We start from the raw sequence: 57671 nt of genomic DNA on the forward strand, positions 1-57671 counted from the left end.
TCATTGGCATCCTTTTATTCTCCGGAAGCTTATACATTTATGCAACGTCTGGAGTCAAAACGTTTGCCATGATCACACCATTCGGCGGATTATCCTTCCTCATTGGCTGGATTTTGCTCGGGTATGCTGTCGTTAAGCACTTTTAAAAAAAGAGAACCGTCGAGAATAGAAGAATAATAACAGCACGCAGCAACTGGCTTATACAAGAAGCGAGCTGCTGCTTTTTATATTCTACTAAGCTTTCAACCAGCAGACTTATCGATAATATATAGAACATAAACAAGACGAGCCAGCGGTTATCCAAGTGAAAAAGGGCAAAAACAGCGAGTATCACTGCTATGCAAAGAGAAGCGAGCTGCAGTCTTACTAAGGGTTCATAGGGATGTCTCAACCGATCACCCCTTTCAGGGAAATAAACGAGTCTTACCGGGAATGATTATTCAGTTGCATTGTACGGATAGCTGTAATTGATTTCTTCATCAAAAGTAATGTAATCAAGGTAAACCATAAGCAGGAGGTAGCGTTTTCCTGTTCGAGGGTCGCTTAAAATGATATGGTCCCGACCCGCAGCCTCAATGATGCCTTTAAATACTTCCGCATTCCATTCCTCATTATTCTCAAACGTCATGTATACGGTGGCTTCTTTGCCTCGATTTAAGCGTAAAATATTTTCAATGTACGATTCTTCTTCTGGCAGCATGCCCTGCATGGTACCATTGCCGTTGCCATTTCCATTATTATTGTTATTGTTGTTGTTTCCGTTTGACATGTACGGTACCTGCATGCCGTTCATTCCGTTATTGTTATTGCCGTTGTTATTTGCGGTGTTATAGTAACCGTTATTGCCAGCAGCACTTGCCATTGCATATTGGTACATGTAAGGGTTTCCCGGATAATACGGCATACCGCCAGGAGGCATTCCTTGCATTCCACCTTGATACTTCTTAGCCAAAACAACCACTCCTTTTTATTTTTATAAAAATAGGACCCACAATTTGTACAGGAGCCATAAACTGCCTCCAGCCAGCTGTCCAACTTATGGGGACAGACCTTTGGGATTAAAATTGTGCCGTCCGGACCGCTAATGGAAAAACACTCCTTGCTTCAATGGGGCAGGGGCTTTTTATCAACCATGTGAACGTATACCTTTATAGTTCAAGCAGTCGGCTCGCACGCGGATAACGCCCGTCTTTCCTGATGTCAGTATTTTCTGCTTACCATCCCCTTTGGCTTCCGCTCTTACTAAATGAGCTGGCTGCTTAATCTTTTTCTCGCTTAATGGAACGACAGCCATGCCGTCACCTCACTTCACTAAACAGACTCTCTAAAACTATATGAAAGAGCCTGCCTAAGATATGTATAAAAAATAAAGAGAGAGGGACGGCCTGTTTTCATAAAAAAATCCCTGCGGCTCTGAAGCCGGCAGGGATTTAAAGGAATTATACGTATAAAAATTGTGGGACTTCTTCTGTTTTCAACAGGTTGCCGACGTAGAATGAACCGAAGTCGCCATAGCGGGAGGTGACTTCATCAAAACGCATTTCATAAACAAGTTTTTTAAACTGGAGGACATCGTGAGCAAATAGAGTTACGCCCCATTCCCAGTCGTCAAACCCGATAGATCCTGTAATGATTTGACGGATCTTTCCTGCATATTGACGCCCGGTCATTCCGTGGGCGTACATAAGTTTAGCGCGTTCGTCTTTCTCCAGCACATACCAGTTATCATTGCCTTGACGGCGCTTGTCCATCGGGTAAAAGCAAATGTGGTTCCATTTAGGCAGAATCGGTTTTAAACGTCCTTGAATTTCAGGGTCGTTTTCGTCTGCATTTCCCATGTAGTTGGAAAGCTCTACAACAGAAACGTAGGAATAGGATTTGGTTGTAAATTCGGCAAGCTTGGATTTATTAAATGTGGTCTCTATTTCATTCAGTTCTTCCATCGTTGGACGGAGAATCATCATCATGAAATCGGCCTTCTGTCCGACAATAGTATATAAGGCGTGGCTTCCTTGTTTACTTTTTTCCGTCGTTTCCCAATTTTCAACGAGTGATTGAAATTCGTGAATAGCCTGTTCCCGTTCTTCTTCAGCTGCCTGTTTCCACGCAGTCCAGTTGATTGTACGAAAATCGTGAAGACAATACCAGCCGTCCATGGTGACTACTGCTTCTGGCATGATAGGATCGCTCCTTTTATGTGAATTGTTATAGTAATTTCATCCTTTATCAATATAACACAATTCCGTATCAATAATCATTTCAGCGAAATTGAAAGTATTGTGAACAATAAAATAGGGTAAAGATAATATGTAATCGCTTAACGTGAAATTTTCTATTCGAAATGCTTTTAATTAAACACAAAAGGTCTTATCATATAGTACAGAAAAGAAAATGGAGGGTTAAAACATGAGTAACCTATTTGATACACTGAAAGCGAAAATGGAAGGTGAAACCAAGAGGGTCGTCTTTCCTGAAGCTTTGGATGAGAGAATTTTAACAGCAGTAAGTAAGCTCGGTGCAGAAGGATATGTAAAACCTGTACTAGTTGGAAATAAAGAAGAAGTAACACAGAAAGCCGAAGAGTTAGGTGTAGACATTTCTGCTTCTGAAATTCTAGACCCAGCTGATTATGAAGCTTTTGACGAAATGGTAGCCGGCTTTGTGGAGCGTCGAAAAGGAAAAGCAACTGAAGAGCAGGCTCGTGAAATTCTACAGGGCGGCAATTATTTCGGAACGATGCTTGTCTATATGAACAAAGCAGACGGTCTCGTAAGCGGAGCGGCTCACTCCACGGCTGATACGGTTCGACCGGCGCTTCAAATTATTAAAACGAAGCCAGGAATCAAAAAGACCTCAGGTGTCTTCATCATGGTTCGTGACGAAGAAAAGTATGTATTTGCGGATTGCGCGATCAACATTTCTCCGGACAGCCAGGACCTGGCTGAAATTGCTTTAGCAAGTGCGGATACAGCAGCTCTGTTTGATATCGACCCTAAAGTTGCGATGCTCAGCTTTTCTACTAAAGGATCAGCGAAGTCTCCGGAAACTGAAAAAGTGAACGAAGCGGTAGAATTGGCAAAACAACAAAATGCCGATCTGCTGATTGACGGCGAATTCCAGTTTGACGCAGCCTTCGTACCTTCTGTTGCTCAGAAAAAAGCTCCTGATTCTCCATTGAAAGGCGAAGCGAATACATTCATCTTTCCGAGTCTTGAAGCAGGGAACATTGGATATAAAATTGCGCAGCGTTTAGGTAACTTCGACGCTGTAGGGCCGATCCTGCAGGGGCTGAACCAGCCGGTGAACGACCTCTCCCGCGGCTGTAACTCAGATGACGTGTACAAGCTCGCGATTATTACAGCGGCACAATCTCTTTAATAGGAATAAGCAGGCTCAGAGATGTTAGATCTCTGAGCTTTTTTTGGGCTCTAGAGGTATAGCGGCCGCCCCAGACACCAGCAATATAAGGACTACATACCAAAGTATCCTATGATTTCAATCAATAAAAACGACCGCTTATTGGAAGTAAAGTACCGCTGAAAGAAATGAACTTAAAAGAAGGAAAATCCTGTTTACAATGGAATTAGAGTAAAGTAAGCGAGGTGAATTCGATGAATGTCAAAATTGATTTGAATGAAGAGTATGATCAAACCTCGATCACAATTCATGCAAAAGAGTGGAGTACTGAGCTGGATCAACTCGTTAAAATGATCAACAGCACCAACCGGAAACGGCTGATTGGTGTGGAGGGGGATCAGTCTGTGCTTATTCCCTGTGAAGATATTGAATTTGTCTATTCTGAAAAGGGAAAGGTTTTTGCGGTAAGCGGCTCCAGTAAAGCAGAGCTTAAGATGAAACTTTATGAAGTTGAAGAGGCTGTTGGAGAGGACAGCTTTAGCAGGTTTTCTAAATCTGTGATCGGAAACATTAATCAAATTCAGCGTTTTGAATTATCCTTTAACGGAAACCTTTGCGTTTACTTTACTTCAGGGAATAAGGAATATGTTTCTCGCAGGTATGTACGTCGTTTGAAGGAGAAATTAACTGGAGGTGGATAATAAATGAAACGTCATATTATACCGAGAATTTTCACTGGATTAGCTTTCGCGGGGATCGTTACGTTCATTGCAATAACCATACTTGTCGTTAACAATGTAGAGACCGAAGTATCCGAAATTTGGTTAAACATGTTAGGAAGTATGATCCTGGGAGTTTATTTTAGTGTCGCTTCTTTGCTTTTTGAGAAAGATTCATGGAGTTTATTAAAACAAACAATCACTCACCTGACTTTATCACTTGCTGTTTTTTATACGATTGCAGGGTTTATAGGATGGGTGCCATTTACAGGGCAGGCACTGCTGATCAGCACCTTGATTTTCCTGAGTATCTACTTTGTATTTTGGTTTTTTACCGGACTTTATTTAAAGAGAATGACAGCTGATCTAAACAAAACTGTAAATTAATCGTATGAAAAAGCACTGGAGCTTAGTCATGAATCTGCTCCAGTGCTTTATTATTACGGATGATCATTTGTTCAAAGCGCTTCGTGAATGTTTCAATCTCTTCGCCTTCCAATGAATGGGTTACAATACGGTCTGACCATTCATTTAACTGATACAAAATGCGATTACGCACATCCTCGACCGTCAAATCCGCGCCAAGCAGTTCGTTGAGCGAAGCCATCACCGAAGGGTCGATATCCGGGTATTTAAAACGAGCGGGCTCCTTATTAAGGCCGACCTTGTAAAAGTTCTTCAGCAGTTCAGCACGTTCGGCTCCGCTTCCGGTTACGTCTAAATAAATCTGAACCGCAGACCCGCGTTTGACCCGGCGCTGGGATATACCTGCAAACTTTTTTCCCTCAATACTTAAATCATAGGTGCCGGGGCAGTAAGACTGAGTAATTTCGTAAGCTTCGATCTGATTGGTAAGGTCAGCAAACAGGTGCTGAATAAACTCTACCATCGCATCATACCCATCGTGTATGTTGACGTTTTTGGCATCCGGGAAAATAAGCGACAGGTTCAGAACGCCTTCATCAAGTACAACAGCTAAACCGCCGGAGTTACGAACGACGACCTGGTAGCCTTCTTCTTTTAAGTAATCAACAGCTTCAGAGATATAGGGGAGACGGGCGTCCGGGATGCCGAGTACAATTGTATCGTGATGTACCCACAGTCGGGCAGTGGTCGGAGATTGATGATCGCCGACTGAAGCAGCAAGGGAGTCGTCAATCGCGAACGACTGCAATGCCGAGAATGTCGGCCCCATATTGCTTTGATCAATAAATCGATATATTGGTGGATGTAATAATTGCTTTGACATACAAATCTTTCTCCTTTTTTATAGCAAAACTATTATAACAGAAAAAGTAGATAGCGGTAATGGTACAGAAAATAGAATGAGGAGAGAGCAAAACGGGTACCAGGTACACAAATACACATTGCCATCAGTGAACCATATATAGCTATTGTGTACCTGGTACCCCTCTACGCAATCGCTCTCAACGTAATCAGTGATTAAAACAGAGGTTTTGTTATGTTGAAATAAGGTATATAATAGGAGAAAATGTCGTGAGGGAAGGATCGTCTGATGGCTTATCGTGATGAGCAGTTAAGTGAAGAGAAGGTGTTTAAAGATCCCGTTCACCGGTACATTCATGTGCGGGATCAGGTCATATGGGATTTAATCGGGACTCCTGAGTTTCAGCGTCTCCGCCGTGTCCGGCAGCTGGGAACCAGTTATTTGACGTTTCATGGAGCGGAACACAGCCGCTTTAATCATTCACTCGGGGTCTATGAAATTGTGCGGCGGATTATTACGAACTTTAAGGATCGTCCAAACTGGGACCCTAAGGAGCGGCTGCTTTGTTTAGCGGCCGCGCTTTTACATGATTTAGGACATGGTCCGTTTTCGCACTCGTTTGAAAAAGTTTTTAAGCTCGATCATGAGGACTTTACCCAGGCGATTTTACTTGGGGACACGAATGTAAATAAAGTACTGGCTAAAGTAGATGAAAATTTTCCGAAGCAGGTAGCGGATGTGATTAATAAAACGTATCACAACAAGCTGGTCGTCAGTCTGATCTCAAGTCAGATTGACGCAGACCGGATGGATTATCTGCAGCGTGATGCCTATTTTACAGGGGTGAGCTACGGTCACTTTGACATGGAGCGGATTCTTAGAGTCATGCGTCCGATGGAAGACCAGGTAGTAATCAAAGAAAGCGGCATGCATGCAGTTGAGGATTACATAATGAGTCGTTATCAAATGTATTGGCAAGTGTATTTTCATCCTGTTACCCGAAGTGCAGAAGTGATTTTATCCAAAATTCTTCATCGTGCAAAAGAGTTATATGAAGAGGGCTATCGTTTTAAGCTGGAGCCTACTCATTTCTTGTCGTTCTTTAAAGGGGAGCCGACGCTTAGCGAGTATTTAGGGTTGGATGAGTCGATTACATTGTATTATTTTCAAATGTGGATGCAGGAAGACGATGAAATATTGGCCGATTTATGCGAACGGTTTGTGAACCGTCGGTTATTTAAATACATTGAGTTTAATCCGAATCTGCAGATGGCGGAATGGATGGAACTTTACAAGCTGTTTCAAAAGGCGGGCATCAACCCGGATTATTATTTAGTAGTTGATTCGAGCTCGGATCTGCCGTATGACTTTTACCGGCCGGGAGAAGAAGGGGAACGGCTTCCGATTCACCTGCTGAAGCCGAATCAGGAACTGAAGGAGCTGTCGCGCTTGTCAGAAATCGTAGAGTCGATCTCCGGAAAGAAACGGACGGATCATAAATTGTACGTTCCTCATGATGTGCTCGAAGCGATGTCCAATCGCAGTAAGACGAAGAAACGGATTATGGAAATTTTGTATGGATAAGGAGTGGGGACGCTATGTTGGAGAACCATGCCAAGCTGATGCAGTTCTTCTCAAGCTCTGACGCAATTGTTGGACGAAAAAGATTGCAGAAAATGATCTATATCTTAAAAAAGTGTGACGTACCATTTGAAGAACGCTACCAATTTCACTTTTATGGACCGTATTCAGAGGAACTGACACTGCGTATTGAAGAGATGTGTAATCTCGGGTTTGTCTGCGAAACAAAAGAAGAAAAGAAAAACTATTATCAATACAGGTATGAAGTAACGGAGGCGGGAAGAGATTTCATGGAGCATTACAAACCAGAACTGCCGCCGCTTACCAGCCGCATCGAAGCGATGAACGAGAAAAGCTCTCGATTCTTAGAACTCGTCTCCACGATGCTTTTCTTCGAGCATCTGCCTAAAGAGGAAATGACTGAAAAGATTTTTTCAGTAAAAAGTAAACAAAACTACACAGAGGACGACATTGAAGAGGGATGGGAATTTATTGAAAACATCCGCAGGCTTCATTAAGATATAGAAAAGGTATGCTGTTTGACAGTATATCTTTTTTTATAACTGATTGTCAGAATAATAAGAATGTAAAAAAAGTGCAGCAGCAGGGGATTTGGAGAGGGAGTCTGAAGAATATCAGCCTTTAAACAAACGTTTGATTAAGGAGTGGAGTCATGAAAACGAGACTGGAGCACGTGCGTATCAATGTAGGAGACCTGGAGGCTGCGGTAAAATGGTATGAGGATGTGCTAGGGTTCAAAGTAGAAGCACGCTGGCCCCAAGAGAACCCGAATTATGTACATTTCGAAAGGGAGGGCGGGGCTGTCTTCGGCTTGATGGAAGGGTTCTCATCCACTCCGGGACGTTTTAATTTCTACGTCGATGATGTCGATGCGCTTTGGAGTAAGCTGCAGGCACGCGACGTGAATGCAGTGGAAGAGTTGTTTGATACAGCGTATGGCAGCCGCAAATTTACGATTACTGATCCGGACGGGAACGAATTAGGCTTCGTCCAGGGATGAGGAAATGAAGAAGCTCTCAAGCTGTTCAGCTTGAGAGCTCTTACCTTAGTCACTGAGGCGTTTTCCGCCGACCCCATAGTGTTGTTTTTTCATTTCTTCAATCACTACCGTCACTGCTTCTCTACGAGCGCCCGTCGTTTCTATAACGGAATCAGTCACACTTTCAACTAACGCCTTTTTCTGTTCATCGGTACGCCCCTCAAGCATTTGAACTGTTACGATCGGCATCACGTTCTCCCCTTTAATCCTATAAATAAATCTCTTCTCTTACCCTTTTCGTCATAATATCTCGAATTCCTTCTTTTTTTTCTTAAAAAATTTCAGGTTATACAGAAGGCTGTCTCTGAAATCGAAGGCGGCCATATGTTAAAATAAGACCAACAGCCAGCTAAAAAGGAGGATCATGGACCTATGAAGGAATTTGATCAATTTAAGAATAAGAAGCAAGAAGGCAGCGATAAAAAGAAGAACCAATTTACTATATTAAAAGACGATTCTACAGACGGGCACGGCGGTTATGGTGTTGGTTCCATCAGTCTTGAAAATATGACGCCTGTGATCGTGGATCCTAATGAAGGAGAAGCTTTCGTAGATATGGGAGCTCTTCACGCGAGAAGTGCGGTTGAGAAACGTATTCGCTTTTTGACGGATCGTTCTGAAGTTCCGAATGGAAAACTTTACTGGATCGTCTGGGTGACAGTAGATTACCGTGAAGGCAACCCTTGCTATTACGGAGTGGCCGGCAGTGAAATCGTAGTGGACCGTGAGATCAGACGCGGCTACAAGCTGCTTCCTGAGCACGTTAACCATATGGATAAATCCCTGAAAGGGCGATTTGTCGTCGATCACATGGATGAAAAGTCTAAGCGGATCTTAGGTGAGTACTTGCGTGAATTCAAACCAGAGCTTTGGGAAAATACAGATCAGCAGCTAAAAGACAGTCTGAATGTATAATTGGCAGTCAATACTTTTCTCTCCTCTTTAGAGGGGAGATTTTTTTAGGAGGGTGGAGAAGCTTCCGTAAAATACCAGTGTAAAAAGAGAACGTATGTGCTATGATAAGAACAAACGTTCGCGGAAAAGGGGAGTCAACGATGGAGAACCGAGATCGAGGCACGATCAAATGGACCTCGCTTATGCTGCCGGAGCACGTAGAAATGATTAAGAAAGTGTGGAAGGAGGACGAACGGGTTGAAAAAGGGCTCCTGGATGAACAAAAAGCAGCAGAGATTGACTTTATTTTGCAGCGGGCCCTGCACGATGGTTTAACAGTGGAGCTTAAAGTGCATGATGGATTTGATTTTGAGAATAGGTGTTTAAAGATTGAAAATGTAGATAAGCGGACAAGAAAAATCAAGGGGCTGGATGTACAGGAGAAAGAGAAGGTGTCAATTTCTCTCGATGATATTGCCGATATCGTGATTGTGTAAAGGCTGAGCGCGTGTTCACAAAATGTTCAATAACTTTTGGGCCAGCGAATCTTGACGAATACTCAAAGAGAGTAATATATTTATACACACATGGATTATACATGTATGCTAGGACAAAGAAAGCGACCGGTCAATGCCGGTCGCTTTCTTTGTCTTTTTACTTTTTTTCTTTTTTTTCTGGGTACCGGGTACAGAGTACAGCTCTACTGAAACCAGTCAACGATGTTTTTGTACCATGGGTCGTTCTCCAGGTCTTCTTCTATTTCGTTGATATCAGCGTCTTCATCCTCACATGTTTCTTTCGGAATATCCTCTTTCTCTAGGTAAACGAGCCGCTCCTCGGGACATGAGGGGCCGGACAGTTTGCCGGACTCAGGGTTGATGTAGACCCCTCGCAATCCTTTGGGCGGAGAGAATGCAGATACGGGTTCATCTTCGTGAATTCGCTCCATCGTGTTGGCCCATAATTCTTTTGAGTATTGCTGGTCTCTTGGCTGTGTGATTTTTCGATTATCGTCATAGCCGCTCCAGACCCCCATCACATACTGGGGGCTAAAGCCAATCATCCAGCTGTCGGAGTCGGTTGTACCTGATTTCCCACCGTAGGTCCGTGAAAGCTCACCGGCAATACTTGAACCTGTGACGTTCATATAGCCGTTTAACGCAGAGTCAAATATGCCTGTCATCATGTGAGTAACGGAAAACGCGTCCTTCTTATCAACCTTAAAATCGTCTTGTGAAACGGGTTCATACTCATATAAAACATTCTCGCGGTGATCGGTGATTTTTGTAATTGTATGCTTTTCTACACTGGAAGAAGCACCGGTTAATTTGGAATAGCCGTTTACCATGTCATAAAGAGAAAGGGAAGGAGTTCCCAGAGCTATGGATGGTACAGCAGGTAAATTCTCTTTAAACCCAAAATTGTTCATCGTCTTCGCCAGTTTCTTTGGACCCAGCTCAAGATTCGTTTTCACAGCGTAAATGTTATCCGACAACGCAAGGGCCTGAGCCATCGTAATTTCGTCTTCGGCATAATAATTGTTATAGTTGCTCGGCGAATAAACGTCGCCATCTTCCAATTCAAAACTGGTCGGCTTGCTTTCCTGCATGGTCAATGGCGAGTAGCCCTCCTGTAGAGCGGCATAGTACAGAAACGGCTTAATGGTACTTCCGACCATCCGTTCAGCCTGAGTGGCACGGTTGAATGAACTTGCGCTATAATCGCGCCCTCCGGCCATCGCAGTGACGGCACCAGTGTCATTGTCCATTATGACAGCGGCCGTTTCAATTTCGGAAGCACTGCCAAACTCCTCTTCCAGCGCCTCCTCAAGTTTACTCTGGTGCTCGGGGTTTAATGTCGTATAGATATGAAAACCTCCTGACTCCACAGCTTCGACTTCCACATCCAGAAGACGGGCAGCTTCCTTCACCACTTCATCCTGGAAATAAGGTCCGACGGCTTTGGCTTCCTCGCTCGAGTGATCATAATAATTCAGTGAAGCAGTAACCGCTTCATCTTTTTCAGAGTTCGTAATAAATTCAAGATCATTCATACGGGATAAAATCTGTGCCTGCCGGGATTCGGCATTTTCCTCATCAGCTAAAGGAGAATAATAACTAGGCCCCTTAGGCACACCTGCAAGCATCGTAGATTCAGCGAGCGTCAAGTCTGAAGCGTTTTTATTAAAAAAGTAGCGGCTGGCAGATTCGATTCCATACGCCCCGTGACCGTAGTAAATCGTATTCATGTAACCCTCGAGAATCTCATCCTTCTCATAAAAAATCTCAAGCCGAATCGCATAAAAAGCTTCCTTCAGTTTACGTAACCAGGTTTTTTCGTGCGATAAATAGAGGTTACGAGCATACTGCTGAGTAATGGTGCTTGCCCCTTCAGACAATTCCATTGTTTTTAAATCGGTTAACGCAGCAGATGCAATTCGTTTAAAGTCAAAGCCAAAATGATCGTAAAAACGGTGATCCTCAATCGCGAGGGTTGCATCAATGACTTCTTCGGGCATTTCGTCCAGACTGATCCATTTCCGGCTCGCTCCAACATCATATCCTTCCATTACTTCGCCATCCGCCAAGTAATAAGTAGTGTTTTGAGGAGTGGATAACGAAGGAGGACCAAGCACAATCGCGTAGGCCAGCAATCCGAGCACACCAATAATCCCCAGTAAACTTAATGTGAAAAAAGTTTTAAAGCCGCGCCGCACCCACTTCCAAGATAAACGTATAAATAATAGCATTCTCGCAGTCTCCCAACTGTTATAATTGCTATTATTATGGGAAAAACATATGTAAATTAAACATTTTCTTGCTTTTTCCGTAGATTCCTCTATAATTTGATTGTTTACAGGAAAGGAGAATCAAGTAATGAGTACATGGTTCACAGAAAAACAAACCGACAACTTTGGCATAACCGCAAAAGTTAACCGGTCTTTGCATAAAGAAAAAACGGAATTTCAAGATTTAGAAATGTTACAAACAGAAGAGTGGGGCAATATGCTCGTCCTTGACGACATGGTTATGACGACGGAAAAAGATGAGTTCGTCTATCACGAAATGCTCGCACACATCCCGTTGTTTACACATCCAAGTCCGAAAAAGGTTCTCGTTGTAGGCGGGGGAGACGGCGGGGTGATTCGTGAAGTGTTAAAGCACGACAGCGTGGAAAAAGCGGTCCTCGTTGAAATTGACGGCAAAGTCATTGAATACTCTAAGCAGTACCTGCCTTCCATAGCAGGCACATTAGAGGATCCGCGCGTAGATGTGCAAGTCGGTGACGGCTTCATGCACATCGCGAACAGTGAACGCGAATACGATGTCATTATGGTTGATTCCACGGAACCTGTAGGGCCGGCTGTAAACCTTTTTACAAAGGGCTTTTACGAAGGGATTGCCAAGGCTCTTAAAGAAGACGGGATCCTCGTCGCGCAGACGGACAACCCGTGGTTTAAAGCAGATCTCATCCGCCAAGTGTGCGCCGATGTAAAAGAAACGTTTCCGATTACCAAAGTATATACGGCGAATATCCCAACCTACCCAAGCGGCTTGTGGACCTTCACTATGGGGAGTAAAATTTACGATCCGACACAAGTTCCGGCTGAACGTTTTACCGATATTGATACCAAGTATTACACAGACGAGCTGCATGCCGCTTCATTTGTGCTGCCGAAATTTGTAAAAGATCTGACTGAATAGCAGAAGCTGTAGACAGAGTCATTGGGTATCAGGTACCGATTAGACTAAAAAGCGTTCTGTAGCCATAACAGATTAATCGGTACCTGGTACCCCGAGCACAGCACCCATTAACAGCACTACCCAGCACCGCACATTGCATAAACTGATACACCAAAAAGGAGGCCGACCCAATGCCCTGTTATTTCGATGAATCTTACTCCGGAAAGGTATTCATTATGAGCCGCGCCACAGAAGAAGAAGCCCGGGCCGTTATTTATGGCATGCCGATGGATTATACCGTCAGCTTCCGCCCGGGCTCACGCTTCGGCCCGAACCGTATCCGCGAAGCGTCGATCGGACTTGAAGAATACAGTCCCTATCTCGACCGCCACCTCGAGGAAGTCGCCTATCACGATGCCGGCGATCTTATGTTTCCATTCGGTAACGCGCAGAAAAGCCTGGACATTATAGAAGACTATGCGAAAGAGCTTTTTAAAAAAGGAAAGTTTCCGATCGGGCTCGGCGGAGAGCACCTTGTCAGCTGGCCGGTCATCAGGGCGTGTCATGAAGCGCTATCGAACCTGAAGATTATCCATATTGATGCCCATGCCGACCTGAGGGAGGAGTACGAGGGAGAGGTTCTTTCCCATTCGACACCGATCAGAAAAGCATGCGAGCTGCTTGGTCCGGAGAATGTGTACTCTTTCGGCATTCGTTCCGGCATGAGGGAGGAATTTCAGTACGCGGATGAAAGCGGCATGCATATGTACCGCTATGACGTGCTTGAGCCGCTCAAAAGTGTTTTACCGAAGCTGGCCGGTGAGAACGTGTACGTTACCATCGACATTGACGTGCTTGATCCGGCTTATGCACCTGGAACAGGCACTGCAGAAGCGGGAGGGATTTCCTCAAAAGAATTACTCGCTTCCATTCATGCCATTGCTGATTCTGACATCAACGTAGTCGGCTGTGATCTCGTGGAAGTCGCTCCGGCGTATGACCCGACCGAGCAGACGGCGATCGCTGCCAGTAAATTCATTAGGGAAATGCTTTTAGGTTTCGTGAAATAGATGGTAAAATAAGAGTGATCCGTTACGATTGTGTAGCGGGTTTTTCTTTTTGTAGAAAGGAGAATAGAGCTGTAATGAATAAAAAAATCATTGCTTTTACGTTTGTCTATGCCGTTATTATGGCAGGACTGCTATTTATAACGATGAATCATAATTGGAATCCATCCGGGTATTCATATGACAGCGACGGCTCGACCGTTGTTATTAAGGAAGGGCTCGGTCAAAATGAAACAGCAGAGCTTGAGGCAGCTGAGAACATGTCGGAGATCTTACTGCTGCAGGCAGCCATTCAAGATGTGATGAACCACTGGCAGTTAGATTTAATCGTTATTTCGTTGTTTTTTCCACTGATTTTATTTTCGGTATTCAAAGAAACGCAGCCATTTAAAGAGCAGATTCCTCATAAGTGGTTCGTTGTGATGACGATCGGAATTATTGCCATCTATGCAGTAGCCACTGTGCCTTCATATATTGGAGAAATTCAATCCGTGCATGATCGAGTAAATGCACTGATAAATTAAACAAGGCTTGAGTTTTCGTTTATGAATTCTTATAATGTAAAGGTTAAGGATGTACGCGAAAAGCAAGGAGCGATACAATGTCAGCTAAAGATGTGAGCGTAAAACTAGTGACTGAGATCCGTGACGCCGACCGTAAAGAAGAGATGACATTGTCTGAGCCCGGTCAGTTCTTCTCACGCGGGGAAACGGAAGTTGTGAAGTTCACAGAAACCCCTGAAGAAGGCGAACCGGTTCATACAATGGTTACGATCAAACCCGGCCACGTCAGCATTAAACGGACCGGCGGAGTGGACATGCGCCAGGTGTTTCAGAAAAAGTTGGAAACAGAAAATATTTACCATCACACGTATGGTGATTTTCATATGAAGACATATACCGATCAAATTGAATACCGTTCGTTAACGGATGAAGATCGTGGACGATTGTTTATTAGCTATCAAATGACGCTGAACCATGAAGTGACGCAGCGTCATCGGTTGACGTTACTTTTTGAGGAGGAAAGCGAATGAATATTGTAGAGCAGACGGAACAAAAGCTGAAGGATGAGATTGTACGGGCTGTAAAGGCTGCTGAGCTGGCAGCAGACGAAGAAATGCCGGAGGTTGTGCTGGAACAGCCGAAGGATAAGGCACACGGTGACTATGCTACGAATATGGCCATGCAGCTGGCGCGAGTGGCGAAAAAGAATCCGCGCCAAATTGCAACAGAACTCGTGGAGCAGTTTGACCGATCAGAAGCTTCGATCGAAAAAATTGAAATTGCCGGCCCCGGCTTCATTAATTTTTATATGAACAACGAGTACTTAACGGATCTGGTACCGACGATTCTTGAAGCAGGGGAAGCATACGGCCGCACGAATACGGGAAACGGCCATAAGGTTCAAGTGGAATTTGTTTCTGCCAATCCGACAGGCACACTTCACTTAGGACATGCCCGTGGAGCAGCTGTGGGTGATTCGTTGTGCAACGTATTGGATGCTGCTGGATATGAGGTTTCCCGTGAGTATTATATTAATGATGCAGGCAACCAAATAGCAAACTTAGCTCTTTCGGTGGAAGCGCGCTACATGCAGGCGGTTGGAAAAGATTGGAACATGCCTGAAGACGGTTACCATGGAAAAGATATTATCGAGCTTGGTGAGCAGATTGCCGGAGAAGATGGAGACAAATGGGTGGAGGCCTCTGAAAAAGAGCGTCTTGAATTTTTCCGCTCTTATGGTCTTAAATTTGAATTAGATAAAATTAAGAATGACTTAGAAGAGTTCAGAGTTCCTTTTGACGAGTGGTTCTCTGAAATGTCTCTTTATGAAGGAGACCAGATTAAAGATGCTCTGCAAGTGTTAAAAGATAAGAATTTCGTCTATGACAAAGATGATGCGACGTGGTTTGAAACGACTAAATTCGGCGATGATAAGGACCGTGTATTAATTAAAAATGATGGCTCTTATACGTATTTAACACCGGACATCGCATACCACAAAAATAAACTTGACCGTGGATTTAATACGTTAATTAACATCTGGGGAGCGGACCACCACGGCTACATTCCCCGCATGAGAGCTGCCATACAGGCGCTCGGCTACAGCGAAGATACGCTGGAAGTGGAAATTATTCAAATGGTCAACCTGTTCCAGGACGGGGAAAAGGTGAAAATGAGTAAGCGTACCGGTAAAGCTGTCACGCTGAGGGAGCTGATGGAAGAGGTAGGAATTGACGCCATGCGTTATTTCTTCTCGATGCGTTCAAGTGATTCTCATCTGGATTTCGACATGGACCTGGCACGTTCTGAATCGAATGAGAATCCGGTTTATTATGTGCAGTACGCCCACGCCCGCATTTGCACGATGCTTAGTCAAGCAGTCGAAAAAGGACTGGCAGCAGGCCAATTTGACGGAAGTCACCTTACTTCTGAAAAAGAAGAAGACTTGCTGAAACGCCTGGGAGAATTCCCGCAAGTCATCGCTGATGCTGCTGAAAAACGGACACCGCACCGCGTGACTCAGTATGCCTTTGACCTGGCATCCAATCTGCACAGCTTTTACAACGCAGAAAAAGTATTGGATCCTGACAACAAAGAAAGAACCATTGCCCGCGTAGCCTTGATGAAAGCTGTACGCACAACACTCCAAAACGCCCTCAACTTAATAGGCGTATCCGCACCAGAAAAAATGTAGTAAGAAAAGCGGAGGCGAGCGGTCAGGAGCGTACGCATAAGCAAAACGGCGAAGTGAAGCGTTCTTCTTCACATAGTCGGATTGCTTATGACGCTAGGTCCTGCGAGCCGGAGCTGGACAGTAAGAAAAGCGGAAAGGGGCGGTTAGGCCTGACACGCATAAGCAAAACCATGCAGTGGCGGTCTATGCCACGTAATGGGATTGCTTATGACGCGAAGGCCTGCCCCTTGTAGCTAGACAGTAAGAAAAGCGGAAAGGGGCGGGTTCAGAGGAAGTTCGACTAAGATCGCCACGTCCTGTGGCAACGTCGAACTACCCCACGTCGTGTGGGGCATGTGGCAACGTCGAACTGCCCCCCGTCCTGGGCGCCCAAGCAAAACCATGCAGTGGCGGTCTCTGCCACGTAATGGGATTGCTTATGTCGCTAGGTCCTGTGAGCCGGAGTTGGATATAAATTTTTATAAAGGACTTCAACCATAGTTTAAGGCTGTCGAGACTAGTTCTCGACAGCCTTATTTATTAGTGCCGTCTCAGCATAAAATGGTGGAGGCGGTTTTTTGATTCATTTAAACAAAGCGGTTGGGCATAGTAAAGACAGGGAGGCGGTAGCAATGAAAGAAGTAGGCTTAGCTTTACTGGCAGGGTTTATTGTAGGAGCTGTTTTTGCGGTATTTAAACTTCCGATCCCTGCTCCCCCTGCACTGGCAGGGATCGCGGGAATTATCGGTATTTACCTCGGTTTTAAATTTATTGGATGGGTTGCACCTATGCTCGCTTCCGTTTTTAATTAAAGAATGGGCCGGAACAGTTTAGCAATCTGTTCTTTAATTTTAACGGAGAGGCCGCGGCGGGCAATCCATTCTTCATCTAACGCCCGTGCGTCTTTCACATCGTCCATGTAGGCATTACGCAGGTCTTCTACAAATACATCTTCATAAATATACATGTTGACTTCTTTGTTCAGGAAAAAGCTGCGCCGGTCGAAATTGGAAGTACCTAAATACGCAAAGGTGCGGTCAACGAGCATGAGTTTGGCATGGTAAAAACCAGCGTCAAAAAAGTTGACGCTGCCGCCGTGCCGGTAAAGCTCATACATAAAGGGAAGGCCGGCTTCTTTTACTAAAGGATGGTCCGGCTTCATTGGAATCATCAGATGAACTTTTACTCCACGATCAATGGCTTCTTTTAATGCGGCCAACAACATTTCGGTAGGGATAAAATAAGGAGTCCCGATTAAAATCTCTACTCTGGCATTCTGAATCATCTCAAACAAATCATCCTCAAGCTCGCCTCCGTCTGTAGCGACGATCCGTACGGTATGTTCTGCCTCCCGGTTACGAATATATGGCTCGTCTGCCTCTTTTGCTGCAAGCCCCCAGTCATCGAGGAACGTCTTATGAAGATCAGCTACCACCGGACCAGTTACCCGCAGGTGATAATCACGCCAATCTTGAAAATAGGAACTGTCCCCCATGTAGACACGGCCGACATTGTAGCCGCCGAAGTATCCGATTTTGCCGTCGATGACGGCAATTTTACGGTGGTTCCGCCGATTAATTTTATAGAATAAGAAAGGGAATTTCGGCACTTCGGCAAACTTGAATTGAACGCCGGCTTCTTCTAATTCCTGCCTTACTTTTTTATTAATCTGATAGCATCCGAGCCGATCTCCGAGCAGGCGTACTTCAGCACCTTCCCTGGCTTTTTTCTTCAAGGAATCCAGCAGCATGCGGCCGGCTTTATCAATATTGATCACATAAAAAAATACATCTACGTGGTGCTTAGCGTTCGCGATGTCCTGGCATAAATCTTCATATAAAGGGGAGCCGTTTTTGTAAAGCTGATAGTTCCCTGTGGTTAGATCGAATGGAAGGAAGCGTTGTTTTGCTAAATGGTCTCTTCTTCCTAATTTAAAATCAATAACCAGTAATAAAATGAGAAATATGATGACGATTAACACAGATCCAAGAATCATGACAGGCCTCCTTCCTCAGTTCCTTAGTAAGTATTCCCTATTAATCATGTAAATGAACATGAAAAATTTCGGAAATCAGTTGACTGAATGCTCATTCATAATTTATAGTATAGCTATAAGATTCAGAAAATTAGCAGTTTCTGGTCTAACAACGAAGAGGGGGAGAACATATGAATCCGTTGTTGATCGCCAATTGGATACTATTTCTTGGGGTTACAGTATACGGGGTTTACTTATTTATTCGTGTGGTACGGACACGGATTGCATACATTAAACTTGGCCGTAAGTTTGAATTCGATGGAGAAATTAAAGATCGCCTTAATCGTGTATGGGTAAATGTATTCGGCCAGAAAAAGCTGTTAAAAGATAAGAAGTCCGGCATTATTCATGTTATGTTTTTTTACGGCTTCATACTCGTTCAATTTGGAGCGATTGATTTTATTTGGAAGGGGCTTGCTCCTGACTCGCATCTCCCGCTTGGGGTTTTCTACCCTGGGTTTACATTCTTCCAGGAAATTGTGACGCTTACGATTGTTGTAGCCGTCATTTGGGCATTTTACCGCCGTTATGTGGAAAAGCTTGTCCGTCTTAAGCGAGGATTTAAAGCAGGGCTTGTACTTATTTTTATTGGCGGGCTGATGGCTTCCGTTCTTATAGGGAATGGGATGGGAATCGTCTGGCATGGTCATGAACCGACTTGGACAGAACCTGTTGCGAGCTTAATTGCAAGCGCTTTCGGGTGGATGTCTCCTGCGGCAGCTGCTACAGTATTTTTTATTATGTGGTGGATTCATACGTTGATTCTGCTGACCTTCCTCGTGTATGTGCCGCAATCCAAGCACGCACACTTAATTGCTGCCCCGGTGAATACATTCTTAAGCCGTCAGGATCCTCCTGGCAAACTTCATCCGATTGACTTTGAGATCGATGAAGATACAGATGAAGAGGACGTCTCTTTTGGGGTAGGGAAAGTTGAAGATTTTAACCAGCTGCAAATGATCGACTTTTATGCCTGTGTGGAGTGCGGCCGCTGCACCAATGTCTGTCCAGCTTCTGGATCAGGTAAGATGCTGTCGCCGATGGATTTAATTATTAAATTACGGGACCATTTAACTGAAAAAGGAGCTGCTGTGACAGGTAAGGCGCCGTGGGTTCCTGCGTATGCTTTTTCTAACACCGAAGGGAATTCACTGGCACAGATGGCGCAGTCACAAGGGTCAGATGAAGCAGCAGCGAGTCTTGACGCTGTTCAGAATAAGAGCTTAATTGGTGATGTGATTACAGAAGAAGAGCTGTGGGCCTGTACGACGTGCCGGAATTGTGAAGATGCATGTCCAGTTATGAACGAGCACGTAGATAAGATTGTAGATTTGCGCCGCTATCTCGTGCTGACAGAAGGGAAAATGGATCCGGACGGCCAGCGTGCAATCATGAACATTGAACGCCAGGGGAACCCGTGGGGTCTTTCTAAAAAGGACCGTGAAAACTGGCGTGATGCAGAAGATGTACACATTCCAACTGTAAAAGAGCTGAAGAAATCCGGTGAGGACTTTGACTACTTGTTCTGGGTCAGTTCGATGGGTTCTTATGATAACCGCAGTCAGAAGATCGCGATGGCTTTTGCCAAGCTGATGAACGCAGCGGGCATCAAGTTTGCGATTCTAGGAAACAAGGAACAGAACTCCGGCGACACCGCACGCCGTATGGGAAATGAATTCTTATTCCAGGAGCTGGCGGAGAAAAATATTAAAGAATTTGAGAAGCACGATGTGAAGAAGATTATTACTATCGATCCGCATGCGTACAATATTTTCAAAAATGAATACCCTGATTTAGGATTTGAAGCGGAAGTCTATCATCATACTGAAATGCTTTCACAATGGCTCAAGGAAGGCCGCCTGAAGCCGGAAGCGGAAGTGAACGAAACGATTACGTACCATGACAGCTGTTACCTTGGCAGGTATAACGAGGTGTACCAGCCTCCGCGCGAAGTGCTTGAAATGATCCCTGGAGTTAAGGTCGTTGAGATGAAGCGTAATCGTTCAAACGGGATGTGCTGCGGCGCCGGCGGAGGCATGATGTGGATGGAAGAGAAGTCAGGAAACCGGATGAACGTTGCACGGACTGAACAAGCACTAGAAGTAGAGCCGACGATGATCTCAAGCGGGTGTCCTTTCTGTCTTACGATGCTGTCAGATGGCACGAAAGCGAAGGAAGTTGAAGAAGAAGTGAGTACAATGGACATCGCAGAAATTTTAGCTAAGTCTATTTTTCCTGAAAAAGTAGAGAAAACGGCGTAACCTGCGTTGAAAATGATTTTTCCGAAATAGCCGTGGAAACTAGACCCAGATTAGAAAATAATGGTGGAAAGTGTACAGAATTTTTTGTACACTTTCCTTATGAGAGGGAATTGAGCGAGCGTTCAATCACCATAAAATGAAAGCGTTAACAAAGAGGAGGAACTAAAATATGCGTAAAACAGTGATAGTAACAGGGGCAAGAACACCTTTTGGCAAATTTGGCGGCAGTTTGGCTCCATTAACAGCAGCACAGCTTGGCGGAATTGCAATTAAGGAATCGTTAAAAAGAGCAGGAATTAAGCCGGAAGAAATTAATGAAGTGATCATGGGTACGGTTTTACAAGGCGGGCAGGGGCAGCTGCCTTCCCGACAGGCCTCTAGAGAGGCAGGAATCCCGTGGGATGTAAAAACGGAAACCGTCAACAAAGTGTGTGCTTCAGGGATGAGAAGCGTCACGATGGCCGACCAGTTTATCCGTTTAGGTGATGAAGAAATTATCGTAGCCGGCGGGATGGAAAGCATGAGCAATGCTCCGTACTTTATGCCAAAAGCGCGCTGGGGGCTACGCATGGGGGATGCAGCTGTAAAAGATATGATGGTGCATGACGGATTAACGTGTGCTTTTGAGAATGTACACATGGGAACTTATGGCAGCCGGACTGCTGCTGAATTTGAATTGTCTCGTGAAGAGCAGGATGAGTGGTCGTATCAAAGTCATCAGCGAGCCAGCGCAGCCATTGATTCCGGCAGACTGGCTGAAGAAATCGTCCCTGTTGAAGTTCCACAGCGTAAAGGGGACCCGTTAGTCATTAAAAATGATGAAGCGCCCCGCAGCAATACGACAGTTGAAGCTCTAGCTAAGCTGAAGCCTGTGTTTGATCCGAATGGAACGATTACAGCGGGCAATGCTCCCGGGGTGAACGATGGGGCAGCGGCGATGCTGTTAATGTCGGATGAAAAAGCGTCTGAAATGGGTATAGAATCTCTTGCAACGATTATTGCGCATGAAGAAGTAGCTGTGGAAGCGCAGGATTTTCCGCAGACTCCGGGGCTTGTCATTAATAAACTGCTTAAGAAAACAGGAATGTCCATAGACGATATCGACCTTTTTGAAGTCAATGAAGCATTTGCAGCCGTTTCCCTTGCAAGCGGCAAAATCGCCGGTCTTGATCCGGAGAAAGTAAACGTGAATGGAGGAGCCGTTGCTCTCGGTCACCCGATCGGTGCAAGCGGTGCTCGAGTTTTATTAACACTCGCTTATGAATTGAAACGCCGCGGCGGCGGTCTTGGGATTGCTTCCATCTGTTCAGGCGGCGGCCAGGGGGATGCTGTACTTATTGAAGTAGCGGGAGGTCAGGACTAATGCAGATCAATCAAGTAATGGTGATTGGAGCGGGGCAGATGGGCGCTGGGATTGCCCAGGTCTTTGCACAGGCCGGTCTCCGCGTCAAATTAAATGATTTAAACGCAGAGGTCTTACAAAATGGTTTAGAAGGAATTAAGAAACGTCTGGCTAAAGCCGTAGATAAAGAAAAAATGACAGAACAAGAGAAGCAGCAGGTGCTTGGCAATTTAGAGGCAACAACAGAACTACGTGCTGCTTCCGACTGCGATCTGATCATTGAAGCCGTCGTGGAGAAAATGGAAGTGAAAACAAAGGTCTTCCAAAGCTTAGATGCGATTGCTCCGGCTCATGCAATTCTTGCTTCCAATACGTCTTCACTGCCGATTACAGAAATTGCAGCTGTTACAAATCGTCCGTCGCAGGTGATTGGAATGCACTTTATGAACCCAGTGCCCGTAATGAAGCTTGTGGAAATCATTCGTGCCCTGCAAACGACGGATGAGACGTATGAAGTCATAAAGCAGATGACGGAGAAGCTTAATAAAACGCCGGTTGAAGTGAATGACTTTCCGGGCTTTGTCTCAAATCGGATCCTAATGCCGATGATCAATGAAGCCATCTATACCGTTTATGAAGGAGTGTCTTCTGTAGAAGACGTTGATACGGTGATGAAGCTTGGTATGAATCACCCGATGGGACCTCTTACATTAGCCGATTTTATTGGATTGGATACGTGTTTATCGATTATGGAAGTGCTTCATGACGGATTTGGCGACAGCAAATACCGTCCGTGCCCGCTTCTAAGGCAGTATGTTAAGGCCGGCTGGCTCGGCAGAAAATCCGGCCGTGGGTTTTACAGCTATGAATAACAGGTGAGGGAGAGAACGAGATGAACCTACAGTTTACGGATGAACAGCTCATGCTGCAGAAAATGGTGCGCGATTTTGCTGAGAAAGAGGTGGCTCCTGCGATTGAGCAGATGGAGCGGGAAGATCGTTTTCCAATTGAATTAGTGCGGCGTATGGGCGAGCTAGGCTTGATGGGGATTCCGATCCCGGAGCAGTATGGCGGGTCTGAGATGGATTATACCTCCTACGTAATGGCGATTCATGAGATTTCAAAAGTAAGTGCCACGCTTGGTGTTATTTTGTCTGTCCATACTTCTGTCGGTACAAATCCGATTCTTTATTTTGGAAACGAGCAACAGAAACAGCGCTATATTCCAAAGCTTGCTTCAGGTGAATATTTAGGAGCCTTTGCTCTCACAGAACCTGGTGCGGGATCAGATGCCGGCAGCCTCAAAACGAGAGCGGAGAAACAGGATGATCACTATATTTTAAACGGCGAAAAGATTTTTATTACGAACGGAGGAGCTGCAGATACGTTTATCGTGTTTGCAAGAACGAACCGTGACGAGAAACGTGGCAAAGGGGTCAGCGCTTTTATTATCGAGAAAGACACCCCCGGCTTTACGATTGGCAAGGCAGAGAAAAAGATGGGGATGCACGGTTCAAGTACTGTGTCCTTAAGCTTTGATCATTGTAAGGTGCCGTCATCCCAATTGCTCGGTAATGAAGGCGCAGGGTTTAAAATCGCACTTGCCAACTTAAATACAGGACGAATCGGCATTGCGGCGCAATCGATTGGAATCGGAGAGGCTGCACTTGAGCATGCGGTGGCGTATGCAAAGGAACGGGAGCAGTTCGGTAAACCGATTGCTCAGCACCAGGGGATTTCCTTTAAGCTTGCGGACATGGCCACGAACGTCGAAGCTGCAAAGCTATTAGTCTACCAGGCAGCATCCCTTCAAGGGGCCGGCAGGAAGTGCGGCAAAGAGGCTTCCATGGCAAAGTTGTTTGCTTCGCAGACAGCGATGAATGCCGCGATTGAAGCGGTGCAGGTTTACGGCGGCTATGGTTATACAGAGGACTATGCGGTCGAAAGGTTGTTCCGCGATGCCAAGGTTTGTCAGATTTATGAAGGCACGAGTGAAATACAGAGAATCGTGATTAGTAATCATTTAACGAAGGACTAGGAGGAACAAAGGATGAATTTCTCATTAACGGAAGAACAGGAAATGCTACGTAAAATGGTTCGTGATTTTGCTAAAAACGAAGTCGAACCTACCGCAGCTGAGCGTGATGAAGAGGAACGCTTTGACCGTGAGATCTTTGATAAAATGGCGGAGCTAGGTTTAACCGGGATTCCCTGGCCTGAAGAATATGGCGGCATCGGTTCGGATTTCGTCAGCTATGTGATCGCTGTCGAAGAGCTTTCACGGATTTGTGCTTCTACAGGTGTGACCCTGTCTGCTCATATATCTTTAGCGAGCTGGCCGATTTATAAATTTGGAACGGAACAGCAGAAGAAGACATTTCTTGCTCAACTGGCGAGTGGAGAGAAGCTGGGAGCCTATGCATTATCAGAGCCAGGTGCAGGCAGTGACGTGTCCTCAATGCGTACCCAGGCGAAGCTTGATGGTGACCACTATGTGCTAAACGGAAGCAAAGTGTGGATTACAAACGGCGGCGTCGGCGATATTTACGTCGTATTTGCGAAAACCGACCCGGACGCAGGCAGCCGCGGGGTGAGCGCATTTATCGTTGAAAAAGGAACGCCGGGCTTTACGTTTGGCAAAAAGGAGAAAAAGCTTGGCATCCGCTCCTCTCCAACGACTGAGCTGATATTTGATAACTGCCGTATTCCTAAAGAGAACCTGCTTGGTGACGAGGGGCAGGGTTTTAAAATTGCGATGATGACGCTTGACGGCGGACGTAACGGGATTGCCGCCCAGGCGCTCGGGATTGCTCAAGGGGCGCTTGATGAATCGGTGAACTATGCGAAGGAAAGGGAACAGTTTGGTAAGCCGATTGCACAGCATCAGGGAATCTCCTTTAAGCTGGCCGATATGGCAACAGAAATTGAAGCAGCTCGCTTGTTAACGTATCAAGCTGCTTACCTGGAGTCCGAGGGTAAACCATATGCGAAGGCTTCCGCGATGGCGAAGCTTTATGCTGGAGACGCAGCCATGCGTATTACCGTTGAGGCCGTCCAGGTACATGGTGGTTATGGCTATACGAAGGATTATCCAGTTGAGCGTTATATGCGCGATGCGAAAATTACCCAGATTTATGAAGGAACGAATGAAATTCAGCGTCTCGTGATCGGACGGATGCTGACGAAATAACCGAGAGGAGGCCCGGTCATGCATTCGTTAGCGGAACAAATACAGAAGCAAGACATGCGGGCCCTCGCTCGTGCGATTACATTAATTGAAAATGATGATCAAGCCAAACTTGAGCTGATGAGCGATATATTTTCCATCCAGAAGAAAGCTCACCATATTGGTATTACGGGTTCTCCCGGAGCTGGGAAAAGCTCGTTGATCAACCGCCTGCTGACCCACCTGCGTTCCAAGGAGCTTACGGTAGCTGTCATTGCCGTTGATCCAACCAGTCCCTTCAGCGGCGGCTCACTGCTTGGCGACCGGACGAGAATGAATCAGCACTTTCTCGACCCGGGCATTTTTATTCGCAGCATGGCAACGCGCGGAAGCTTAGGCGGGCTGGCTCGGGCAACGAAGGATGCGATTCGGGTATGTGATGCCTATGGATTTGACGTCATTTTAGTCGAGACAGTCGGAGTCGGTCAATCTGAGCTTGATGTTATGAAAGTCGTCGATACCACAGGACTTGTGCTGACGCCGAACAGCGGGGACGTCCTGCAAATCTTTAAAGCGGGAATTATGGAAATTGCCGACCTGTTTGTTATTAATAAAGCCGATCTTCCCGGGGTGGTCCGTTTAAAAGCGACGCTTGAAGAGTATATGATGATTGCGCAGCCGAAGGGATGGCACCCGCTTATTGTAAAAACCATTTCCACCGAGAACAAAGGGATGGAGGAATTGTGGAAAGGGATCGAGCAGCATCAGCATTATTTGTACGAAACGAAGCAGGGGGAACAACGACGGGCAAAGCAGCTTGAGCTGGAAGTGTATGAGTTAATACGCGAAGAAATATGGCGCGACGTAGAGAATAGAATTCATTCGGATCAGAACAAGATGGAACAGCTGCGTGATCCTGAGGCTGATCCTTACCAATTAGCTAAGGATTGGTACGGAACATGGAAGGGTGATTCTTAAGTGGAGAAAAAACAAGTACCTTCAACGATTAAAGATGAAGCACTCGTGAAGAAACGCCGTCAGCAAATGGTCAAAGGCGCCGTGATCCTTTTTACAGAAAAAGGATTTCATAAAACAACGACCCGTGAGATTGCGAAAGCCTCCGGGTTTAGTATTGGAACGTTGTATGAATACATCCGAACGAAGGATGACATTCTGTTTCTCGTCTGTGATTCGATTTATGAACGTGTGAAGGAACGCATGGAAGCTTCCATTAATCAGGAAGAAAAGAGCATTGCCAATCTTGTTCATGCGATTCGATCGTATTTTCAGCTTATGAATGACATGCAGGGCGAGGTACTTGTCATGTACCAGGAAGTAAAGTCGCTGTCGAAGGATGCTCAAGATTACGTGCTGCAAAAAGAGCGTGATATGGTAGCCATGCTTGAAAAAGTCATTAAGAACAGCCTTCCATTTTCCATTTCTAAAGAACAATTGACACTGATTGCTAATAATATTTTTGTCCAGGGACAGATGTGGGGATTCAGGCGCTGGATCCTGCAGCGGACTTTTACATTGGAAACGTATACTGAACAGCAGATTAAGATGCTGCTTCAAGGGTTGCATGTTGAGGAAAAAGAATTAACGTAAGGGGGAGGGGCTTTCATGGAAAAGCCACATGTGTATCAATCAAAGCATCCGATCCGGTTTGTGACAGCATCCAGTTTATTTGACGGGCATGACGCATCGATTAACATTATGCGCCGCATTCTTCAATTTACTGGAGCAGAAGTGATCCACCTTGGTCATAACCGCTCGGTGGAGGATGTCGTAAATGCTGCTATTCAGGAGGATGTGCAGGGAATTGCGATTTCTTCTTATCAAGGCGGTCACGTTGAGTATTTCAAATATATGGTCGATTTGCTGCGTGAAAAGGGAGCAGGACACATTCGCGTTTATGGCGGCGGAGGCGGAGTCATTATTCCACGAGAAATTAAAGAACTGCACGAGTATGGCGTCGCACGTGTTTTCTCTCCTGAAGATGGAAGGGAGCGGGGCCTGCAGGGCATGATTAATATGATGATGGAAGAGTGCGACTTCCTGCCGCCGCTTCAAAATGTAGAAGAAGCTGTTGCTGATTTAACAAAAGGCGACCATCAATCTATTGCGCGGTTTATTACGTATGTAGAGAATAACCCGAAAGCCGAGCGGGAAGCTGTAGCCACTTTTGAAAGCGCTTTAAAGGATTCGGTGGACCATAACATTCCTGTACTCGGGATTACAGGAACGGGAGGGGCAGGAAAAAGCTCACTCACTGATGAGCTGATCCGCCGTTTCCTTAACGAAATTCCTGATAAGAAAATCGGTATCCTGTCTGTCGATCCGACGAAAAAGAAAACCGGTGGTGCGCTGCTTGGCGACCGGATTCGCATGAATGCGATCTTTAATCCCCGTGTTTACATGCGGTCACTGGCGACGAGAGAAGCAAGATCCGAACTGTCTTCTGCCGTAGAAGAATCCATTCAGGTGATGAAAGCAGCCGGTATGGATTTCATTATTGTCGAAACGAGCGGGATCGGGCAGGGGGATGCCGCCATCACAGATGTTACTGACCTTTCGATGTATGTGATGACAGCTGAATTCGGTGCTCCTTCTCAGCTTGAAAAGATCGACATGATCGATTTTGCCGATTTCCTCGTTATTAATAAGTTCGAACAAAAAGGTTCAGAGGATGCATTAAATCAAGTGCGTAAACAGTATGAACGCAGTCACATGCTGTTTCATGAAGACTCATCCAAGTTCCCTGTATATGGAACAATTGCCAGTCAGTTTAATGATCCAGGAACAAACACTCTTTTCGCCGGAATCGTTGATAAACTAAATGAAGACTACGGCTGGCAGGATGGGACATCACTTGAGCGCGTCGATAAAGTAGAGAAGCAGAATGTTATCATTCCAAATGACCGTAAGCAGTATTTGCGTGATATAGCTCTGGCTGTCCGCGACTACCATAAGCATGCAGGAGATCAGGCGGAGCAGGCCAGGAAACTGTATCAGTTGAAGGGGACCGTCGCTCTGCTTGAAGATGAGGAACAAAAAGAAAGCATCGAGCGGCTGATTGAGGATTATGAAGATAAACTTGACCGCGAAGCTACTGCTCTGTTAAACGATTGGGATGATCTGCATGAGCGCTACAGCGGAGATACGTACACATATAAAGTCCGTGGTAAAGAGATCAAGATGGACATTACGACCGAAAGCTTGTCCGGCTTAAAGATTCCGAAGGTTGCGCTTCCTAACTATCACGACTGGGGCGACCGGCTGCTCTGGCTTATGCAGGAAAACGTACCGGGCGCCTTTCCGTTTACGACCGGTGTATTTCCATTTAAACGAAAAGGAGAGGATCCAAAGCGTCAGTTTGCCGGCGAAGGAACACCGGAGCGAACGAATCGCCGCTTCCACTATTTATCAGAAGGGGATGACGCCAAACGCTTGAGTACGGCCTTTGACTCGGTGACTTTATACGGGGAAGATCCCAATGAGCGTCCCGATATTTACGGGAAAGTCGGAGAAAGCGGCGTGAACATTTGTACGCTTGAGGATATGAAAAAACTGTACGCCGGATTTGACCTTGTGAATCCGACCACCTCTGTATCGATGACGATTAACGGTCCGGCTCCGATCATTCTGGCGATGTTTTTTAATACAGCAATTGATCAGCAGCTGAACAAATTCACAGAAGAAAATGGCCGGGAGCCAAATGCAAAAGAAGCGGCACAAATTAAAGAAGATACGATTCACGTCGTCCGCGGAACCGTCCAGGCCGATATCTTAAAAGAAGACCAGGGACAGAATACGTGCATTTTCTCAACGGAGTTCGCGCTGCGGATGATGGGGGATATTCAGCAGTACTTCATTGATCATGAAGTGCGCAACTACTATTCCGTCTCGATTTCCGGCTATCACATTGCCGAAGCCGGGGCCAATCCGATCACTCAGCTCGCGTTCACATTGGCAAACGGCTTTACGTACGTGGAATACTACTTAAGTCGCGGCATGGATATTAACAAATTCGCGCCGAACCTTTCCTTTTTCTTCTCAAACGGCCTTGATCCAGAATACACCGTGCTTGGCCGTGTAGCACGCCGGATTTGGGCGATCGTGATGAAGAATAAATACGGCGCCAATGAGCGCAGCCAGAAGCTGAAGTATCACATCCAAACGTCCGGACGCTCGCTGCACGCACAGGAAATCGACTTTAACGATATCCGTACGACACTGCAGGCCCTGATTGCAATTCAGGATAACTGTAACTCGCTTCACACAAACTCCTATGACGAAGCGATCACAACGCCTTCACAGGAATCAGTGCGCCGTGCGATGGCGATCCAGATGATTATCAGCAAAGAGTTCGGCTTGACGAAAAACGAGAACTCGCTGCAGGGCTCCTATATTATTCGTGAACTCACGGATCTTGTTGAGGAAGCAGTCCTTCAGGAGTTTGAAAGAATTAACGACCGCGGCGGGGTTTTAGGCGCTATGGAACGTCAATACCAGCGTGGGAAAATTCAAGAAGAATCCTTATATTATGAAGGGAAGAAGCATTCCGGCGAACTGCCAATTATCGGGGTCAATACGTACTTGAATCCGAATCCGCCTTCGGAAGAGCAGATCGACTCCATGGAATTGACGCGTGCTTCTAAAGAAGAAAAAGAGCATCAAATTAAAGAGCTGCGCAGCTTCCAGAAATCGAATGAAACAGAAGCAGATGCTGCCCTTAAACGCCTGCAGGAGGTTGCAAGCGGCGGGGGGAACATTTTTGCTGAATTGATGGAGACAGTGAAGGTCGCAAGTCTTGGTCAGATTACGAATGCCTTATATGAAGTGGGCGGCCAATACCGCCGTAATATGTAACCAATCACCCGCCACCCTAACGGCGGGTTTTTATATAGTTCCGCTGCCTAAGGAAACGAAAAGGGTGGGGAAAACGACCCTTTTTCCTTCCCACTTTCTCTATTCAAAGTAACGGAACCGTGCTCCTGTTAATTAGTAAAATAAAAACGAGCTTTCTAAAAAAGAAGCTCGCTTTAGTGTCCTCCGCCGACCGCATCGTCGTCGTGCGCTTGATTAATATCTACTATGTACGGCTGTTTTTGGCCGTACCATTCATAGGTGACTTCATACTCTTCATTCTCTTCAAGCACCAGCCACAGGCTTTCATCCTCAACGACGATTTCTTCACCTTCGATCGTCACGTAGTAGCTTTCGTCATGATGGCTTTTGTCTTCAAGAGTGGCTTCCGTCAAATGTTCTTCATATATATAGCCGAAGTTCATATAAAGCCAGATACATACAGCGATAATTACGATGGAGCTGGCAATCCAATTAAAAGGGTGTTCTTTCAGCATCAATCAACTCTCCTTTATGGTCATGCTGCTCTTATTTTACGCTAAAATTGCATTACCACCAAATAAGATCATCTATTCCTATATAGAAAGATTGATTTTTGTTAAAGCTAACCATATAATGAGGGGTATGATTATAAGTCATTCGTCTGCCTGTTGCGTGCATGAGAATGATTAAAGGAGTGCTTGAGATCGTGACGATTAAAGAATTAAGTAAAGACCAAATTGAAGAAATTTCAATGATTCGGCTGGCTACGATCATTTTAGAAGAAGAAAGAGAAGCGAAAGATTTCAACGATATCTTTGAACAAATCGCTGATCTTAAAAACTTCAGTGAATCACAGAAAGAAGAATATATCGCACAATTCTATACAGATTTAAACTTAGACGGCAGCTTTATGACCATTGGAACCAACCGCTGGGGATTAAAAAACTGGTATCCTGTGGAGCAGTTAGAGGAGGAGATCGCTGCTCTTCCTCAGAAGCGCAAGAAGAAGAAAAAGAAGAAGCCTTCCAAGCTGCTTGAAGATGAGCTTGGTGTTGAAGGTTACGATGATGAAGACGAAAGCCTTGAAGAGATTGAGCTGACGGATGAAGATCTTGACCTTGATGATGACGATGGTTTCGAGGGCGATTACGATGAAGACGATCTTGATGAAGAGGAAGAAGAAATCGTGGAGAATGATGTCAGCTTCATCGGTGAAGAAGACGAGGAAGACGAATCCTAAGGTTGACTTTCAAAGGCTGAATGAGTATTATTTTATTTGGGCTCTTTAATTTTTTGAACGTTACTAACGCTCCCCGATCGTGGGGAGCGTTTTTTGTTTTTTCTATGAGACATACTAAAGCTATGTTCTTTTTCAATAGATCGAATAGCCAACCAAATGAAATCAGTAGAAAGAGGGATACTCCATGGCAACAAAATACATCTTTGTAACAGGCGGCGTCGTCTCGTCTTTAGGAAAAGGGATCACAGCAGCATCTCTTGGCCGCTTGCTAAAAAACCGCGGCTTGAAAGTAACGATCCAGAAGTTTGACCCATATATTAACGTCGATCCGGGGACGATGAGCCCTTACCAGCACGGGGAAGTGTTTGTAACGGATGATGGGGCGGAAACGGATCTGGACCTCGGGCACTATGAGCGCTTTATCGATATTAATTTAAATAAATTCAGCAATGTAACCACTGGTAAGGTGTATTCCAACGTCATCAAGAAAGAACGACGCGGGGATTACCTTGGCGGCACGGTCCAGGTCATTCCGCACATTACGAACGAAATAAAAGACCGTGTATTCCGCGCTGGACACGAAACCAATGCTGACGTCGTCATTACAGAAATTGGAGGAACGGTAGGGGACATCGAATCACTGCCATTCCTTGAAGCGATTCGTCAAATTAAGAGCGATATCGGCCGCGAGCATGTTATGTACCTGCACTGTACGCTTGTGCCGTATTTGAAAGCAGCCGGTGAAATGAAGACAAAGCCGACTCAACACAGTGTAAAGGAACTGCGTTCATTAGGAATCCAGCCTGATGTGATCGTCCTTCGTACCGAAATGGAGATCTCAGAAGACATGAAGGAAAAAATTGCTCTCTTCTGTGACATTAACAAGCGTGCTGTTATTGAAGCGGGAGATGCCGATACGCTGTATGATGTGCCGATGACACTGCAGGAGCAGAAACTTGATGATATTACATGTGAGCATTTTGGGCTGCAAACCGAGCCGGCGGATATGACGGAGTGGAACGAGCTCGTCAAACGTGTGAAAAACTTAAAAGAAAAGGCGACAATCGGCCTTGTCGGAAAATATGTTGAACTTCCGGATGCCTATATTTCCGTAGTTGAAGCATTAAAGCATGCCGGCTACAGCTACGATGCTGATGTGGAAATAAAATGGGTGAACTCTGAGAACGTAACGGAGGAAAATGTGTCTGAACAGTTAGCTGACGTTGACGGTATCCTTGTCCCAGGCGGATTCGGTGATCGTGCGATAGAAGGTAAGATTCAGGCCATTCGCTATGCCCGCGAACAAAAAGTACCGTTCCTCGGCATATGTTTAGGCATGCAGCTGGCGACGGTAGAATTTGCGCGCTATCAATTAGGTCTTACAGGCGCTCACTCTGCAGAAATTGACCCATCTACACCGCATCCGATTATTGACCTGCTTCCAGAACAGAAGGAAATCTCGGACCTTGGCGGCACTCTTCGCCTTGGCATCTACCCGTCTCGCTTAAAACACGGAACAAAAGCGATGGAGGCATATGGAGAAGAAGTGGTGTACGAACGTCATCGTCACCGTTTTGAGTTTAACAATCACTATCGCGAGCAGATGGAGGAGAACGGATTTATTTTCTCTGGTACGAGTCCTGACGGCCGGCTTGTGGAGATCATTGAAGTTGAAGATCATCCATGGTTCGTGGCCAGCCAGTTCCACCCGGAATTTAAATCCCGTCCGGAACGCCCGCAGCAGCTTTTCCACGGCTTTATCGGAGCTGTAATGAATACGAAGTAATTTAATACTGTCTTAAGAGTTTTGCGAACGCGCGCTTAACTTTTAAGGCAGTTTTTTCTATAAGATCAAAGATGATATTCGCTGATAAAATATACCCAGTCTGTCCCGATATGAATGGGGGACAACTGTATGATATAGAAACGAATGGCGTCGAAACATACGAGAATTTCTTTCACACTTCTCACTTTTTTTAAAAAAATGAAGGATTATGGTAGGGAAATGTAGAAATACAGACCAAAAGACTTAATGGGTATAGGAGTTGCATGTTTAATGGAAAGGTAGTGAAATAAAGATGGGAAACAAAGTACTCGTAGTAGACGACCAACCAGGCATACGCATGTTGCTTGAGGAACTGCTGAAAGGCGACGGCTATGAGATCATTACAGCAAAAACAGGGAAACAGGCATGTGAAGAAGCGATAGAACATCATCCAGATCTTATCTTAATGGATTATAGACTACCAATGATGAGCGGAGACGAGGTGCTTAAGTATTTTAACGATCAAAACATCCACCAGCCCGTTCTGATCATGACGGGGCTCTCCCCCAGTTCGATTCAGGAGCATACAGGTTACCCCTTTGTGAAAGACATAGTCCCAAAACCATTTGATATCCATATGATGAGAGAATTAGTAGCAAAAACCATTTCTGAAAAGGAATCATAATCTTTTTTTGGCATGAAAGCGTTATCTATCCTGATTGATGTTGCACCAGCTTAAGGGTATTGGTATTCTTATACTGTACATCAGCTTACATGACATATTTTTGTTTCAGAAGTACAAATATATGTTGGTAATAGATAAGATACATTATTTAAAGGAGGATCTTTCATGCCGTTAGTTTCAATGAAAGAAATGCTAGAAAAAGCTAAGGAAGAACGCTACGGAGTAGGACAGTTTAACCTTAACAACTTAGAATACGCTCAAGCGATTCTTCAGGCTGCTGAAGAAGAGCAATCACCAGTTATCCTTGGGGTATCTGAAGGTGCTGGTCGTTATATGGGAGGCTTTAACGTTGTCGTTGCAATGGTTAAATCCCTTATGGAGTCCTACGGTACAACTGTTCCTGTAGCGATTCACTTAGATCACGGTTCCAGCTTCCAGAAGTGTGCGGAAGCCATTCATGCTGGTTTCACTTCTGTGATGATCGACGCATCCCACGATCCTCTTGAAGAGAACATTGCTGTTACTAAAAAAGTCGTAGAGCTTGCTCACATCCATGGTGTGTCTGTGGAAGCAGAGCTTGGCCGTGTAGGCGGACAGGAAGACGACCTTATCGTTGATGACGCAGAAGCGGCTTACGCGATTCCGTCTGAGTGTAAACAGCTTGTTGACCAGACAGATGTTGATGTATTTGCCCCGGCTCTTGGTTCTGTACACGGACCTTATAAAGGGGAGCCAAACCTTGGATTCGACCGTATGGAAGAAATCATGGGTCTTGTGGACAAGCCTCTTGTCCTTCACGGCGGTACAGGAATTCCTACGGATGACATTAAGAAAGCCATTTCTTTCGGTACAGCGAAAATTAACGTAAACACTGAAAACCAAATTGCTCAAGGGAAAGCAGTGCGTCAAGTGCTTGCTGATCAGCCGGAGCAGTATGACCCGCGTAAATACCTTGGACCTGGTCGTGACGCGATCAAAGAAACGGTCATTGGTAAAATGCGTGAGTTCGGTTCTTCACAAAAAGCATAATGATCCAGAGAGGAAGCCGTTACGACGTAGCGGTTTCCTTTTCAACATATATGAAAACGCAAACATATAACAAAATTTTTATCCAGGGAGAGGATTAGTAATGAAATTTTTTATTGATTCAGCTAATATTTCAGAGATTAAAGAAGCCAATGCTCTTGGTCTGCTTGATGGGGTAACCACGAATCCGAGTTTAGTAGCGAAAGAGGGAGTCTCTTTTCACGATCGTCTACGAGAAATTACAAATGAAGTAACAGAAGGCTCTGTCAGTGCGGAAGTCATCTCTCTCGATGCAGAGGGTATGCTGAAGGAAGCAAAGGAACTGGCCGCCATTGCTCCTAACATTACGGTCAAAGTACCGATGACACTGGAAGGCTTAAAAGCTGTGAAAGCATTAAGCGAATTGAACATTAAAACAAATGTCACGTTAATTTTCTCAGCCAATCAAGCCCTTCTTGCTGCACGTGCCGGTGCTTCCTACGTTTCTCCTTTCTTAGGTCGTTTGGACGATATTGGACATAACGGGGTAGAGCTAATTGCTCAAATTGCAGAGATTTTCGACCGCCATGCGATTGACTCGGAGATCATTGCAGCATCTGTCCGACACCCTGTCCACCTTACGGAAGCAGCTATAAACGGTGCCCATATCGCTACTGTACCATTTAAACTTTTCGAGCAGATTGTCAAGCATCCGCTCACTGATCAGGGTATTGAAAAATTCTTAAATGACTGGAATAATCAAAAGTAACGAGTCAATTGGAAAAACATGCATACACTAAGGTCAGAATCTTTACCTTAAAGTGAGGAGTTACTCATGAAAAAACTTTTAGTAGAAGGCGGTACACCCCTGCGCGGACAAGTTCGCGTCAGCGGAGCGAAGAACAGTGCTGTAGCTTTACTTCCGGCAGCGATTTTGGCGAATTCAAAAGTAACTATTGAAGGGCTTCCTAATATATCTGATGTGCAGACCCTGTCAGAGTTATTGGAGGAAATCGGAGGTACAGTCCATAAAGATGGACAGACGGTCGAAATTGACCCGTCTGAGATGATTTCGATGCCCCTTCCCAACGGCCGCGTGAAGAAATTAAGAGCTTCTTACTATTTTATGGGAGCGATGCTTGGCCGTTTTAAGAAAGCCGTTATTGGTTTACCGGGCGGCTGCCATTTAGGCCCAAGACCGATTGACCAGCACATTAAAGGCTTTGAAGCGTTAGGTGCTGAAGTGACAAATGAACAAGGCGCGATTTATTTAAGAGCCGAAGAGCTTCGGGGCGCACGAATTTATTTGGATGTCGTCAGTGTGGGAGCCACTATTAATATTATGCTGGCTGCCGTGAGGGCAAAAGGCCGTACCGTGATTGAAAACGCTGCGAAAGAGCCGGAAATTATTGACGTGGCCACCTTGCTGACGAGTATGGGCGCGAAGATAAAAGGAGCCGGTACAGACGTTATCCGCATTGAAGGGGTAGAAGAGCTGAAAGGCTGTCTTCACACCATTATTCCAGATCGAATTGAAGCCGGAACTTATACGATTATGGCCGCAGCTCAAGGCGAGGAAATGATTATTGATAACGTCATTCCCCAGCACCTTGAATCATTACTGGCCAAGCTTCGTGAAATGGGAGTGACCATCGAAGAAAACGATGAACAGCTCTATGTAAAGCCAGGGTCCGCATTGAAAAGTGTTGATATTAAAACGCTGGTCTATCCAGGGTTTCCAACCGACCTTCAGCAGCCCTTTACTACTCTGCTTACGAAAGCTTCAGGCACAGGCGTGGTCACCGATACAATTTATCAGGCCCGCTTTAAGCACATCGACGAGTTAAGAAGAATGAACGCTTCGATTAAAGTAGAAGGCGGATCCGCTATTGTAGCCGGACCTTCCAAGCTTGAAGGAGCCAAAGTAAAAGCATCTGACCTTCGAGCCGGCGCGGCCCTTGTGATCGCAGGCTTAATGGCCGAAGGCATCACCGAAATTACAGGCGTCGATCACATCGAGAGAGGCTATGAAAACATCACAAACAAACTAATCGAACTAGGCGCCAACATCTGGTACGAAGAAATGTCCAAAGAAGAAGTAGAGCAATTCCAAAACTCTTAAAGACAAAACTGGTACCAGCAAAGCACTATATAACCAACAAAGCACTAGGTACACAAACTCTCTTTCACATCCATGAACCCCACAAGGCCCTTGTGTACCTGGTACCACCATCAACGCACTAAAAACAGCCGCAGCCAAAAAGCAGCAACCATCATTAAAGGCCTATACTATCCACCATCAAAGCACTATATAACCAATAAAGCACCCGGTACCAGGTACACAAACTCTCTATCACATCCATGAACCCCACAAGGCCCTTGTGTACCTGGTACCGCCATCACCACAGTTGCCAATGGAATAGATAAAATTTTTTCTTGCAGAATGGGGAGAGAACCATGGAAAGAAGTTTATCGATGGAATTAGTAAGAGTCACAGAAGCAGCAGCACTCAAGTCTGCCCGTTGGATGGGAAGAGGAAAAAAAGAAGAGGCTGATGACGCAGCCACCTCTGCCATGCGAGACGTCTTCGATACGATTCCGATGAAAGGAACAGTTGTTATTGGTGAAGGCGAAATGGACGAAGCCCCGATGCTGTACATAGGGGAGAGGCTTGGAAATGGTTTTGGGCCGCGCGTTGATGTTGCGGTAGATCCACTCGAAGGCACGAATATCGTCGCCGAAGGAACATGGAACGCGTTAGCGGTAATTGCCATTGCCGATCACGGACAGCTTTTACATGCGCCTGACATGTATATGGATAAAATTGCTGTTGGTCCAGAGTCGGTAGGTAAAGTTGATATTAACGCCTCGATCGCCGACAATTTAGCCGCCGTGGCTCAAGCGAAAAATAAAGATGTAGAAGATGTAGTAGCTACCGTTCTTAACCGTAAACGGCACCAGGGCATTATTGAAGAAATCCGCGAAGCGGGCGCTCGAATCAAGCTGATTCCTGATGGCGACGTGGCCGCAGCCATTAATACGGCTTTCGACGATACGGGTGTCGATATCTTATTTGGTTCGGGCGGAGCCCCTGAAGGAGTGCTTGCAGCGGTTGCTTTAAAATGCCTCGGAGGGGAAATTCAAGGAAAGCTGATTCCTTCGAACGATGAAGAGCTGGAACGCTGTAAAGAAATGGGGATCGATGACTTAAATCGTGTGCTTTATATGGATGACTTTGTAGGGGGAGACGACGCTATATTTGCAGCAACAGGCGTAACCGACGGCGAACTTTTACAAGGTGTTCAATTTAAAGGACAAAAAGCAACAACCCAGACGCTCGTAATGAGAGCGAAGTCCGGAACCGTTAGATTTATCGATGGCGATCACAGTTTGAAGAAGAAACCGAATCTAGTAATTAAATAAATAAGCAGTTATATTTTTTCTGCAAAAAGGGTATACCGTAAAGACCAGAGCCAATCTGGTCTTCTTCCCTTTTTCTTTTCTCCCGATTTCACCTGCCTGATAAAAATTCTTGAATCCATATCTAAACAAGTTGTACAATGTATAGTGTTTCTTAGAAGTAAAGTTTAGCGACGTAACCCTCTGCAGACTTCATTTACCTTCACAAACTATCTTCACGTCTATCAATCCAATCGAAGAATCAACAGGATCGATGTATTGTAGACAGCTCAGGTAAACAATCTACAGGAAAAAATAAATAAAAGTGGTGATTATGTGTCAGATGTAACAATTTCAAGTTTAGAGACGATGACCTTGAAAAAACTCTACGCTTTAGCTAAGCAATTCAAAGTTTCCTATTATGCAAAGCTAACAAAACGGGAGTTGATTTTTGCGATTTTAAAAGCACAGGCAGAGAAAGACGGTTTCTTATTTATGGATGGGATTCTTGAAATCATTTCTTCAGAAGGATTTGGATTCTTACGACCTATTAACTATTCTCCAAGTGCAGAAGATATTTACATTTCCGCTTCTCAAATTCGTAGATTCGATTTAAGAAATGGAGATAAAGTTTCAGGAAAAGTCCGCCCGCCTAAAGAAAACGAACGCTATTACGGATTGCTGCATGTCGACGCCGTAAACGGAGACAACCCGGAAACAGCGAAGGAGCGTGTCCACTTTCCAGCGCTGACTCCGCTGTATCCGGACCGTAAAATGACACTGGAAACGGAAACTAAAAAGCTTTCTACTCGAATTATGGACATTATGGCACCTGTCGGGTACGGGCAGCGTGGATTAATCGTAGCCCCGCCAAAAGCAGGAAAGACAATGCTTTTAAAACAAATGGCCAACAGCATTACAACGAACCACCCCGACGCCAAGCTCATTATCTTGCTCGTCGATGAGCGCCCGGAAGAGGTAACGGATATTGAGCGTTCTGTTGCACCGGATGTGGACGTTGTAAGTTCAACGTTCGACGAAGTGCCGGAAAACCATATTAAAGTTGCTGAACTTGTCCTTGAACGCGCGATGCGATTGGTCGAGCATAAGAGCGACGTGATTGTGTTAATGGACAGTATCACCCGCCTTGCTCGCGCCTACAACTTAGTCATCCCGCCAAGCGGCCGTACGCTGTCAGGCGGTATTGATCCTGCAGCATTTCACCGTCCGAAACGATTCTTCGGAGCGGCTCGTAACATTGAAGAAGGCGGTAGCTTAACCATTTTAGCGACAGCGCTTGTTGATACAGGTTCGCGCATGGATGATGTCATTTACGAAGAGTTTAAAGGAACAGGCAACATGGAGCTGCACCTCGACCGCAGTCTGGCCGAGCGCCGTATTTTCCCGGCGATCGATATCGTTCGCTCAGGAACAAGAAAAGAAGAGCTTCTGCTTCCTAAAGCTGAACTCGATAAGATCTGGGCGATCCGAAAAACGATGTCTGATTCCCACGATTTTGCAGATCGTTTTCTCCGCCGCCTGCGTGCGTCGAAGAACAATGAAGAGTTTTTCGAGCTGATGGATCAGGATATGCAGGGAAAACAAAACAAACCGGCAAAGGCAGGAACTAGAAAATAATAATCCGTCTAAGCTGTTGCATTGATAATACAGTGCTGATATAATCTTTCTATGTGAGTTTTAGTAAAAGGTGTAACGACTAACCTTCGAAGGCTCTTACAATAACTCTGTTTCAGAATGATTCAGGGCAAAAAGGAGTGGAAGAACATGAAAGAGGGAATTCATCCAGAATACCGCAAAGTGGTATTTCTAGACACAAGTTCTGATTTCAAGTTTCTAAGCGGATCTACTAAATCATCTGACGAAACGATTGAGTGGGAAGACGGTAACACGTACCCATTGATCCGTGTTGAGATTAGTTCAGAGTCTCATCCGTTCTACACAGGCAAGCAGAAAGCTGACAAAGCTGGCGGCCGTGTTGATCGCTTTAAGAAAAAATATAACCTTTCATAATAATGAATGGCTTCCCCAGCAGGAAGCCATTGCATAATTTTGAACAAAAACAGGCAAATATCAACCCTTTGCCTGTTTTTTGTTAGTAAAAAGAAAAGCAGAGGCGAGCGTTCAGCTTTAATGAGAGGAAGTTCGACTTAATGAGGTGAAGAAGTTCGACTAAATTCACCACATCCTGTGGCAACGTTGAACTGACCCACGTCGTGTGGGGCGTGTGCCAACATCGAACGGACCCCATCCTGAGCGCCCAAGCAAAAACCATGCAGTGGCGGTTTATGTCACCTAATAGAGTTGCTTATGATGCCAAGGCCTGCCTATTGGTGCTAGACAAGAAAACCGGAGGAAACGGGAGTACTGATCTCTTCCTTCGGTCATAATGAAAAATGATAAAGTAAACATAGATATCCTTTCAGCAAATAGGCCGGAGAGGATTTTTTAGTGACGTGTGAAGTAGGAGAAGGGAGCGGCAGTGAACGTGTATGTAATGAAGCAAAGTGGTTGGGTAGAAGTCATCTGTGGAAGTATGTTCAGTGGAAAATCAGAGGAACTCATCCGTCGGGTACGACGAGCTACATATGGCAATTTGTCTGTTCGTGTGTTCAAACCGGCAATTGACAACCGTTACAAAGAGGATTCAATTGTATCCCATAATGGAACCTCTGTCCTTGCCCGCCCGGTCAGCGAGTCATTGGCGATTCTTCCTGAAGTCGGGGATTCTGTTGACATTGTAGGCATCGATGAAGTGCAGTTTTTTGATGAAAATATTGTTGAAGTTGTTGAGTGTCTGGCTGACCGAGGCATTCGGGTGATTGTAGCTGGACTGGATACTGATTTTCGCGGGGAGCCGTTTGGCAAGGTTCCTGAATTGATGGCGCTCAGTGAGAGTGTGACGAAACTGAATGCGATCTGTCCGGTTTGTGGTTCGCCTGCAAGCCGGACGCAGCGTCTGATTGACGGGGAGCCTGCTTCTTATGATGATCCGATTATTTTAGTAGGTGCTTCTGAATCGTACGAGCCCCGCTGCCGTCATCACCACGAAGTTCCTAATAAGCCCAGGCAAGCGCAAGTGAAGGCGCACGCTGAAAGTTATAAATAAGTTCAACGCCCGCTTCTTGGAAAAGGAGCGGGTTTGTTATATTTACTTAAAGTGTATATCCTTATAGTATAATGGTTCAATATGGGGAATACTCATCAACCCAGACTGCTCCACTCCAGGATCACAGCCAGAGGGCTCACCCATTCGCCTTCAGAAGTGTCCAGGCTGTATATTCAGGGGATAGAAAAAGAGAAGTTGGATGAATGATGTTTAGAGTATGTCCATTTATGTGAAAATATAAGAAATACACAATCTGGGCGATGGAGGAATCAAGATGCAGACGAAGAATGCGAATTCGAATCAGTCCAAAGGGTGTCGGAATGAATATGACGCCTTAAAGAAGGTGCTCGTTAGTAAACCTGAGCACATGAAAATAACAGAAGTGATCAATGAAACGCAGAAGCATTACGAGAGTGAAAACATTAATGTAGACCGGGCAATGGAACAGCACAGGCAATTCGTGAAAGTGCTTGAGAGCAATAACATCGAGGTGGAATACTTACCAGTCCGTCCTAAATTAAACGAGCAGGTCTTTACAAGAGATATTGGTTTTTGTATTGGAGATCAAGTATTTGTTGCCTCTCTGGAAAGTGAACTCCGCCAGGAAGAAGTCAACCCGCTGCTTGATTTTCTAGAAAAGGAGAACCTCTCTTTCACCCGTTTATTCGGCCCTTCGATCGAAGGCGGGGATGTGATTATTAATCATGGAACGATTTATGTCGGAATCAGCGGCCGTACGACGATGGCGGCAGTGGAGCATTTACAAAAAGCGCTTCCTGCCTATGAAGTTGTACCGATTAAGCTGAGGGAGGATATATTACATCTGGACTGTGCATTCAACATTTTAGATGAACATACAGCGCTCATTCATTCCCCTGCGCTCGAAGCAAACGACGCGAAACGGTTAAAGCAAAGCTTTGACTGTATTGAGGTGGATGAGACTGAACAATTTTACTTGGGAACAAATGTGTTATCCATCGGCCAAAGGCTTGTGATCAGCCTTCCACAGAATACAAACGTCAATCAAAAACTGAAGGATGCCGGCTTTATTGTTATAGAAGTGGATCTATCGGAAATTATTAAATCCGGTGGAGCGTTCCGCTGTTGTACACTCCCGATTGCGCGAAAATCATAATGCGTGAAGCATAATCACCTTCTCCTCGGTCAAACTAGAGAAAAAGAGAAGAGGTGAAATTATGTTTCGAGCAGCAGTAGTACTATTAATTATATTTGCCGCAGGCTGCGGTCAAAATCTCGATGAGTCTCAAGGCCATACAAACCGGCAGGACATTATGAATATGGGTTTGGAAGATGAACCGAACACAACACCAACGAATCCGCGTTCGATTGAACGAGTAGGAGAGACGTGGGGCGTTAAAGAGGATCGCCAGCAAATCAAGGAAGCGGCTCAGACGATTCCCGGCGTGGACGTAGAGCGCATCATTATAGATGCAGATAATGCACGGGTTACCGTTCGTCTTATGGAGGACCTTAATGAAGAAGACCTCGAACGCTTAACAGACAATATCGAACAGCGTGTCTCAAATGCCGTACCTGAGTATAACGTCCGGGTAAAAGTGAAGTCTGAGTAAGAATCGGCAGATTTGGTTGTAACCGCAACCTCTCTATAATATAATTGTACTGTTATGGAGAAAGAGGTGCATACCATTGATCGAACGTTTACAAACCTTAGAGGACCGCTATGAGAAGCTCAATGAACTTTTAAGCGATCCAGAAGTGATATCTGATACAAACAAACTGCGTGAGTATTCAAAAGAGCAGGCAGGATTAGAAGAGACTGTTACAGCTTACCGTGAGTATAAAGAAGTAGCCGAACAGCTTGACGATGCAAAAGCGATGCTTGGCGACAGCATGGATGACGACATGGAAGAAATGGTAAAAGAAGAAATCAGTGAGCTTTCCGACCGTCAAAAAGAACTGGAAGAACGCTTGAAGATTCTAATGCTTCCTAGTGATCCAAATGACGACAAAAACGTAATTATGGAAATTCGCGGAGCAGCAGGCGGTGACGAAGCTGCCTTGTTTGCCGGTGACTTATACCGGATGTACGCGAGATACGCCGAATCTCAAGGCTGGAAGACCGAAGTCATTGAATCCACGGCGAATGAAGTCGGCGGATACAAAGAGATTATCTTTATGGTCCAGGGAGACCGTGCGTATTCTAAAATGAAGTTTGAGAACGGAGCCCACCGTGTTCAGCGTGTGCCGGAAACGGAATCAGGCGGCCGTATTCATACTTCAACGGCCACGGTAGCTGTTCTGCCTGAAGCGGAAGAAGTCGAAGTCGAAGTACACGATAAAGACATCCGCGTAGATACCTTTGCTTCGAGCGGACCGGGTGGACAAAGTGTAAACACGACGATGTCTGCCGTTCGTCTGACGCATGAACCGACGGGTATTGTCGTGTCCTGTCAGGATGAGAAGTCTCAAATTAAGAACAAAGACAAAGCGATGAAGGTGCTCCGTGCAAGGATTTATGACAAGTTTCAGCAGGAAGAACAGGCGAAATACGATGAAAACCGTAAGTCGGCTGTAGGAACAGGCGATCGATCTGAACGTATCCGCACATACAACTTCCCGCAGACTCGTGTGACGGATCACCGTATCGGATTAACTCTGCAGAAACTCGACCAGATTTTACAAGGAAACTTGGATCAAATTCTGGATGCTCTTCTAATTGAAGAACAAACGAAAAAACTAGAGTCTATTGGTGAGTAATGATGAAACAAACGACGATTGAGGAAGCCCGCCGCTGGGCTTCTCTTTTTTTGAAACAGCATAACCGGGAAACTCGTGTGGCTGATCTGTTGCTTGAAGACTTGCTCGATCTTAATCTGGCGATGTTGATGGCCTATGAACGGGACCCTTTTCCGCAAGACAAGCTCCAACTTTACAAGCAGCACGTCAGGGAGCATGCAGAAACAGGCATTCCTGTTCAACATTTAATCGGCGAGGCTGATTTTTATGGGCGGCGCTTTTGTGTAAATGAGCATGTACTCATCCCGCGGCCCGAAACGGAAGAGCTGATTGAAGGCGTGCGCAAGCGTCTGCTCCCGTCCGATCAAGTGCTCGCTGATATCGGAACGGGAAGCGGCATTATCGCAATTACCCTGCAGCTCGAAACCAATCGGCGTACCCTTGCCACGGACATTTCCAAGCAGGCTGTTGCTACAGCAAAAACGAATGCCGATAAGAATGAGGCGGCTATCGAATGGTTCTGCGGCGACTTTCTTCAGCCGCTGCAAACAGAAACCATTGACGTACTGATTTCCAATCCCCCTTACATCGCCCGCGATGAGCCGCTGGCGGATACGGTGAAAAATTTTGATCCTGAACTTGCGTTATTTGCTGATAACGATGGACTCGCAGCCTATGAAGCCATCGTTCGTCAAATCGCAGCCCGAACCCAGAAGCCGAGATTGATCGCTCTTGAGATCGGGCATCAGCAGGGACAGGCCGTCAAACACATGATACACAGCCAGCTCGTAAACTATCACGTCACTATCGAACAAGACATTAATCAGAAAGACCGAATGATTTTTGCAATATTAGATTCATAGGTTTAAAAAGATTCCCCCCTGCCCACAATAGTTATCAACAGGGAGGGAATTTTTTTATGAAAAACGCTATTATAATTCTTATTTTATCCACAATATGTTTCACCACCCTAACCTTTAAAGCTACAGAAGAAAAGGCAGACGGGGCACAATATCAGGTTATTCCAGACGAAGCGATTCGACTGCGGATTCTAGCAGATAACAACGATCAGGAAGCACAGCAATTAAAGCGGGAAGTACGCGACGAAGTGAATGCGGAGATTACGGAATGGGTAGAGTCTTTGACCTCAATTGAAGCGGCACGCAGCTTAATACAGGAGCGTATGGACGAAATCGACCAAATTGTTGCAGAAACGGTTAAAAACTCAGGTGTGGAACAGTCGTATTCGGTAGATTACGATTCGCAGGTGGAATTTCCAACGAAGCTGTACGGCTCTTATGTTTATCCTGCCGGAGAATACGAAGCTATTTTAATTACATTGGGTGAAGGGGAAGGGGATAACTGGTGGTGCGTGCTGTTTCCGCCACTGTGCTTTCTTGATTTCTCCAATGGAACGAGCGTAGATGAAGAGGAGCAAGAGAAGTCTGAAGAAACAGATGAAGTGGACGAAACAGAAGAAGAACAGGAAGTTGAATTCTTCCTCGTAAAAATCTGGAATAATATAATGTCCTAGCATAACGATCCCCCGCCTTTCATAGAGTAATAGAAGAAAGGTGGGTGTCTATGTATATAGAACAAATTCAAGCTGGTGAGGAAAGCCGGTATGTGATCAAAAAAGATCGGGAAGAAGTCGGTCGGTTTATTTTAAGTGACCAAGGGAACGGAGTAAAAAGGTTAAAAAATTTACAAGTAGATGGAAATGTCACTAAAACAGGGATTCTCTATGTTTTTGAACTTATTCAGCAATACATTGAACAAGAAAAGATTCCCGAAATACAAGTAAAAAGCCATTCGCAGGAGCTCGATACGCTGCTCCTTCATCAACGGTTTCAACTAAAGGATAAAAAAGATCACCTGTGGACGTATCACGTGAATTGTTGATAACTCGCCAAGTTATACACATTTTGAGTGGATTCAGTGGATAACTTGTGGATATATAATTTTTCAGCGAACGAAAAAATCAAGTTCAGCTTATGGATATGTGGATAATTCTGTGGGTAAGTTGAGGATATCCTGTGGGCAAGGCCTGAATTTGCGATTATGCTCCTTATTCTTCATAATAAGAAAGAGAATCGTGTGGATTAAAGGAGTTTAAAGCATGACGATAAAGACGCAACTATGGCAGCGCACCGATGCAAGCGGTGAACTCGATAATGTAATAAAAGAAGCAGCGGCTCTGTTAAGGAATCAACAGGTCGTTGCTTTTCCTACGGAGACGGTGTATGGATTGGGGGCGGACGCAACGAATGAAGCTGCCGTCCGGCGGATCTTTGAAGCAAAAGGAAGACCTTCTGATAATCCGCTCATCGTCCACGTCGGCGAGCGTTCTCAGGTGGATGAGCTCGTCACCCGGATTCCGGACGTGGCAGAGAAACTGATGGACCAGTTCTGGCCAGGTCCTTTAACCCTGGTTCTGCCTAGTAATCATAAGGCAGCTCACAACGTGACCGCCGGCTTAGATACGGTCGCCATTCGAATGCCGAGCGACCCGATTGCTCTCGCGATTTTAAAAGAAACCGGATTACCGCTGGCAGCTCCGAGTGCAAACCGCTCCGGGCGGCCGAGCCCGACAGATGCTGAGCATGTGTATCAGGATTTAAATGGACGGATTGCCGGTATTGTAGATGGCGGTCCTACGGGGGTCGGAGTCGAATCGACAGTAATCGACTGTACGACGGAAATTCCAATTATCCTTCGTCCCGGCGGAGTAACGAAAGAGGACGTCGAACAGCTGATTCCGCGCGTTATTATTGATCCTGCACTAGCCGGACAAACGGAACATCAGCCGAAATCTCCCGGTATGAAATATACGCACTATGCCCCGGAATCCCCTCTTTGGCTGATCGAAGGCGATGATGAATTCTTTCGTCAGCAGCTGGAGGCACTGAAGGATGAAGGGCAGCGGGTTGCGGTCATCGCAAGTCACGAACTTGCCTCTCAATTGAATCATGAGCACGTGACGGCCTGCGGCTCCCGTGAGCATCTGGCTGAAGTAGCAGGTGAACTGTACCGTGCACTCAGACATTACAAAAAAACGGATATCGACGTTATCCTGTGTGAGTCTTTTCCTGAACACGGGGTCGGCGCAGCGATTATGAATCGTCTGCGCAAGGCTGCCACTCAGAAAATTAAACAGTACTAATCATACGTCCCCTTTTCCTCGCATATTTTACAGTAGCATGTCCGAGGAGGGGTTTTTTCGTGGAATTAGAGAATATAACATCCATTATACTGCTATCGATTGCGTTAGGTATGGATGCCTTTTCGATCTCGCTTGGGATGGGGATGCAGTCTGTACGGCTGAAATATATCGGCATTGCTGGTCTGCTCGTTGGACTTTTACATATGATCATGCCCGGGCTTGGCATTCTTTTAGGGAAATGGCTGTTCGTTAACGTTAGTGAATGGGCTTCTCTCGCTGGAGGGTTCCTGCTGTTAACCCTTGGCACTTATACGGTGCTGGCTTCTTTTACCGAAAAACATTCCCCCGCTCATTCGATGGCCGGATTCGGGTTATGGATTTTCGCCTTCAGCGTCAGCATTGATAGTTTTCCCGTGGGCTTCAGCCTCGGTTTAAACAATATGAACGTGGTCGTCTCGATTGCGAGTTTCGGCATGATGAGTATGTTTTTGACGTGGGTTGGATTTCTTGTCGGCCGAAGAGCGACAAGCTATGTCGGCGCATACAGTGAAATCCTTGGAGGGAGCATTTTGTGTGCGCTCGGACTCTATACTATATTCTGATAGATAGACTTTGTGTTAAAATGGGAAAAGATGATGTAAAAGGGGAGGGTCACCGATGAACGTACTATTCATTTGTACAGGCAATACATGCCGCAGCCCAATGGCAGAGGTTATTATGAAATCCAAATACGATCAAGCGAACGTTAAATCAGCAGGGATCTTCGCCGACGTGAACCAGCCTGTCAGCAACAGCACCAACGAAGTTCTGGCAGAAATCGGGTTGAGTTTCGAGAACACGTCTACCCCTGTATCCCAGGAACTTCTGGAGTGGGCAGATATTGTGTTATGCATGACCGATAGTCATAAACAAACGCTGGCTCTGCAATACCCGGATTGGCAGCATAAATTTTACACATTAAAAGAATATGTGCTTGTTGAGGAACATCAATGGAAACACTTAACCGATTTGTATACACATTTCGAAGAAAAACGAGCTTGGGTGCTCAGCCAGGCGGATGAAAATTTAAACGAAGTTGAACTTGAGCAGTATTTGCTGAAAGAACTGGATGGAGAAATCAAAGCGATTCAGCGCGCAGAAGAACAACTTCCGAATTTAAACATAACTGATCCCTATGGACAGAGCGTCCAAGTCTACCGGGAAACAAGAGACGAATTAGAGAAGACGATTGAAGTATTAATTGAAAAGCTTCAAAATGAGAAGGAGTAGCATATCTGCATAATGTCCTGTTCAACCGATTGAATAGGACCTCCTCATTCAACCTCCGAAACACCTATTTAATAGGAAGAAAAGCCCCCTTAAAAAACTTTTTTACCCCTTTAATTGGATTGACAGAGTATGACAGACCTGTCACTATAAAATTGACGAATTGAATATTGGTATAGAGGAGAGTGGCTGACAGCATGAAAGTCATTATTGCTTCCGACCACGGCGGGGTAAACCTGCGTCGTGAAGTAGCTGAAGTGTTGGAAGAAGCGGGAATAGAATATGAAGATCTAGGCTGTGATTGTGAAGGTTCCGTCGATTATCCGGATTATGCCCTCCCGGCAGCCGAACGTGTAGCCAGCGGGGAGTTCGATAAAGGTATTCTTATTTGCGGGACAGGCATAGGGATGTCCATTTCGGCAAATAAGGTGAAAGGCATTCGTGCTGCTCTGGTTCATGACCTTTTTACGGCAAAAGTAACACGCGAGCATAATGACTCTAACGTGCTGTGCATGGGAGAGCGCGTGATTGGAGCTGGATTGGCCCGTGAGATCGCAAAAACATGGGTCCATGCCGAATTTGAAGCAGGAAGGCACAAAAACCGTATAAATAAGATTGCCGAATACGAGAATAAGTTATAGAATGGTTAGATAAGTGAAGAAGTCGAACCATCCTCAGGCTTAGCAGCAAAAAAGGAGATGACCCGAAATGGCAGATGTGAAGGCGATTCAGCAGGATGTAGCAAATGTGGCCCGCCAATTGCTTGAGACCGGTCACATGAGGGACGGGTTGTTTGTCGTGGGCTGCTCTACCAGTGAAGTAGCAGGTGAAAAGATTGGCACATCAGGAAGTGAAGCAATTGCTGAAGTGTTGTTTGAAGAATGGACTAAATTCTCTAGACAATCAGGTGCCCAACTTGCCTTTCAATGCTGTGAGCACTTAAACCGCTCACTCGTTGTCGAGCGGGAAGTCCAGCAGAAATACGGCTTTAATGAGGTAACAGCCATCCCTGTATCAAATGCAGGAGGTTCAATGGCCTCTTATGCTTTTAAACACATGGACGACCCTGTCCTTGTCGAAGCAGTACAGGCGCAGGGCGGAGTCGACATTGGAGATACACTGATCGGGATGCATTTAAAACGCGTCGCCGTTCCGCTTCGCATTGAGCAGAAGTCAATCGGTCACGCTCACGTTACGGCAGCACGCACACGCCCGCCGCTTGTTGGAGGCGCCCGAGCTGTTTATGAATGCTAACAAATTGAATTCGGAGAGAGGGGATTTTTTACAAATGGAACATGTAAAACATTCAGATGAAGAACTGTACAAAGCGGTAATTGATGAAAAGGATCGTCAGCAGAACAATATCGAACTGATTGCCTCAGAAAACTTCGTATCAGAAGCAGTAATGGAAGCAATGGGTTCCGTGTTAACGAACAAATATGCAGAAGGCTACCCGGGCCGCCGTTACTACGGAGGCTGTGAGCACGTGGATGTTGCCGAGAACCTGGCAAGAGACCGTGCCAAAGAGCTCTTCGGCGCTGAGCACGCCAACGTACAGCCTCACTCCGGCGCCCAAGCCAACATGGCTGTTTACTTTACAGTTCTAGAGCCTGGCGACACTGTACTTGGAATGAATCTCAGCCATGGCGGTCACTTGACGCACGGAAGTCCGGTTAACTTCAGTGGAACCCTTTACAACTTTGAAGAATACGGCGTTGATGAAAAAGACGAACGTATTGATTATGAAGCTGTATTGGAAAAAGCAAAAGAAGTGCAGCCGAAGATGATTGTTGCGGGCGCGAGTGCGTACCCGCGTGAGATCGACTTTGCTAAATTCAGAGAAATTGCCGATGAGGTCGGTGCCTATTTAATGGTTGATATGGCACACATCGCAGGGCTTGTTGCCGCTGGACTTCATCCGAATCCGGTGCCGCATGCTCAATTTGTGACGACAACCACACACAAAACACTCCGCGGACCACGCGGCGGCATGATTTTCTGTGAAGAACAGTTCGCGAAGAAAATCGACAAATCCGTATTCCCTGGCATGCAGGGCGGACCGTTAATGCACATTATTGCGGCAAAAGCTGTTTCCTTTAAAGAAGCTCTTCAGCCTAGCTTTAAGCAGTACTCCCGTCAAATTATTAAAAATGCGAAGCAGCTAGGTGAGACGCTGACGGAGAACGGTGTACGCATCGTTTCAGGCGGCACAGACAATCACCTGCTTCTGCTTGACTTGCGGGAAGTCGGCTTAACAGGAAAAGTGGCCGAAAAAGCATTGGATGCAGTCGGCATTACAACAAATAAAAATACTATTCCATTTGATCCAGAAGGCCCATTCACAACGAGCGGAATCCGCGTTGGTACAGCTGCCGTAACGAGCCGCGGCTTCAAAGAAGATGAAATGAAGCAGATCGGTGAATTGATTGCCTTTACACTTAAAAATCACGACAATGACGAGAAGCTGAAAGAAGCCGCTGAACGCGTCAGTGAGCTGACATCCCGCTTCCCACTCTACCAATCACTCATGCCAAGTACGCCATAAAGACAAAAAAGTCTACCTCACGCAGGTAGGCTTTTTTTGCAACTCTTTTTACAGGTGTTAATTTCCACCCCTGTTTTTTTGCTTTTTTGATGCCGTTGTTGGCCGCCATTAACAGGAAAAAGTTATTTTCTTTTTTCTCTGGGTACCGGGTACACCGATGCACCATTTGTGTACCTGTTACCACACAATTTAATCGGTGTACCTGGAACCACACAATGGAACCACACAATGGAACCACACAATGATACAACACATAGCAATCACACATCTGCTCTTGCTCTTTATCGACTTTTTCTGTACAATTAGCGGGATGCAAACTATTAAAAGGAGTGACTGACATGGGAAAAGTATATGTTTTAGACCATCCATTAATTCAACACAAACTCACGTACATACGGAAGACGGAGACAGGCACGAAGGATTTCCGCCAACTCGTTGATGAAGTAGCCGCTCTAATGGCTTTTGAAATCACACGCGACCTGCCCCTTGAAGAAGTTGAAATTGATACCCCTGTTGTATCGAACGCCAAAGCCCAGGTGCTCACAGGGAAAAAGATTGGTCTGATTCCTATCCTCCGCGCAGGACTAGGTATGGTAGATGGCATTATCCAGCTTATTCCAGCCGCGAAAGTCGGTCACGTCGGACTTTATCGTGATCCAGAAACGCTCCAGCCCGTGGAATACTACGTCAAGCTTCCAAGCGACATTGAAGAACGTGAACTGATCGTCATCGATCCAATGCTGGCCACTGGAGGATCCGCTAATGAAGCGATCGATTCCATTAAGAAACGAGGCGCACGCCAAATCCGCCTCATGTGTCTCGTAGCGGCTCCTGAAGGGGTGGAAGCTGTGCAGGAAGCTCACCCGGACGTTGACATTTATCTTGCTGCGATGGATGACCGCCTCAATGAAAAAGGCTACATTGAGCCAGGTCTCGGTGACGCCGGCGACCGTCTGTTCGGCACGAAGTAAGGACATTCTATGATTAAAGTCATGACCATTTTCGGCACAAGGCCCGAAGCGATTAAAATGGCGCCGCTCGTTTTGGAATTAAAAAAAAGGTCAGAGCAGTTTGAGCCCATCGTGACGGTAACAGCTCAGCACAGACAGATGCTTGACCAGGTATTGAACATTTTCAGCATCGAGCCCGATTATGATTTAAACATAATGAAGGATCGTCAAACGCTGTCCCAGGTCACCACACGAGCGCTTGAGGGGCTGGACGGCGTTATGAAAGAAACAAAACCCGATCTCGTTCTTGTGCATGGCGACACAACGACGACATTTGCCGCATCACTGGCCGCTTATTACAATCAAATCCCGGTCGGACATGTGGAAGCAGGATTGCGGACGTGGGATAAATACTCGCCGTATCCGGAAGAAATGAACCGGCAGCTCACTGGAGTGATGGCTGATTTGCATTTTGCTCCCACTGATCAGTCACGGGAAAACCTGTTGTCGGAAAACAAACCAGCAGAGCACATTTTTGTGACAGGCAATACAGCGATTGATGCATTGAATACAACGGTTGATAAAAACTACACCTCTGAAGTGCTGAACTCAATCGGAAGCGACAAGCGTCTTGTTCTTATGACTGCCCACCGCCGCGAGAATCTCGGTCGAAACATGAAACAGATGTTCCGTGCCATTAAGCGTCTTGTCGAAGCGAATGATGACGTTGAAGTGGTCTATCCCGTCCATTTAAATCCGGCCGTTCGTGAAGTGGCCGATGAAATCTTAGGCAATGATGACCGCATTAAGCTGATTGACCCGCTTGATGTAATTGATTTTCACAATTTCGCGGCCCGCGCCCACTTAATTTTAACGGATTCAGGCGGTGTGCAGGAAGAAGCGCCTTCTCTTGGCGTCCCTGTACTTGTTCTCCGGGATACTACTGAACGTCCTGAAGGGATAGAGGCCGGTACCCTGAAGCTTGCCGGCACAGAGGAAGATCGTATTTTCACTCTGGCTCATGAGCTGTTATCGGATGAAGCAAAACATGAAGCTATGGCTCAAGCTTCGAACCCATACGGCGACGGACAAGCCTCCGCCCGAATAGCCGAAGCGATTCGCTATTTTTTCAAGGAGCGTAACGATAAGCCGGCCCCATTTGTAACAGAGTAGCCTCTTCCAGCACGGGAGAGGTTTTTTTATTGCCCCTCGCATAACGACACCTCCTTAAACACACACTACCGGTAAAAAGGAGCCTCACCGACCATGCCGCTCAAAATCGCCGCCTTATTCATCGTGCTCACACTGCTCGCCGGCTTCAGTCAGCCTGATCCTGACGAAGAGATTACGATTATTCTCGAACTGAAGGAAACCTCGGTCGAATCATTTACAAACCACGTCGAATCTCGGCTGCCCAGGCTTGAGGTAGTCGCTGAATATGAAACGATTTTTAACGGAATCGCTGTAAAAGGTACACCTGATGAGCTTGAAAAAATCTCACGTCTCAAAGAGGTCGCCAACCAATTTCCTGTGGAAACGTACACGACACAGGAGGAATTGTTGACAGAACCGGCTGATTCTTTGACCACAGATATTGTCCGGCCCGATACCTCTTATACAGGCGCTGGAGTGAAGGTGGGCGTAGTAGATACAGGAATCGATTACAATCATCCTGATCTGAAGGCGAATTTTCGCGGAGGCTTTGATGTGATTGATTATGACGACGATCCGATGGAGACGACAGAAGAAGGCAAGACACTGCACGGAACCCACGTCGCCGGCATCATTGGAGCGGATGGCGATATGAAAGGGGTAGCTCCTGACGTGGACTTATATGCCTATCGTGCATTGGGACCAGGAGGCATGGGGACATCGGTCCAGGTTATTGCTGCAATTGAAGAAGCAGTGGAGGATGGAATGGACGTCATTAATTTGTCACTCGGCAACGACGTAAATGGGCCTGACTGGCCGACGACGAAAGCGGTCGAACGAGCCATTGAGCTTGGCACAACAGTGATTGTGGCTGCGGGGAACGCAGGACCTGACACGTGGACGATCGGCTCACCTGCTACATCGGAGCACGCCATTACGGTCGGTGCTTCCGCTTTGCCGGAAGAGCAGGCACTGCTGACCATTCCGGGGGAAGACAAACAGCTGCCCGTCAGGATTTTACAAGGCTCTAAACCATGGAACCTGTCGAAAAAGTACCCGTTGATCGAAATGCAAGGACAGGAGGTCGAGGGCGCGACGGGAAAAATTGTGCTCATGAAACGCGGCGGTACGAGTTTTGCAGAGAAAGCACAGCGCGCCTATCAACAAGGAGCAGAAGCATTAATTATTATGAACAACTCAAATACACTGCTCCGGGGATCAATTCAAGGACTCGATTTACCGATTCCTGTCGCAGCCGTTACAAAGGAAGAAGGAGAGTGGCTGCTTGAAAAAGGAGTAAAGAATAATCAATGGGTGGAGACTATTACGAAGGAAGCAGAGCACGGAATTGCCCCTTTCAGCTCCAGAGGACCCGTCACTTCCTCGTGGAGCGTCAAACCTGACATTTTAGCCCCAGGAGTGAATGTAGTCAGCACCGTACCCGGCGGCTACCAGGCGCTGCAGGGCACAAGTATGGCCGCTCCACACATTGCAGGGGCAGCAGCACTGTTAAAAGAAGCTCATCCAGACTGGACGCCTGCCGAGATTAAGCAGTCGCTCATGAGTACAGCCGACCTTTTACAAAAACAAGAAGAGCCGCTTCCTCCGACAGAGCAGGGAGCCGGCTACGTTGATACCGCCCAGGCACTTACGCCTGAATTATGGATGGAGCCGGGGGCGCTTAACTTCGGAAGGATTGAAGACAATCTGTTTCGAGAAAAAATAAAGCTAAAAGTAGAGAACAAACAGAATACAACCCAGACCTATCACGTCAGACAGCCAGACAAACAGCCAGGCATCGGCTGGACGCTGCCCTCCACGTTTCAATTGAACCCAGGAGAGGCAAAGGAACTCACGGTCGAAGTCAACATGAATAAAGCATTTATGAAGGAAGGCGTTCACCAGGGATTTATCGCAGTCGAAAATGGTGAAAACGACCATCATATCCCATTTTTGTTCATGGTGGAAACCGATAATTATGAAAAAGTCTCAGGCTTTGAGTTGTACAAAGACTGGGAAACTGAAGCGGATTTAACGTATCGATTTAACTTAACAGAACCCGCCGACCGATTAACGATCGATCTTTACAGAGCAGGTACGCTGCTGCATCAAGGACGATTGCTTGAATTAGAAGACCCGAAGGAAGGACTGAACGAAGGGGAAATCGATCTTAAAATGAGTGACGACTATACCGGGCCTTACCTTGCTGTGGTAACGATTGAAATAGAAGGACAAACGCATAGTTACCCTTTTCCGATTCAAATGTGAAAAAGAGGAAAGCAGGACAGCCGTTTGAACATGATGACCCATCCTTCTTTTTACACAGCATCCTTATATTAACGGAATCAGTCAAAAAGTACCATTATGTAACCCTTTCCAAGACCCGATAAATAAGCTGATCGAGTCACTCGACAGCCTTAGGAACAGCCGTTAGACAGCTGTTCCTTTTTTATTAACAAAAATTGTGACAAATTTATGATAAATGCGTGTCGGACTTTTGTACTTTTGCTCGCAAACGCATTGACATGATATGACCCCTATTGTATTCTTACATAGTGTGGAATGATAAGGTTTTCATGCATTACAGCGCTTTTTTTATGTAAAAAGAGGTGTTGAATTGAAACACTCACAATTTCCATTTCGAGCAATGGCCCTTACGAGTGCGATTGTGTCTCAACTGGCTGGTGGACCGCTTGTTGGAGTGTTTTTAGGGAAGTGGGTGGATAACCAATTTTCCACAAGTCCACTCTTTCTAATTCTTGGTCTACTCATTGGATTGGGAGCGGGTACATACGGAACGATTCATTTAGTACGAGCGTACACGGGAGACGATTAACTTGGAAGATTATCAACTTATGATAGCCCGTCAGCGAAAATGGATGTTCTACCTTCTGGCAATTCTAGTTTTAGGTTGGGGTTTAACCCCCTGGCAGCCGGTTTTCCTCGGGCTTCTTTTAGGAAGCATCCTTAGTTTTTACAATCTCTGGCTCATGCAGCGGAAGATCAAAAAGTTAGGCGAATCTTCAGCAAACAGCATGAACACAAGAGGGATTGGAACATTTACGCGACTTGCATCAGGCGCTTTAGCCGTTGTAATCGCCCTTCAGTTTGAAGCACATTTCCACTTAATTTCTGTAGTATTGGGCTTAATGGCAGCCTACTTTGTCATTATTATAGATTACCTGTTTAACAGAGCAACAGATTAGCATGATGGAAGAGAGGTGAACAGATTGAATCACGAAGCACCGATGTGGGAGGATGCATTTGGGATTCCATGGCTGGATTTCAACTTATCCAACTTATTAATGATGTTTGTTGCTTCATTAATTGTATTCATTCTAGGGGTTGCAGCAACAAGGAATATGCAGCGTAACCCAAAAGGTTTTCAAAACTTTATGGAATGGCTGATTGATTTCATTAAAGGCATTATAGGTTCAAATATGGATTGGCGTACCGGGAGGCTCTTTCTTCCTTTAGGTCTTACACTTTTCGCCTACATATTTGTGTCGAATATGCTCGGGGTGGTCACAAACGGAGTTGTCGGGCACGACCTCTGGTGGAAATCGCCGACAGCAGACCCAGGTATTACGATGACATTAGCTGTCATGGTGATCGTGTTAACCCACTATTATGGGATTAAACTGCGGGGCGCCAAAGAGTACAGAAAAACATTTGTACAGCCACTGCCATTCTTATTACCGTTTAAGATCATTGAAGAGTTTTCCAACACTCTGACACTTGGTCTCCGTCTTTACGGAAACATTTATGCAGGTGAAATTCTACTTTCTTTATTAGTAGGACTTGCTACAACAAGCTTCTTAGGAGCCATTGGAGCAGCAATTCCAATGGTGGCATGGATGGGCTTTAGTACATTTATTGGTTTCATCCAGGCATTTATTTTCGTTATGTTGACGATGGTTTACATGTCTCACAAGGTGAGCGAAGACCATTAACATAAAATCATAAAAAATTTTTTTACAAAATATGAGGAGGATTTTCATTATGGGTCTATTAGCAGCTGCAATTGCAGTAGGTTTAGCAGCACTTGGTGCAGGTATTGGTAACGGTCTTATCGTAAGTCGTACAGTAGAAGGTATTGCGCGTCAACCAGAATTGCGCAGTGCGCTTCAAACAACAATGTTTATCGGTGTTGCCCTAGTTGAGGCGGTTCCAATCATCGGCGTTGTTATCGCATTTATCGTAATGGGTCAGTAAAGAAAAAGATGATGGCGAAGTTCATATTTCGTGAATCTTCGCCTTTCCTTTATGTCTTCTTACAGGTACTACCCGAGTTTATAATAGGAAAAACCTTGGTATGTTGGTTTTTCTGTAATCTGGCATTTTTTACGGGTGTCGATAAAGGCGCCAATTGTTATGGGGGAGGTAGAACCCGCCCCTCATCGCTTTTCTTAGTGTCTAGCTAAGGCGCTTAGCCGCTCGAGGTCATAAGTCAATCGCTTCCGTGAAGAAAGAACCCTTCACTGCACCGCTTGTCTTATGCTTGTCGCGGCTCCCAAAGCGCCACCGCTTTTCTTGATGTCTAGCTAAGGCGTCGAGGTCCTCGTGACATAAGCAATTGACCTACGTGAAGGAAGAACACTTCACTACGGCCTCTTGCTTATGCAGGTCGGACCTCCCAAGACGCCACCGCTTTTCTTAGTGTCTAGCTGCGAGGGGCAGGCCTTCGCGACATAAGCAATCTACCTGCATCGGGGAAACCACCCGATTACGGCATC

61 protein-coding genes (1 of these 61 cut by a window edge) are annotated in these 57671 nt (G+C 45.7%); 52 read left to right on the forward strand and 9 right to left on the reverse strand.

Going from position 1 to position 57671, the window contains the following annotated elements; all coding sequences use genetic code 11:
* On the forward strand, window positions 1-146 hold the 3' portion of the coding sequence (locus C1A12_RS02845) for a DUF423 domain-containing protein (RefSeq protein ID WP_101842335.1). It extends 223 nt beyond the left edge of the window; 146 of the gene's 369 nt are visible here — the last part of the coding sequence; its start codon lies beyond the left edge, outside the window; it ends in the stop codon at window positions 144-146.
* On the opposite strand, the gene C1A12_RS02850 is transcribed toward C1A12_RS02845, so the two are convergent.
* The 4 genes from C1A12_RS02850 to hemQ all read right to left on the reverse strand — a co-directional run bounded on the left by C1A12_RS02850 (window position 143) and on the right by hemQ (window position 2177).
* Entirely contained in the window at window positions 143-391 is a 249-nt protein-coding gene (locus C1A12_RS02850) for a hypothetical protein (RefSeq protein ID WP_101842336.1), read from the reverse strand. The two genes, C1A12_RS02845 and C1A12_RS02850, sit on opposite strands and share 4 nt — an antisense overlap.
* Window positions 392-436: 45 nt before the next feature.
* Complete coding sequence (gene gerQ / locus C1A12_RS02855) at window positions 437-952, reverse strand: spore coat protein GerQ (RefSeq protein WP_235001514.1); 516 nt, start codon at window positions 950-952, stop codon at window positions 437-439.
* A gap of 174 nt (window positions 953-1126) precedes the next feature.
* Window positions 1127-1294, reverse strand: a complete 168-nt coding sequence (locus C1A12_RS20985; RefSeq protein WP_159462124.1) for a hypothetical protein — start codon at window positions 1292-1294, stop codon at window positions 1127-1129.
* A 145-nt stretch (window positions 1295-1439) separates the two neighbouring features.
* Window positions 1440-2177: a hydrogen peroxide-dependent heme synthase gene (gene hemQ / locus C1A12_RS02860; RefSeq protein WP_101842337.1), complete on the reverse strand. Its 738-nt coding sequence runs from the start codon at window positions 2175-2177 to the stop codon at window positions 1440-1442.
* Between the two features lie 229 nt (window positions 2178-2406).
* Here hemQ and pta point away from each other — a divergent pair, with 229 nt between their 5' ends.
* The 3 genes from pta to C1A12_RS02875 all read left to right on the forward strand — a co-directional run bounded on the left by pta (window position 2407) and on the right by C1A12_RS02875 (window position 4463).
* Window positions 2407-3378 (forward strand): phosphate acetyltransferase, encoded by a 972-nt coding sequence (gene pta / locus C1A12_RS02865; RefSeq protein ID WP_101842338.1) that lies wholly within the window; start codon window positions 2407-2409, stop codon window positions 3376-3378.
* A 233-nt stretch (window positions 3379-3611) separates the two neighbouring features.
* The gene (locus tag C1A12_RS02870) at window positions 3612-4058 is read left to right on the forward strand and encodes a LytTR family DNA-binding domain-containing protein (protein WP_101842339.1); all 447 of its coding nucleotides are present in this window, start codon (window positions 3612-3614) and stop codon (window positions 4056-4058) included.
* A 3-nt stretch (window positions 4059-4061) separates the two neighbouring features.
* Window positions 4062-4463, forward strand: coding sequence for a DUF3021 domain-containing protein (locus C1A12_RS02875; protein ID WP_101842340.1), 402 nt, complete (start codon window positions 4062-4064; stop codon window positions 4461-4463).
* A gap of 22 nt (window positions 4464-4485) precedes the next feature.
* On the opposite strand, the gene C1A12_RS02880 is transcribed toward C1A12_RS02875, so the two are convergent.
* Window positions 4486-5325 (reverse strand): lipoate--protein ligase family protein, encoded by an 840-nt coding sequence (locus C1A12_RS02880; RefSeq protein ID WP_101842341.1) that lies wholly within the window; start codon window positions 5323-5325, stop codon window positions 4486-4488.
* A gap of 267 nt (window positions 5326-5592) precedes the next feature.
* Here C1A12_RS02880 and C1A12_RS02885 point away from each other — a divergent pair, with 267 nt between their 5' ends.
* From C1A12_RS02885 to C1A12_RS02895, 3 genes are all read left to right on the forward strand, one after another.
* Complete coding sequence (locus C1A12_RS02885; protein WP_101842342.1) at window positions 5593-6888, forward strand: HD domain-containing protein; 1296 nt, start codon at window positions 5593-5595, stop codon at window positions 6886-6888.
* Between the two features lie 14 nt (window positions 6889-6902).
* Complete coding sequence (locus tag C1A12_RS02890; protein ID WP_101842343.1) at window positions 6903-7403, forward strand: YwgA family protein; 501 nt, start codon at window positions 6903-6905, stop codon at window positions 7401-7403.
* Between the two features lie 155 nt (window positions 7404-7558).
* A complete protein-coding gene (locus C1A12_RS02895) occupies window positions 7559-7906 on the forward strand; it encodes a VOC family protein (protein WP_101842344.1) in 348 nt (115 codons plus the stop codon).
* A 45-nt stretch (window positions 7907-7951) separates the two neighbouring features.
* On the opposite strand, the gene C1A12_RS02900 is transcribed toward C1A12_RS02895, so the two are convergent.
* Window positions 7952-8137: a 2-hydroxymuconate tautomerase gene (locus C1A12_RS02900; RefSeq protein ID WP_373420418.1), complete on the reverse strand. Its 186-nt coding sequence runs from the start codon at window positions 8135-8137 to the stop codon at window positions 7952-7954.
* A 180-nt stretch (window positions 8138-8317) separates the two neighbouring features.
* Between C1A12_RS02900 and C1A12_RS02905 the strand changes: the two genes are divergently transcribed.
* Both C1A12_RS02905 and C1A12_RS02910 read left to right on the forward strand, forming a co-directional pair.
* The gene (locus tag C1A12_RS02905; protein ID WP_101842346.1) at window positions 8318-8860 is read left to right on the forward strand and encodes a YwhD family protein; all 543 of its coding nucleotides are present in this window, start codon (window positions 8318-8320) and stop codon (window positions 8858-8860) included.
* 140 nt (window positions 8861-9000) lie between these two features.
* Window positions 9001-9336, forward strand: a complete 336-nt coding sequence (locus C1A12_RS02910) for a YolD-like family protein (RefSeq protein WP_235001515.1) — start codon at window positions 9001-9003, stop codon at window positions 9334-9336.
* Window positions 9337-9539: 203 nt separating this feature from the next.
* Here the strand turns inward: C1A12_RS02910 and C1A12_RS02915 are convergent, their stop codons facing one another.
* Window positions 9540-11588, reverse strand: a complete 2049-nt coding sequence (locus C1A12_RS02915; RefSeq protein WP_101842348.1) for a transglycosylase domain-containing protein — start codon at window positions 11586-11588, stop codon at window positions 9540-9542.
* A 127-nt stretch (window positions 11589-11715) separates the two neighbouring features.
* On the opposite strand from C1A12_RS02915, the gene speE reads away from it, so the two are divergent.
* The 6 genes from speE to C1A12_RS02945 all read left to right on the forward strand — a co-directional run bounded on the left by speE (window position 11716) and on the right by C1A12_RS02945 (window position 17077).
* Window positions 11716-12543, forward strand: a complete 828-nt coding sequence (speE, locus tag C1A12_RS02920; protein ID WP_101842349.1) for a spermidine synthase — start codon at window positions 11716-11718, stop codon at window positions 12541-12543.
* 170 nt (window positions 12544-12713) lie between these two features.
* Window positions 12714-13592 (forward strand): agmatinase, encoded by an 879-nt coding sequence (speB, locus tag C1A12_RS02925; protein WP_101842350.1) that lies wholly within the window; start codon window positions 12714-12716, stop codon window positions 13590-13592.
* Between the two features lie 74 nt (window positions 13593-13666).
* Entirely contained in the window at window positions 13667-14113 is a 447-nt protein-coding gene (locus C1A12_RS02930; protein ID WP_101842351.1) for a hypothetical protein, read from the forward strand.
* A gap of 77 nt (window positions 14114-14190) precedes the next feature.
* A complete protein-coding gene (locus C1A12_RS02935; protein ID WP_101842352.1) occupies window positions 14191-14622 on the forward strand; it encodes a DUF1934 domain-containing protein in 432 nt (143 codons plus the stop codon).
* A complete protein-coding gene (gene argS, locus C1A12_RS02940) occupies window positions 14619-16286 on the forward strand; it encodes an arginine--tRNA ligase (protein WP_101842353.1) in 1668 nt (555 codons plus the stop codon). Before C1A12_RS02935 ends, argS begins: the two co-directional genes overlap by 4 nt.
* A gap of 611 nt (window positions 16287-16897) precedes the next feature.
* Window positions 16898-17077: a XapX domain-containing protein gene (locus C1A12_RS02945; protein WP_101843266.1), complete on the forward strand. Its 180-nt coding sequence runs from the start codon at window positions 16898-16900 to the stop codon at window positions 17075-17077.
* On the opposite strand, the gene cls is transcribed toward C1A12_RS02945, so the two are convergent.
* Window positions 17074-18261, reverse strand: coding sequence for a cardiolipin synthase (gene cls, locus C1A12_RS02950; RefSeq protein WP_101842354.1), 1188 nt, complete (start codon window positions 18259-18261; stop codon window positions 17074-17076). The two genes, C1A12_RS02945 and cls, sit on opposite strands and share 4 nt — an antisense overlap.
* Before the next feature lie 170 nt (window positions 18262-18431).
* On the opposite strand from cls, the gene C1A12_RS02955 reads away from it, so the two are divergent.
* From C1A12_RS02955 to icmF, 8 genes are all read left to right on the forward strand, one after another.
* A complete protein-coding gene (locus C1A12_RS02955; RefSeq protein WP_101842355.1) occupies window positions 18432-20561 on the forward strand; it encodes a heterodisulfide reductase-related iron-sulfur binding cluster in 2130 nt (709 codons plus the stop codon).
* A 169-nt stretch (window positions 20562-20730) separates the two neighbouring features.
* Window positions 20731-21924: an acetyl-CoA C-acetyltransferase gene (locus C1A12_RS02960; protein WP_101842356.1), complete on the forward strand. Its 1194-nt coding sequence runs from the start codon at window positions 20731-20733 to the stop codon at window positions 21922-21924.
* Window positions 21924-22775: a 3-hydroxybutyryl-CoA dehydrogenase gene (locus tag C1A12_RS02965; protein ID WP_101842357.1), complete on the forward strand. Its 852-nt coding sequence runs from the start codon at window positions 21924-21926 to the stop codon at window positions 22773-22775. Before C1A12_RS02960 ends, C1A12_RS02965 begins: the two co-directional genes overlap by 1 nt.
* Window positions 22776-22795: 20 nt before the next feature.
* On the forward strand, window positions 22796-23941 hold the full coding sequence (locus tag C1A12_RS02970; RefSeq protein ID WP_101842358.1) for an acyl-CoA dehydrogenase: 1146 nt from the start codon (window positions 22796-22798) through the stop codon (window positions 23939-23941).
* A 12-nt stretch (window positions 23942-23953) separates the two neighbouring features.
* Window positions 23954-25093 carry an acyl-CoA dehydrogenase gene (locus tag C1A12_RS02975; RefSeq protein WP_101842359.1) on the forward strand — a complete coding sequence of 380 codons (1140 nt, stop codon included), beginning with the start codon at window positions 23954-23956 and terminating at the stop codon, window positions 25091-25093.
* Window positions 25094-25111: 18 nt separating this feature from the next.
* Window positions 25112-26047: a methylmalonyl Co-A mutase-associated GTPase MeaB gene (meaB, locus tag C1A12_RS02980; RefSeq protein ID WP_101842360.1), complete on the forward strand. Its 936-nt coding sequence runs from the start codon at window positions 25112-25114 to the stop codon at window positions 26045-26047.
* A complete protein-coding gene (locus tag C1A12_RS02985) occupies window positions 26048-26677 on the forward strand; it encodes a TetR/AcrR family transcriptional regulator (protein ID WP_101842361.1) in 630 nt (209 codons plus the stop codon).
* Between the two features lie 15 nt (window positions 26678-26692).
* Window positions 26693-29941, forward strand: coding sequence for a fused isobutyryl-CoA mutase/GTPase IcmF (gene icmF, locus C1A12_RS02990; RefSeq protein WP_101842362.1), 3249 nt, complete (start codon window positions 26693-26695; stop codon window positions 29939-29941).
* A 173-nt stretch (window positions 29942-30114) separates the two neighbouring features.
* Here icmF and C1A12_RS02995 read toward each other — a convergent pair whose 3' ends face one another.
* Window positions 30115-30435, reverse strand: coding sequence for a hypothetical protein (locus C1A12_RS02995; protein WP_235001516.1), 321 nt, complete (start codon window positions 30433-30435; stop codon window positions 30115-30117).
* 191 nt (window positions 30436-30626) lie between these two features.
* On the opposite strand from C1A12_RS02995, the gene rpoE reads away from it, so the two are divergent.
* The 29 genes from rpoE (at window position 30627) to atpE (ending at window position 57150) form a co-directional block, all read left to right on the forward strand.
* On the forward strand, window positions 30627-31160 hold the full coding sequence (rpoE, locus tag C1A12_RS03000; protein ID WP_101843268.1) for a DNA-directed RNA polymerase subunit delta: 534 nt from the start codon (window positions 30627-30629) through the stop codon (window positions 31158-31160).
* Between the two features lie 184 nt (window positions 31161-31344).
* On the forward strand, window positions 31345-32946 hold the full coding sequence (locus tag C1A12_RS03005; protein ID WP_101842363.1) for a CTP synthase: 1602 nt from the start codon (window positions 31345-31347) through the stop codon (window positions 32944-32946).
* Window positions 32947-33238: 292 nt separating this feature from the next.
* On the forward strand, window positions 33239-33610 hold the full coding sequence (locus tag C1A12_RS03010; protein ID WP_101842364.1) for a response regulator: 372 nt from the start codon (window positions 33239-33241) through the stop codon (window positions 33608-33610).
* A gap of 165 nt (window positions 33611-33775) precedes the next feature.
* Complete coding sequence (fba, locus tag C1A12_RS03015) at window positions 33776-34639, forward strand: class II fructose-1,6-bisphosphate aldolase (protein ID WP_101842365.1); 864 nt, start codon at window positions 33776-33778, stop codon at window positions 34637-34639.
* Between the two features lie 100 nt (window positions 34640-34739).
* Window positions 34740-35384 (forward strand): fructose-6-phosphate aldolase, encoded by a 645-nt coding sequence (fsa, locus tag C1A12_RS03020; protein WP_101842366.1) that lies wholly within the window; start codon window positions 34740-34742, stop codon window positions 35382-35384.
* Between the two features lie 66 nt (window positions 35385-35450).
* Entirely contained in the window at window positions 35451-36737 is a 1287-nt protein-coding gene (locus tag C1A12_RS03025; protein ID WP_101842367.1) for a UDP-N-acetylglucosamine 1-carboxyvinyltransferase, read from the forward strand.
* Between the two features lie 335 nt (window positions 36738-37072).
* Window positions 37073-38038, forward strand: a complete 966-nt coding sequence (gene glpX, locus C1A12_RS03030) for a class II fructose-bisphosphatase (RefSeq protein WP_101842368.1) — start codon at window positions 37073-37075, stop codon at window positions 38036-38038.
* A gap of 312 nt (window positions 38039-38350) precedes the next feature.
* Entirely contained in the window at window positions 38351-39652 is a 1302-nt protein-coding gene (rho, locus tag C1A12_RS03035) for a transcription termination factor Rho (protein ID WP_101842369.1), read from the forward strand.
* A 147-nt stretch (window positions 39653-39799) separates the two neighbouring features.
* Entirely contained in the window at window positions 39800-40045 is a 246-nt protein-coding gene (locus tag C1A12_RS03040) for a type B 50S ribosomal protein L31 (protein WP_101842370.1), read from the forward strand.
* Between the two features lie 475 nt (window positions 40046-40520).
* Window positions 40521-41141 carry a thymidine kinase gene (locus C1A12_RS03045; protein WP_101843269.1) on the forward strand — a complete coding sequence of 207 codons (621 nt, stop codon included), beginning with the start codon at window positions 40521-40523 and terminating at the stop codon, window positions 41139-41141.
* 274 nt (window positions 41142-41415) lie between these two features.
* Window positions 41416-42276, forward strand: coding sequence for a dimethylarginine dimethylaminohydrolase family protein (locus C1A12_RS03050; protein WP_101842371.1), 861 nt, complete (start codon window positions 41416-41418; stop codon window positions 42274-42276).
* Window positions 42277-42337: 61 nt separating this feature from the next.
* Complete coding sequence (locus C1A12_RS03055; protein ID WP_101842372.1) at window positions 42338-42733, forward strand: hypothetical protein; 396 nt, start codon at window positions 42338-42340, stop codon at window positions 42731-42733.
* Window positions 42734-42809: 76 nt separating this feature from the next.
* On the forward strand, window positions 42810-43880 hold the full coding sequence (prfA, locus tag C1A12_RS03060; protein WP_101842373.1) for a peptide chain release factor 1: 1071 nt from the start codon (window positions 42810-42812) through the stop codon (window positions 43878-43880).
* 2 nt (window positions 43881-43882) lie between these two features.
* Window positions 43883-44722, forward strand: a complete 840-nt coding sequence (gene prmC, locus C1A12_RS03065) for a peptide chain release factor N(5)-glutamine methyltransferase (RefSeq protein WP_235001517.1) — start codon at window positions 43883-43885, stop codon at window positions 44720-44722.
* 56 nt (window positions 44723-44778) lie between these two features.
* On the forward strand, window positions 44779-45393 hold the full coding sequence (gene spoIIR / locus C1A12_RS03070) for a stage II sporulation protein R (protein ID WP_101842375.1): 615 nt from the start codon (window positions 44779-44781) through the stop codon (window positions 45391-45393).
* A 50-nt stretch (window positions 45394-45443) separates the two neighbouring features.
* Window positions 45444-45761 carry a hypothetical protein gene (locus tag C1A12_RS03075; protein WP_101842376.1) on the forward strand — a complete coding sequence of 106 codons (318 nt, stop codon included), beginning with the start codon at window positions 45444-45446 and terminating at the stop codon, window positions 45759-45761.
* A 217-nt stretch (window positions 45762-45978) separates the two neighbouring features.
* Window positions 45979-47022: an L-threonylcarbamoyladenylate synthase gene (locus tag C1A12_RS03080; RefSeq protein WP_101842377.1), complete on the forward strand. Its 1044-nt coding sequence runs from the start codon at window positions 45979-45981 to the stop codon at window positions 47020-47022.
* A gap of 59 nt (window positions 47023-47081) precedes the next feature.
* A complete protein-coding gene (locus C1A12_RS03085) occupies window positions 47082-47624 on the forward strand; it encodes a manganese efflux pump (protein ID WP_235001518.1) in 543 nt (180 codons plus the stop codon).
* Between the two features lie 55 nt (window positions 47625-47679).
* On the forward strand, window positions 47680-48291 hold the full coding sequence (locus C1A12_RS03090) for a low molecular weight protein arginine phosphatase (RefSeq protein WP_101842378.1): 612 nt from the start codon (window positions 47680-47682) through the stop codon (window positions 48289-48291).
* Window positions 48292-48485: 194 nt separating this feature from the next.
* Entirely contained in the window at window positions 48486-48929 is a 444-nt protein-coding gene (gene rpiB / locus C1A12_RS03095; RefSeq protein WP_101842379.1) for a ribose 5-phosphate isomerase B, read from the forward strand.
* A 76-nt stretch (window positions 48930-49005) separates the two neighbouring features.
* Window positions 49006-49542: a TIGR01440 family protein gene (locus C1A12_RS03100; RefSeq protein ID WP_373420425.1), complete on the forward strand. Its 537-nt coding sequence runs from the start codon at window positions 49006-49008 to the stop codon at window positions 49540-49542.
* Between the two features lie 34 nt (window positions 49543-49576).
* Window positions 49577-50833, forward strand: coding sequence for a serine hydroxymethyltransferase (gene glyA, locus C1A12_RS03105; protein ID WP_101843271.1), 1257 nt, complete (start codon window positions 49577-49579; stop codon window positions 50831-50833).
* A gap of 338 nt (window positions 50834-51171) precedes the next feature.
* Window positions 51172-51804, forward strand: a complete 633-nt coding sequence (upp, locus tag C1A12_RS03115) for a uracil phosphoribosyltransferase (protein WP_101842382.1) — start codon at window positions 51172-51174, stop codon at window positions 51802-51804.
* A gap of 9 nt (window positions 51805-51813) precedes the next feature.
* On the forward strand, window positions 51814-52956 hold the full coding sequence (gene wecB / locus C1A12_RS03120) for a non-hydrolyzing UDP-N-acetylglucosamine 2-epimerase (RefSeq protein ID WP_101842383.1): 1143 nt from the start codon (window positions 51814-51816) through the stop codon (window positions 52954-52956).
* A gap of 93 nt (window positions 52957-53049) precedes the next feature.
* Complete coding sequence (locus tag C1A12_RS03125) at window positions 53050-55203, forward strand: S8 family serine peptidase (protein ID WP_101842384.1); 2154 nt, start codon at window positions 53050-53052, stop codon at window positions 55201-55203.
* Window positions 55204-55582: 379 nt separating this feature from the next.
* Complete coding sequence (locus C1A12_RS03130) at window positions 55583-55771, forward strand: AtpZ/AtpI family protein (protein WP_101843272.1); 189 nt, start codon at window positions 55583-55585, stop codon at window positions 55769-55771.
* A gap of 1 nt (window position 55772) precedes the next feature.
* On the forward strand, window positions 55773-56141 hold the full coding sequence (locus tag C1A12_RS03135) for an ATP synthase subunit I (RefSeq protein WP_200816542.1): 369 nt from the start codon (window positions 55773-55775) through the stop codon (window positions 56139-56141).
* Between the two features lie 24 nt (window positions 56142-56165).
* Window positions 56166-56888: a F0F1 ATP synthase subunit A gene (gene atpB / locus C1A12_RS03140; protein ID WP_101842385.1), complete on the forward strand. Its 723-nt coding sequence runs from the start codon at window positions 56166-56168 to the stop codon at window positions 56886-56888.
* A gap of 49 nt (window positions 56889-56937) precedes the next feature.
* Window positions 56938-57150 carry a F0F1 ATP synthase subunit C gene (gene atpE / locus C1A12_RS03145; protein ID WP_026799008.1) on the forward strand — a complete coding sequence of 71 codons (213 nt, stop codon included), beginning with the start codon at window positions 56938-56940 and terminating at the stop codon, window positions 57148-57150.
* The last annotated feature ends 521 nt before the right edge of the window (window positions 57151-57671 follow it).

It is taken from the genome of Halobacillus sp. Marseille-P3879, from assembly GCF_900240285.1.
Classification (GTDB): domain Bacteria; phylum Bacillota; class Bacilli; order Bacillales; family Halobacillaceae; genus Halobacillus_A.

What these genes read in the sequence shown, in the direction of transcription:
- C1A12_RS03040 (WP_101842370.1), top strand. Translation starts at nt 39,800, where the DNA reads ATGAAAGAGGGAATTCATCCAGAATACCGCAAAGTGGTATTTCTAGAC.
- C1A12_RS02910 (WP_235001515.1), top strand. Translation starts at nt 9,001, where the DNA reads ATGGAGAACCGAGATCGAGGCACGATCAAATGGACCTCGCTTATGCTG.
- C1A12_RS03075 (WP_101842376.1), top strand. Translation starts at nt 45,444, where the DNA reads ATGTATATAGAACAAATTCAAGCTGGTGAGGAAAGCCGGTATGTGATC.
- C1A12_RS03050 (WP_101842371.1), top strand. Translation starts at nt 41,416, where the DNA reads ATGCAGACGAAGAATGCGAATTCGAATCAGTCCAAAGGGTGTCGGAAT.
- cls (WP_101842354.1), bottom strand. Translation starts at nt 18,261, where the DNA reads ATGATTCTTGGATCTGTGTTAATCGTCATCATATTTCTCATTTTATTA.
- C1A12_RS02960 (WP_101842356.1), top strand. Translation starts at nt 20,731, where the DNA reads ATGCGTAAAACAGTGATAGTAACAGGGGCAAGAACACCTTTTGGCAAA.
- rpiB (WP_101842379.1), top strand. Translation starts at nt 48,486, where the DNA reads ATGAAAGTCATTATTGCTTCCGACCACGGCGGGGTAAACCTGCGTCGT.
- C1A12_RS03125 (WP_101842384.1), top strand. Translation starts at nt 53,050, where the DNA reads ATGCCGCTCAAAATCGCCGCCTTATTCATCGTGCTCACACTGCTCGCC.
- C1A12_RS02880 (WP_101842341.1), bottom strand. Translation starts at nt 5,325, where the DNA reads ATGTCAAAGCAATTATTACATCCACCAATATATCGATTTATTGATCAA.
- meaB (WP_101842360.1), top strand. Translation starts at nt 25,112, where the DNA reads ATGCATTCGTTAGCGGAACAAATACAGAAGCAAGACATGCGGGCCCTC.
- C1A12_RS03130 (WP_101843272.1), top strand. Translation starts at nt 55,583, where the DNA reads ATGGCCCTTACGAGTGCGATTGTGTCTCAACTGGCTGGTGGACCGCTT.
- C1A12_RS02975 (WP_101842359.1), top strand. Translation starts at nt 23,954, where the DNA reads ATGAATTTCTCATTAACGGAAGAACAGGAAATGCTACGTAAAATGGTT.
- C1A12_RS03080 (WP_101842377.1), top strand. Translation starts at nt 45,979, where the DNA reads ATGACGATAAAGACGCAACTATGGCAGCGCACCGATGCAAGCGGTGAA.
- spoIIR (WP_101842375.1), top strand. Translation starts at nt 44,779, where the DNA reads ATGAAAAACGCTATTATAATTCTTATTTTATCCACAATATGTTTCACC.
- C1A12_RS03010 (WP_101842364.1), top strand. Translation starts at nt 33,239, where the DNA reads ATGGGAAACAAAGTACTCGTAGTAGACGACCAACCAGGCATACGCATG.
- C1A12_RS02890 (WP_101842343.1), top strand. Translation starts at nt 6,903, where the DNA reads ATGTTGGAGAACCATGCCAAGCTGATGCAGTTCTTCTCAAGCTCTGAC.
- C1A12_RS02995 (WP_235001516.1), bottom strand. Translation starts at nt 30,435, where the DNA reads ATGCTGAAAGAACACCCTTTTAATTGGATTGCCAGCTCCATCGTAATT.
- C1A12_RS02930 (WP_101842351.1), top strand. Translation starts at nt 13,667, where the DNA reads ATGAATAAAAAAATCATTGCTTTTACGTTTGTCTATGCCGTTATTATG.
- fsa (WP_101842366.1), top strand. Translation starts at nt 34,740, where the DNA reads ATGAAATTTTTTATTGATTCAGCTAATATTTCAGAGATTAAAGAAGCC.
- C1A12_RS02870 (WP_101842339.1), top strand. Translation starts at nt 3,612, where the DNA reads ATGAATGTCAAAATTGATTTGAATGAAGAGTATGATCAAACCTCGATC.
- hemQ (WP_101842337.1), bottom strand. Translation starts at nt 2,177, where the DNA reads ATGCCAGAAGCAGTAGTCACCATGGACGGCTGGTATTGTCTTCACGAT.
- C1A12_RS03005 (WP_101842363.1), top strand. Translation starts at nt 31,345, where the DNA reads ATGGCAACAAAATACATCTTTGTAACAGGCGGCGTCGTCTCGTCTTTA.
- argS (WP_101842353.1), top strand. Translation starts at nt 14,619, where the DNA reads ATGAATATTGTAGAGCAGACGGAACAAAAGCTGAAGGATGAGATTGTA.
- C1A12_RS03055 (WP_101842372.1), top strand. Translation starts at nt 42,338, where the DNA reads ATGTTTCGAGCAGCAGTAGTACTATTAATTATATTTGCCGCAGGCTGC.
- C1A12_RS02955 (WP_101842355.1), top strand. Translation starts at nt 18,432, where the DNA reads ATGAATCCGTTGTTGATCGCCAATTGGATACTATTTCTTGGGGTTACA.
- glyA (WP_101843271.1), top strand. Translation starts at nt 49,577, where the DNA reads ATGGAACATGTAAAACATTCAGATGAAGAACTGTACAAAGCGGTAATT.
- C1A12_RS02905 (WP_101842346.1), top strand. Translation starts at nt 8,318, where the DNA reads ATGAAGGAATTTGATCAATTTAAGAATAAGAAGCAAGAAGGCAGCGAT.
- C1A12_RS03025 (WP_101842367.1), top strand. Translation starts at nt 35,451, where the DNA reads ATGAAAAAACTTTTAGTAGAAGGCGGTACACCCCTGCGCGGACAAGTT.
- C1A12_RS02935 (WP_101842352.1), top strand. Translation starts at nt 14,191, where the DNA reads ATGTCAGCTAAAGATGTGAGCGTAAAACTAGTGACTGAGATCCGTGAC.
- C1A12_RS02945 (WP_101843266.1), top strand. Translation starts at nt 16,898, where the DNA reads ATGAAAGAAGTAGGCTTAGCTTTACTGGCAGGGTTTATTGTAGGAGCT.
- speE (WP_101842349.1), top strand. Translation starts at nt 11,716, where the DNA reads ATGAGTACATGGTTCACAGAAAAACAAACCGACAACTTTGGCATAACC.
- pta (WP_101842338.1), top strand. Translation starts at nt 2,407, where the DNA reads ATGAGTAACCTATTTGATACACTGAAAGCGAAAATGGAAGGTGAAACC.
- speB (WP_101842350.1), top strand. Translation starts at nt 12,714, where the DNA reads ATGCCCTGTTATTTCGATGAATCTTACTCCGGAAAGGTATTCATTATG.
- C1A12_RS03090 (WP_101842378.1), top strand. Translation starts at nt 47,680, where the DNA reads ATGAACGTACTATTCATTTGTACAGGCAATACATGCCGCAGCCCAATG.
- fba (WP_101842365.1), top strand. Translation starts at nt 33,776, where the DNA reads ATGCCGTTAGTTTCAATGAAAGAAATGCTAGAAAAAGCTAAGGAAGAA.
- C1A12_RS02915 (WP_101842348.1), bottom strand. Translation starts at nt 11,588, where the DNA reads ATGCTATTATTTATACGTTTATCTTGGAAGTGGGTGCGGCGCGGCTTT.
- C1A12_RS02885 (WP_101842342.1), top strand. Translation starts at nt 5,593, where the DNA reads ATGGCTTATCGTGATGAGCAGTTAAGTGAAGAGAAGGTGTTTAAAGAT.
- wecB (WP_101842383.1), top strand. Translation starts at nt 51,814, where the DNA reads ATGATTAAAGTCATGACCATTTTCGGCACAAGGCCCGAAGCGATTAAA.
- C1A12_RS20985 (WP_159462124.1), bottom strand. Translation starts at nt 1,294, where the DNA reads ATGGCTGTCGTTCCATTAAGCGAGAAAAAGATTAAGCAGCCAGCTCAT.
- upp (WP_101842382.1), top strand. Translation starts at nt 51,172, where the DNA reads ATGGGAAAAGTATATGTTTTAGACCATCCATTAATTCAACACAAACTC.
- C1A12_RS02875 (WP_101842340.1), top strand. Translation starts at nt 4,062, where the DNA reads ATGAAACGTCATATTATACCGAGAATTTTCACTGGATTAGCTTTCGCG.
- C1A12_RS02895 (WP_101842344.1), top strand. Translation starts at nt 7,559, where the DNA reads ATGAAAACGAGACTGGAGCACGTGCGTATCAATGTAGGAGACCTGGAG.
- glpX (WP_101842368.1), top strand. Translation starts at nt 37,073, where the DNA reads ATGGAAAGAAGTTTATCGATGGAATTAGTAAGAGTCACAGAAGCAGCA.
- atpE (WP_026799008.1), top strand. Translation starts at nt 56,938, where the DNA reads ATGGGTCTATTAGCAGCTGCAATTGCAGTAGGTTTAGCAGCACTTGGT.
- prmC (WP_235001517.1), top strand. Translation starts at nt 43,883, where the DNA reads ATGAAACAAACGACGATTGAGGAAGCCCGCCGCTGGGCTTCTCTTTTT.
- C1A12_RS02965 (WP_101842357.1), top strand. Translation starts at nt 21,924, where the DNA reads ATGCAGATCAATCAAGTAATGGTGATTGGAGCGGGGCAGATGGGCGCT.
- icmF (WP_101842362.1), top strand. Translation starts at nt 26,693, where the DNA reads ATGGAAAAGCCACATGTGTATCAATCAAAGCATCCGATCCGGTTTGTG.
- C1A12_RS02970 (WP_101842358.1), top strand. Translation starts at nt 22,796, where the DNA reads ATGAACCTACAGTTTACGGATGAACAGCTCATGCTGCAGAAAATGGTG.